The 55,411-nt window shown below is 59.5% G+C and carries 57 protein-coding genes and 1 pseudogene (1 of these 58 cut by a window edge); 32 read left to right on the top strand and 26 right to left on the bottom strand.

Annotated features, from left to right (window positions below; all coding sequences use genetic code 11):
- The 4 genes in view from NKJ93_RS26130 to NKJ93_RS26115 are tightly spaced (at most 19 nt apart) and all read right to left on the bottom strand, a layout consistent with a single transcriptional unit that may run on beyond the window.
- Positions 1–281, bottom strand: the 5' portion of a protein-coding gene (locus tag NKJ93_RS26130) for a hypothetical protein (protein WP_352591964.1). 247 nt of this gene lie to the left of the window's left edge; 281 of the gene's 528 nt are visible here — the first part of the coding sequence; the start codon lies at positions 279–281; the stop codon falls past the left edge of the window.
- Complete coding sequence (locus NKJ93_RS26125) at positions 278–1,816, bottom strand: SpoVR family protein (RefSeq protein WP_023720506.1); 1,539 nt, start codon at positions 1,814–1,816, stop codon at positions 278–280. Before NKJ93_RS26125 ends, NKJ93_RS26130 begins: the two co-directional genes overlap by 4 nt.
- Positions 1,816–3,138 carry a YeaH/YhbH family protein gene (locus NKJ93_RS26120; protein WP_023720505.1) on the bottom strand — a complete coding sequence of 441 codons (1,323 nt, stop codon included), beginning with the start codon at positions 3,136–3,138 and terminating at the stop codon, positions 1,816–1,818. Before NKJ93_RS26120 ends, NKJ93_RS26125 begins: the two co-directional genes overlap by 1 nt.
- A gap of 19 nt (positions 3,139–3,157) precedes the next feature.
- Positions 3,158–5,107: a PrkA family serine protein kinase gene (locus NKJ93_RS26115; RefSeq protein WP_023720504.1), complete on the bottom strand. Its 1,950-nt coding sequence runs from the start codon at positions 5,105–5,107 to the stop codon at positions 3,158–3,160.
- 271 nt (positions 5,108–5,378) lie between these two features.
- Between NKJ93_RS26115 and NKJ93_RS26110 the strand changes: the two genes are divergently transcribed.
- Positions 5,379–5,540, top strand: coding sequence for a hypothetical protein (locus tag NKJ93_RS26110; protein ID WP_023720503.1), 162 nt, complete (start codon positions 5,379–5,381; stop codon positions 5,538–5,540).
- Between the two features lie 16 nt (positions 5,541–5,556).
- Here the strand turns inward: NKJ93_RS26110 and ocd are convergent, their stop codons facing one another.
- Both ocd and rocF read right to left on the bottom strand, forming a co-directional pair.
- Complete coding sequence (gene ocd / locus NKJ93_RS26105; protein ID WP_023720502.1) at positions 5,557–6,624, bottom strand: ornithine cyclodeaminase; 1,068 nt, start codon at positions 6,622–6,624, stop codon at positions 5,557–5,559.
- A gap of 3 nt (positions 6,625–6,627) precedes the next feature.
- Entirely contained in the window at positions 6,628–7,548 is a 921-nt protein-coding gene (rocF, locus tag NKJ93_RS26100) for an arginase (RefSeq protein ID WP_352481448.1), read from the bottom strand.
- A 129-nt stretch (positions 7,549–7,677) separates the two neighbouring features.
- Between rocF and NKJ93_RS26095 the strand changes: the two genes are divergently transcribed.
- Together NKJ93_RS26095 and NKJ93_RS26090 are read left to right on the top strand one after the other, a co-directional pair.
- Positions 7,678–8,115: an Lrp/AsnC family transcriptional regulator gene (locus tag NKJ93_RS26095; protein ID WP_352495082.1), complete on the top strand. Its 438-nt coding sequence runs from the start codon at positions 7,678–7,680 to the stop codon at positions 8,113–8,115.
- A 190-nt stretch (positions 8,116–8,305) separates the two neighbouring features.
- Entirely contained in the window at positions 8,306–8,629 is a 324-nt protein-coding gene (locus NKJ93_RS26090; protein WP_352481450.1) for a hypothetical protein, read from the top strand.
- Positions 8,630–8,671: 42 nt separating this feature from the next.
- On the opposite strand, the gene NKJ93_RS26085 is transcribed toward NKJ93_RS26090, so the two are convergent.
- The 7 genes from NKJ93_RS26085 to cyoA all read right to left on the bottom strand — a co-directional run bounded on the left by NKJ93_RS26085 (position 8,672) and on the right by cyoA (position 14,739).
- Positions 8,672–8,887 (bottom strand): hypothetical protein, encoded by a 216-nt coding sequence (locus NKJ93_RS26085; RefSeq protein ID WP_352481451.1) that lies wholly within the window; start codon positions 8,885–8,887, stop codon positions 8,672–8,674.
- A 23-nt stretch (positions 8,888–8,910) separates the two neighbouring features.
- Positions 8,911–9,249, bottom strand: coding sequence for a SpoIIAA family protein (locus NKJ93_RS26080; RefSeq protein ID WP_352481452.1), 339 nt, complete (start codon positions 9,247–9,249; stop codon positions 8,911–8,913).
- A gap of 9 nt (positions 9,250–9,258) precedes the next feature.
- Entirely contained in the window at positions 9,259–10,464 is a 1,206-nt protein-coding gene (locus tag NKJ93_RS26075; RefSeq protein WP_352591961.1) for a DUF3182 family protein, read from the bottom strand.
- Between the two features lie 273 nt (positions 10,465–10,737).
- The gene (gene cyoD / locus NKJ93_RS26070) at positions 10,738–11,166 is read right to left on the bottom strand and encodes a cytochrome o ubiquinol oxidase subunit IV (protein WP_023720496.1); all 429 of its coding nucleotides are present in this window, start codon (positions 11,164–11,166) and stop codon (positions 10,738–10,740) included.
- Positions 11,163–11,816, bottom strand: coding sequence for a cytochrome o ubiquinol oxidase subunit III (gene cyoC, locus NKJ93_RS26065; protein WP_023720495.1), 654 nt, complete (start codon positions 11,814–11,816; stop codon positions 11,163–11,165). The genes cyoD and cyoC overlap by 4 nt, the downstream gene beginning before the upstream one ends.
- Positions 11,813–13,819 (bottom strand): cytochrome o ubiquinol oxidase subunit I, encoded by a 2,007-nt coding sequence (gene cyoB, locus NKJ93_RS26060; protein WP_352481453.1) that lies wholly within the window; start codon positions 13,817–13,819, stop codon positions 11,813–11,815. The genes cyoC and cyoB overlap by 4 nt, the downstream gene beginning before the upstream one ends.
- A gap of 2 nt (positions 13,820–13,821) precedes the next feature.
- Positions 13,822–14,739, bottom strand: coding sequence for a ubiquinol oxidase subunit II (gene cyoA, locus NKJ93_RS26055; RefSeq protein ID WP_352548035.1), 918 nt, complete (start codon positions 14,737–14,739; stop codon positions 13,822–13,824).
- A gap of 369 nt (positions 14,740–15,108) precedes the next feature.
- Between cyoA and NKJ93_RS26050 the strand changes: the two genes are divergently transcribed.
- From NKJ93_RS26050 to NKJ93_RS25995, 12 genes are all read left to right on the top strand, one after another.
- Positions 15,109–15,300, top strand: coding sequence for a hypothetical protein (locus NKJ93_RS26050; protein ID WP_352481454.1), 192 nt, complete (start codon positions 15,109–15,111; stop codon positions 15,298–15,300).
- Between the two features lie 48 nt (positions 15,301–15,348).
- The gene (locus NKJ93_RS26045; RefSeq protein ID WP_352481455.1) at positions 15,349–16,491 is read left to right on the top strand and encodes an extracellular solute-binding protein; all 1,143 of its coding nucleotides are present in this window, start codon (positions 15,349–15,351) and stop codon (positions 16,489–16,491) included.
- Complete coding sequence (locus NKJ93_RS26040) at positions 16,491–17,342, top strand: IclR family transcriptional regulator (RefSeq protein ID WP_352548037.1); 852 nt, start codon at positions 16,491–16,493, stop codon at positions 17,340–17,342. Before NKJ93_RS26045 ends, NKJ93_RS26040 begins: the two co-directional genes overlap by 1 nt.
- Before the next feature lie 23 nt (positions 17,343–17,365).
- Entirely contained in the window at positions 17,366–18,397 is a 1,032-nt protein-coding gene (locus NKJ93_RS26035) for a sugar ABC transporter substrate-binding protein (protein WP_352591958.1), read from the top strand.
- 128 nt (positions 18,398–18,525) lie between these two features.
- Positions 18,526–19,509 (top strand): ABC transporter permease, encoded by a 984-nt coding sequence (locus tag NKJ93_RS26030; protein ID WP_023720488.1) that lies wholly within the window; start codon positions 18,526–18,528, stop codon positions 19,507–19,509.
- Positions 19,499–21,031 (top strand): sugar ABC transporter ATP-binding protein, encoded by a 1,533-nt coding sequence (locus tag NKJ93_RS26025; protein WP_352591955.1) that lies wholly within the window; start codon positions 19,499–19,501, stop codon positions 21,029–21,031. The genes NKJ93_RS26030 and NKJ93_RS26025 overlap by 11 nt, the downstream gene beginning before the upstream one ends.
- Before the next feature lie 62 nt (positions 21,032–21,093).
- The gene (locus NKJ93_RS26020; RefSeq protein WP_352591952.1) at positions 21,094–22,089 is read left to right on the top strand and encodes an ABC transporter permease; all 996 of its coding nucleotides are present in this window, start codon (positions 21,094–21,096) and stop codon (positions 22,087–22,089) included.
- A gap of 1 nt (position 22,090) precedes the next feature.
- The gene (locus NKJ93_RS26015) at positions 22,091–22,876 is read left to right on the top strand and encodes an SDR family NAD(P)-dependent oxidoreductase (protein WP_352591949.1); all 786 of its coding nucleotides are present in this window, start codon (positions 22,091–22,093) and stop codon (positions 22,874–22,876) included.
- 17 nt (positions 22,877–22,893) lie between these two features.
- Positions 22,894–24,099, top strand: coding sequence for a CaiB/BaiF CoA transferase family protein (locus NKJ93_RS26010; RefSeq protein WP_352591947.1), 1,206 nt, complete (start codon positions 22,894–22,896; stop codon positions 24,097–24,099).
- A 2-nt stretch (positions 24,100–24,101) separates the two neighbouring features.
- Complete coding sequence (locus tag NKJ93_RS26005) at positions 24,102–24,887, top strand: enoyl-CoA hydratase/isomerase family protein (protein WP_352591944.1); 786 nt, start codon at positions 24,102–24,104, stop codon at positions 24,885–24,887.
- Positions 24,884–26,656, top strand: a complete 1,773-nt coding sequence (locus NKJ93_RS26000) for a CoA-transferase (protein ID WP_352591941.1) — start codon at positions 24,884–24,886, stop codon at positions 26,654–26,656. Before NKJ93_RS26005 ends, NKJ93_RS26000 begins: the two co-directional genes overlap by 4 nt.
- A gap of 13 nt (positions 26,657–26,669) precedes the next feature.
- Positions 26,670–27,503, top strand: a complete 834-nt coding sequence (locus NKJ93_RS25995; RefSeq protein ID WP_352591938.1) for an SMP-30/gluconolactonase/LRE family protein — start codon at positions 26,670–26,672, stop codon at positions 27,501–27,503.
- Between the two features lie 31 nt (positions 27,504–27,534).
- Here the strand turns inward: NKJ93_RS25995 and NKJ93_RS25990 are convergent, their stop codons facing one another.
- Positions 27,535–27,876, bottom strand: coding sequence for an antibiotic biosynthesis monooxygenase family protein (locus NKJ93_RS25990; protein WP_352591935.1), 342 nt, complete (start codon positions 27,874–27,876; stop codon positions 27,535–27,537).
- Between the two features lie 179 nt (positions 27,877–28,055).
- Positions 28,056–28,574 (bottom strand): EF-hand domain-containing protein, encoded by a 519-nt coding sequence (locus NKJ93_RS25985; protein ID WP_352591932.1) that lies wholly within the window; start codon positions 28,572–28,574, stop codon positions 28,056–28,058.
- A gap of 169 nt (positions 28,575–28,743) precedes the next feature.
- Between NKJ93_RS25985 and NKJ93_RS25980 the strand changes: the two genes are divergently transcribed.
- The gene (locus NKJ93_RS25980) at positions 28,744–29,010 is read left to right on the top strand and encodes a DUF3606 domain-containing protein (RefSeq protein ID WP_023720478.1); all 267 of its coding nucleotides are present in this window, start codon (positions 28,744–28,746) and stop codon (positions 29,008–29,010) included.
- A gap of 33 nt (positions 29,011–29,043) precedes the next feature.
- On the opposite strand, the gene NKJ93_RS25975 is transcribed toward NKJ93_RS25980, so the two are convergent.
- Both NKJ93_RS25975 and NKJ93_RS25970 read right to left on the bottom strand, forming a co-directional pair.
- Complete coding sequence (locus tag NKJ93_RS25975) at positions 29,044–29,592, bottom strand: DNA-3-methyladenine glycosylase (protein WP_023720477.1); 549 nt, start codon at positions 29,590–29,592, stop codon at positions 29,044–29,046.
- Between the two features lie 94 nt (positions 29,593–29,686).
- Positions 29,687–29,908, bottom strand: coding sequence for a hypothetical protein (locus tag NKJ93_RS25970; RefSeq protein WP_352548048.1), 222 nt, complete (start codon positions 29,906–29,908; stop codon positions 29,687–29,689).
- Between the two features lie 362 nt (positions 29,909–30,270).
- On the opposite strand from NKJ93_RS25970, the gene NKJ93_RS25965 reads away from it, so the two are divergent.
- Together NKJ93_RS25965 and NKJ93_RS25960 are read left to right on the top strand one after the other, a co-directional pair.
- On the top strand, positions 30,271–30,789 hold the full coding sequence (locus NKJ93_RS25965; RefSeq protein WP_352591929.1) for a metallophosphoesterase: 519 nt from the start codon (positions 30,271–30,273) through the stop codon (positions 30,787–30,789).
- A gap of 74 nt (positions 30,790–30,863) precedes the next feature.
- Positions 30,864–31,178, top strand: coding sequence for a hypothetical protein (locus NKJ93_RS25960; protein ID WP_352591994.1), 315 nt, complete (start codon positions 30,864–30,866; stop codon positions 31,176–31,178).
- A gap of 109 nt (positions 31,179–31,287) precedes the next feature.
- Here the strand turns inward: NKJ93_RS25960 and NKJ93_RS25955 are convergent, their stop codons facing one another.
- The 4 genes from NKJ93_RS25955 to NKJ93_RS25940 all read right to left on the bottom strand — a co-directional run bounded on the left by NKJ93_RS25955 (position 31,288) and on the right by NKJ93_RS25940 (position 35,321).
- Positions 31,288–31,521, bottom strand: a complete 234-nt coding sequence (locus NKJ93_RS25955; RefSeq protein ID WP_352481466.1) for a hypothetical protein — start codon at positions 31,519–31,521, stop codon at positions 31,288–31,290.
- Between the two features lie 147 nt (positions 31,522–31,668).
- Positions 31,669–32,898 carry an RDD family protein gene (locus NKJ93_RS25950; RefSeq protein WP_352591926.1) on the bottom strand — a complete coding sequence of 410 codons (1,230 nt, stop codon included), beginning with the start codon at positions 32,896–32,898 and terminating at the stop codon, positions 31,669–31,671.
- 381 nt (positions 32,899–33,279) lie between these two features.
- Positions 33,280–34,128: a HEPN domain-containing protein gene (locus NKJ93_RS25945; RefSeq protein ID WP_352591923.1), complete on the bottom strand. Its 849-nt coding sequence runs from the start codon at positions 34,126–34,128 to the stop codon at positions 33,280–33,282.
- Positions 34,125–35,321 (bottom strand): GmrSD restriction endonuclease domain-containing protein, encoded by a 1,197-nt coding sequence (locus NKJ93_RS25940; protein WP_352481469.1) that lies wholly within the window; start codon positions 35,319–35,321, stop codon positions 34,125–34,127. Before NKJ93_RS25940 ends, NKJ93_RS25945 begins: the two co-directional genes overlap by 4 nt.
- Positions 35,322–35,865: 544 nt before the next feature.
- Between NKJ93_RS25940 and NKJ93_RS25935 the strand changes: the two genes are divergently transcribed.
- The gene (locus tag NKJ93_RS25935; protein ID WP_352591920.1) at positions 35,866–37,161 is read left to right on the top strand and encodes a tyrosine-type recombinase/integrase; all 1,296 of its coding nucleotides are present in this window, start codon (positions 35,866–35,868) and stop codon (positions 37,159–37,161) included.
- A 136-nt stretch (positions 37,162–37,297) separates the two neighbouring features.
- On the opposite strand, the gene NKJ93_RS25930 is transcribed toward NKJ93_RS25935, so the two are convergent.
- The 4 genes from NKJ93_RS25930 to NKJ93_RS25915 all read right to left on the bottom strand — a co-directional run bounded on the left by NKJ93_RS25930 (position 37,298) and on the right by NKJ93_RS25915 (position 39,671).
- Positions 37,298–37,552 carry an HNH endonuclease gene (locus NKJ93_RS25930; RefSeq protein ID WP_352591917.1) on the bottom strand — a complete coding sequence of 85 codons (255 nt, stop codon included), beginning with the start codon at positions 37,550–37,552 and terminating at the stop codon, positions 37,298–37,300.
- A 252-nt stretch (positions 37,553–37,804) separates the two neighbouring features.
- Positions 37,805–38,254 (bottom strand): hypothetical protein, encoded by a 450-nt coding sequence (locus NKJ93_RS25925; RefSeq protein WP_352591914.1) that lies wholly within the window; start codon positions 38,252–38,254, stop codon positions 37,805–37,807.
- A 140-nt stretch (positions 38,255–38,394) separates the two neighbouring features.
- Positions 38,395–39,108 (bottom strand): MarR family transcriptional regulator, encoded by a 714-nt coding sequence (locus NKJ93_RS25920; protein ID WP_352591911.1) that lies wholly within the window; start codon positions 39,106–39,108, stop codon positions 38,395–38,397.
- A gap of 80 nt (positions 39,109–39,188) precedes the next feature.
- Complete coding sequence (locus NKJ93_RS25915) at positions 39,189–39,671, bottom strand: hypothetical protein (protein WP_352591909.1); 483 nt, start codon at positions 39,669–39,671, stop codon at positions 39,189–39,191.
- A gap of 192 nt (positions 39,672–39,863) precedes the next feature.
- Here NKJ93_RS25915 and NKJ93_RS25910 point away from each other — a divergent pair, with 192 nt between their 5' ends.
- The 10 genes and pseudogenes from NKJ93_RS25910 (at position 39,864) to NKJ93_RS25865 (ending at position 49,507) form a co-directional block, all read left to right on the top strand.
- Positions 39,864–41,528, top strand: coding sequence for a RecQ family ATP-dependent DNA helicase (locus NKJ93_RS25910; protein WP_352591906.1), 1,665 nt, complete (start codon positions 39,864–39,866; stop codon positions 41,526–41,528).
- Between the two features lie 90 nt (positions 41,529–41,618).
- Positions 41,619–42,143 carry a hypothetical protein gene (locus NKJ93_RS25905; protein ID WP_352591903.1) on the top strand — a complete coding sequence of 175 codons (525 nt, stop codon included), beginning with the start codon at positions 41,619–41,621 and terminating at the stop codon, positions 42,141–42,143.
- 62 nt (positions 42,144–42,205) lie between these two features.
- Positions 42,206–42,685 (top strand): hypothetical protein, encoded by a 480-nt coding sequence (locus NKJ93_RS25900; protein ID WP_352591900.1) that lies wholly within the window; start codon positions 42,206–42,208, stop codon positions 42,683–42,685.
- Between the two features lie 58 nt (positions 42,686–42,743).
- Positions 42,744–43,916, top strand: coding sequence for a hypothetical protein (locus tag NKJ93_RS25895; RefSeq protein WP_352591898.1), 1,173 nt, complete (start codon positions 42,744–42,746; stop codon positions 43,914–43,916).
- A gap of 267 nt (positions 43,917–44,183) precedes the next feature.
- Entirely contained in the window at positions 44,184–44,774 is a 591-nt protein-coding gene (locus NKJ93_RS25890) for an RES family NAD+ phosphorylase (protein ID WP_352591895.1), read from the top strand.
- Positions 44,762–45,031, top strand: a pseudogene (locus NKJ93_RS25885) (RES family NAD+ phosphorylase); the annotation flags it as partial. The gene NKJ93_RS25890 and the pseudogene NKJ93_RS25885, both read left to right, overlap by 13 nt.
- 114 nt (positions 45,032–45,145) lie before the next feature.
- A complete protein-coding gene (locus NKJ93_RS25880) occupies positions 45,146–45,916 on the top strand; it encodes a hypothetical protein (RefSeq protein WP_352591892.1) in 771 nt (256 codons plus the stop codon).
- Positions 45,913–46,542 (top strand): hypothetical protein, encoded by a 630-nt coding sequence (locus NKJ93_RS25875; RefSeq protein ID WP_352591889.1) that lies wholly within the window; start codon positions 45,913–45,915, stop codon positions 46,540–46,542. The genes NKJ93_RS25880 and NKJ93_RS25875 overlap by 4 nt, the downstream gene beginning before the upstream one ends.
- Before the next feature lie 302 nt (positions 46,543–46,844).
- Positions 46,845–47,057, top strand: coding sequence for a hypothetical protein (locus NKJ93_RS25870; protein ID WP_352591886.1), 213 nt, complete (start codon positions 46,845–46,847; stop codon positions 47,055–47,057).
- On the top strand, positions 47,054–49,507 hold the full coding sequence (locus NKJ93_RS25865; RefSeq protein WP_352591883.1) for an AAA family ATPase: 2,454 nt from the start codon (positions 47,054–47,056) through the stop codon (positions 49,505–49,507). Before NKJ93_RS25870 ends, NKJ93_RS25865 begins: the two co-directional genes overlap by 4 nt.
- A gap of 59 nt (positions 49,508–49,566) precedes the next feature.
- On the opposite strand, the gene NKJ93_RS25860 is transcribed toward NKJ93_RS25865, so the two are convergent.
- A complete protein-coding gene (locus NKJ93_RS25860) occupies positions 49,567–51,261 on the bottom strand; it encodes a DNA methyltransferase (protein ID WP_352591880.1) in 1,695 nt (564 codons plus the stop codon).
- A 231-nt stretch (positions 51,262–51,492) separates the two neighbouring features.
- Between NKJ93_RS25860 and NKJ93_RS25855 the strand changes: the two genes are divergently transcribed.
- The 3 genes from NKJ93_RS25855 (at position 51,493) to NKJ93_RS25845 (ending at position 54,834) form a co-directional block, all read left to right on the top strand.
- On the top strand, positions 51,493–52,578 hold the full coding sequence (locus NKJ93_RS25855) for an MrcB family domain-containing protein (protein ID WP_352591878.1): 1,086 nt from the start codon (positions 51,493–51,495) through the stop codon (positions 52,576–52,578).
- Between the two features lie 180 nt (positions 52,579–52,758).
- Positions 52,759–53,319, top strand: coding sequence for a recombinase family protein (locus NKJ93_RS25850; protein WP_352591875.1), 561 nt, complete (start codon positions 52,759–52,761; stop codon positions 53,317–53,319).
- A gap of 567 nt (positions 53,320–53,886) precedes the next feature.
- Positions 53,887–54,834: a DUF2971 domain-containing protein gene (locus tag NKJ93_RS25845; RefSeq protein WP_352591873.1), complete on the top strand. Its 948-nt coding sequence runs from the start codon at positions 53,887–53,889 to the stop codon at positions 54,832–54,834.
- Positions 54,835–55,411 lie beyond the last annotated feature (577 nt).

Here is a 55,411-nt window from a genome sequence, read left to right as displayed (position 1 = left end):
TAGAGCAGGATGGCGAGTGCAATGATGCCGCCGATCTCGGCAAACCCGCCGATCGTGAAGCCGGGATAGTAGATCGCCTGCACTGATTTGTAGGTAGCCTCCTTGAGGCGCAACTTGCCCGGCAACTCCAAAGCGTGCGCAAGCGACAGCGCCATCGTGACAGCGACCAGAAGAAGGCGGCGATCATCAATACGCGCATGTTCCTGCTCCCTGACCACAGCGTGGTTGGTGATCCGGTAAAGGCGACGCCACCCGACTTCCCTGCAGGCCGGTTCGGTCATTCCCCGATCTGGCTGGTCGACCGTTCGTGGAGTGTGGCGCCGGTCTGCGCGTCGACCGCGACCATGCTGACCTCGTAGCCCCAGAGCTTGCGGATATGGCGCAGCGTGGCGTCACGGCTGCCGCCTTCCAGCACGATGCCGTCCTTGACCTTGTGCTGCAGGCGCAGATGCCGGTCGCCGAGCAGGTCCACGTCCACCACCTGGATGTCCGGCCGGCTGGCGCCGATGTCGTAGCTGTGGGCGAGAGCGGCGCGGACGCTCTCGTAGCCGCGCTCATTGTGTATCGAGGCGACTTCGTAATGCGGGTCGTTGGCGGCATCGGCAAGGACAAAGAACCGCCATTTCCGTATCAGGGTAGGGCTCAGATACTGGCGGATGAAGGACTCGTCGCGATGGTTGGCCCAGGCGTCCAGCAAGGTCTGGCGCCAGTCGCCATTGCCGGCGATATCGGGAAACCAGTCGCGGTCCTCAGCCGTCGGCGCGGTCGAGATGCGCTGGATGTCCTGCATCATGTCGAGACCCAGCGCGTAAGGATTGATACCGGAAAAGCGCGGATCGTCGAACCCTGGCTGGAAGATCACGTTCGAATGGTTGCGCAGGATTTCCAGCATGGCACCTTCGCCGATCAGGCCGCGGTCGAACAAAAGGTTCATCAGCGTGTAATGCACGAAGGTGGCGCAGCCCTCGTTCATCACCTGCGTTTGCCGCTGGGGATAGAAATACTGCGCGATCACGCGGACGATCCGGATGACCTCACGCTGCCACGGTTCCAGGATCAGGCTGTTCTTCTCCAGGAAATAAAGCAGGTTCTCCTCGGGCAGCTTGAGCGATTTCTTGCGCTCCGTCATGGTATCCGTTTCGCGGACCTTGGTGCCGTCCTTGGAAGGCGGCAGCGTGCGCCACAGATCGTTGTAGGAACGTTCCTCGTATTCCAGGCGCTCGCGAATCCCCTCGCGCTGCTTTTCCGACGACAGCTTCGGCGGCCGGTGATATCTGAACACGCCCTGTTCCATCAGCGCATGTGCGGCATCGAGGATCTCTTCCACCGCATCGACGCCGTGCCGCTCTTCGCAGCGGGCAATATAGCCCTTGGCAAAGTCGAGATAGCTGAGGATGGCGCCGGCGTCCGTCCACTGCCGGAAAAGATAATTGTTCTTGAAGAAATGGTTATGGCCGAGCGCCGCGTGCGCCGTCACCAGCGCCTGCAGGGCCATGGTGTTTTCCTCCATCAGATAGACGATGCAGGGATTGGAATTGATGACGAGTTCGTAGGCCAGCCCTCGCCCACCTTTGCGGTAGAGCAATTCCTGGTAGAGGTAGTGCTTGCCGAACGACCAATGCCGGTACATCAGCGGCATGCCGACAGAGGAATAGGCGTCGAGCATCTGTTCGGACGAGATGATCTCCATCTGCACCGGATAGACGTCGAGGTGGAGCTCTTCGGTGGCGACCGCCTCGATGGTCTCGTAGGCGCGCGACAGCGTCCTGAAATCCCAGTCGGAACCGGAAAACAGCAACCCGGATTTGCTCGCCATCAGCCCCCTCTTTCACCGCTCTTTTGATAACCCGGCTGTCTGGCGAAGAGTTGGCGGAAAACCGGGTAGATGTCGGCCGCCGTGGCGATGCGGCTCATCTGGAAGTTCGACCATCTCAGCTTGACCGCACTGTAGGCACGCCACAGCGACGTGCCGTTGTCGGTAGCGCCGAAGATGTGGCTCTCACGCTCGTCGAGGATCTCGACATAGGCAAAATACTGGCAAAGCCGCATGATCTGTTCGTCGAGAAGGGCGATGCAGCGCTCGGAATCGGTGACGAAATTGTCGCCGTCCGAGGCCTGGGCGACATAGATGTTCCATTCGCGGCTGGGATAGCGTTGCTCGACGATGCGGTGCATCTCCTCGAGCGCCGTGGAAACCACCGTGCCGCCGCTCTGGGTGTTGTAGAAGAAGGTTTCCTCGTCCACCTCCTGCGCCTCGTGCGTGTGGCGGATGAAGACGACCTCGGTCCGGTCATAGCGCCGCTTCAGGAACAGGTGCAGCAGCACGAAGAAGCGCTTGGCCAGATCCTTCTCGCGTTCGCCCATCGAACCGGACACGTCCATCAGGCAGAACATCACCGCATTGGCGTTCGGCACCGGCTGGGCGTCGAAGCGGTTGAAGCGGATATCGACCGGATCGACAAAGGCGATCCGCTTGCGGCGGCGCTCCAGCCGCTCAAGCTCTTCCTGCAGCGCCACGATGCGCTGCCGCATCTCGGCGTTTTGCGGCTTGGCCTCCAGCGTCGCGATCTCCTGCGCGACAGCGTCGACCGCCTCCTGCTTGGGACGCCTGAGCGCTATGCGGCGGCCATGGCTGTTGCGCATCGTGCGTCCGACATTGATGTTGGTCGGCGAGCCGGTCGCGGCGAAGCCGGCCCGGCGCGGCTTGAAGGCGAGGATCTCCTTGAGGTTGAGCTTGACCATATCAGGCAGTTCGAGGTCTTCGAAGAAGAGGTCGAGCACCTCTTCGCGCGACAGCACGAAACGGAAATCGTCCTCCGATTCGGTTCTCCCCGGGGCGGATCCCATGCCGCCGCCCTGGCCCGGCTTGGGCAGCCGGTCGCCTGGGGCAAAATGCTTGTTGCCGGGCAGGACGTGCTGGCGGCTGCCGCTGTTCCGGGCATCGTTGAAGCTCGGCTCGCCGGTGCCTCGCGCCGGCATCGAAACGGCATGCTCGGCGTCCACGTCGGCGATCTTGCCGGTGCGGATCTGATCGCGGATGGTGCGCTTCAACTCTTCGCGCGCCCGCCGCAGGAAACGCTGCCGGTTGCCGAGGCTTTTGTCCTTCGGGTTCAGTCGGCGATCGATGAAGATCGGCATATGTTACCCCGGGCTGGCTTCAACCCGCCTTGTTCACCCGCATGTACCAGTCCACCAGCCGGCGGACCTGGCGCTCGGTGTAACCGCGCTGGATCATCCGCTGCACGAATTCGGTATGCCGCTTCTCCGTCACGCTGTCCTGCTTGGAGCCGAAGCTGATCACCGGCAGCAGATCTTCGACCTGCCCGAACATCCGCTTCTCGATGACTTCGCGCAGCTTTTCATAGCTTGTCCATGACGGGTTACGGCCGTGGTTTCTGGCCCGCGCGCGCAGCGTGAACTTCACCACTTCGTTGCGGAAGTCCTTGGGATTGGCGATGCCGGCCGGCTTTTCGACCTGCGACAGTTCGTTGTCCAAAACCTCGCGATTGAGGATCTGGCCGGTATCGGTATCCTTGAAGTCCTGATCCTCGATCCAGGCATCGGCATAGGCGATGTAGCGGTCGAACAGGTTCTGGCCGTATTCGCTGTAGGATTCCAGATAGGCCTTCTGGATCTCGTGGCCGATGAACTCGGCATAACGGGTGGCGAGCTCCGACTTTATGAAATCGAGATAGTCCGCCTCGGTTTCCTTCGGGAACTGCTCGCGCTTGATCGCCTCTTCCAGGATGTACATCAGATGCACCGGATCGGCGGCGACCTCTTCGGTGTCGTAGTTGAAGGTCTGCGACAGGATTTTGAAGGCAAAGCGGGTGCTGACGCCGGTCATGCCTTCATCGACACCGGCCGCGTTTCGGTACTCCTGGACCGACTTCGCCTTGGGATCGGTTTCCTTGAGGTTCTCGCCGTCATAGACGCGCATCTTGGTGTAGAGCGGCGAATTGTCGTGTTCGGCCAGGCGGGTCGAAACGGTGAACCGGCTGAGGATATCGAGCACTTCCGGAGCGCAGGGGCTGGAGGCCAATTCGCTTTCGCGCAACAGCTTCTCGTAGATCTGCCGCTCTTCGGTGACGCGCAGGCAATACGGCACCTTGACCACCAGGATGCGGTCGAGGAACGCCTCGTTGTTCTTGTTGTTCTTGAACTGCAGCCATTCCGATTCGTTGGAATGGGCAACGATGATGCCCTGATAGGGGAAAGCGCCGAAATTCTCGGTGCCGTTGTAGCTGCCTTCCTGGGTCGCGGTCAGCAGCGGATGCAGCACCTTGATCGGCGCCTTGAACATCTCGACGAATTCGAGCAGTCCTTGCGTCGTCCGGTTCAGGCCGCCGCTATAGGAATAGGCGTCCGGATCGGACTGGCTGAAGTTTTCCAGCTGCCTGATGTCGACCTTGCCGACCAGGGCCGAAACGTCCTGGTTGTTCTCGTCGCCCGGCTCGGTCTTGGCGATGCCGATCTGGCGAAGCCTGGACGGCATCAGCTTGACGACGCTGAATTTGGAGATGTCGCCGGACAATTCGTCGAGGCGCTTGGCCGCCCAGGGCGAGATCAGGCCGTTCAGCCGCCGCCGGGCGATGCCGTATTTGTCCTCCAAAAGGTCGCCCATGCGGTCGGGGTCGAACAGCCCGAGCGGCGATTCGAAGACCGGGCTGACCTGGCCGCCGACCTTCAGCGTATAGATCGGACGCTGCTCCATCAGCCTTTTCAACTGCTCCGCAAGCGAGGACTTGCCGCCGCCGACCGGGCCGAGGAGATAGAGGATCTGCTTGCGTTCCTCGAGTCCTTGCGAGGCATAGCGGAAATAACCGGCGATACGTTCGATCGTATCCTCCATGCCGTAAAAATCGGCGAAGGTCGGATAGATCTTGATCGTCCGGTTCGAAAAAATACGGCCGAGCCGCTCGTCCTTGCTGGTATCGACAAAGGTCGGCTCGCCGATCGCCTCGACCATCCGCTCGGGCGCCGAGGCGTACATCGACTTGTCCTCGCGGCAGGCAAGCAGATATTGCTGGAGGCTTATCTCCTCCTGCGCCGCATTCTTGTAAACCTCGGAAAACAGATCGAAGACGTCGGATTGATTCTCACGCATGGTATTCCTAGCCCCGGAGCCGGTGTGGCTGCACGTTTGTCTCTTGAACAACCAAATGTCGGAAAGCCCTTGTGGTTCCCTTCACTTTGCAGAGAGTGCCTGTGACCGAATGATAAGACTCTAGATAAGAGCATCCTGCATGCCGACAAGGCGTGGAACGTCCTGCTCGAGGCACAAAATCCTGAATCACGCCACGCGGTGCGGGCGACCTCCGACAAGACGGAGGAACGGTTCTGGTCCTTCCCGGTTGTGAGGGAAAGGAGACGGTTCGATGTTTGAGACTAGTTTGTGGTTGCTCGTTGTTGCAGGCGGTCCACTGCTGCTGGCAATCCTGATCGCCTACGCCCTGCTCACCCAGCGCCGTCGCGGCCCGGCGGAGCGCAGGGAAAGCGAGCGCGCGACCGAGCGCCTGTACCAGGAAAAGAAGGACTGACCGACGGGATCGCAGCTCAGCTGCGGGCAACCGCCAGCCCGGCCACTTTTTCGGCGCGCAGCAGCATGCCGAACAGGTCACGCGGCTCATCGGGATCGGCCAGAAGGTCTAGTTCCTCGTAAAGGCCGGTCCGCTGAAGCTGATCGCGGACGTAGCGTAGCGCGGAAAAATCCTCGATCGCAAAGCCGACGGAATCAAACAGCGTGATCTGTCCGGCGTCCGTCCGGCCTGCTGCCTTTCCTGTCATCACCTGCCACAATTCGGTGATCGGATGGTCCGCATCGAGCTGCTGGCTCTCGCCTTCGATGCGCGTCTGCGGCGGATATTCGACGAAAATATCCGAGCGCAGCAGAATGTCGCGATGCAGCTCGGTCTTGCCCGGGCAGTCGCCGCCGACCGCGTTGATGTGCACGCCGGACCCGACCATGTTGTCGGTCAGGATTGTTGCCGATCGCTTGTCGGCGGTTACCGTGGTGATGATCTGTGCACCTTCAACGGCCTCCTGCGCCGACGCGCAGAGCTTGATGTCGAAACCCATGCCGGCAAGGTTCTTCATGCATTTGGTCGAGGCCGCCGGGTCGATATCGTAGAGGCGCAGCCTGTCGACGCCAAGCAGCGCCTTGAACGCAATAGCCTGAAATTCCGATTGCGCGCCGTTGCCGATGATCGCCATGCATCTGGCGGCCCCGGGAGCGAGGTATTTCGCCGCGACCGCCGAGCTGGCCGCCGTTCGCAGGGCAGTCAGGATGGTCATTTCCGAAAGCAGCATCGGATAGCCGTTGCCGACATCGGCAAGCACGCCGAAAGCGGTCACGGTCTGGCGGCCGTCACGCGTGTTCTTCGGATGCCCGTTGACGTATTTGAAGCCGTAAAGCTGCCCGTCGCTGGTCGGCATCAGCTCGATGACGCCGTCAATGCTGTGCGAGGCGACGCGCGGCGTCTTGTCGAACAGCTCCCAACGCCTGAAATCCTCTTCGATATAGGCGGCAAGCTCGACCAGGAAGCGCTCGATGCCGATGGCAAGCACCAGCTTCATCATGCGGTCGACGCTGACGAACGGAACGATGTTCAAATTGACGGTCATGGCTCAGAACCCCCTCGTCGGGCGATCCATGATCCGCCGGCCCATCAGGCTTGCGGTCAGGTCGACCAAAAGCGTGGCGGTGCGGCCGCGCTCGTCGAGAAAGGGATTGAGTTCGACCAGGTCGAGACTGGTGACGAGCCCGCTGTCATGCAGCATTTCCATCGCCAGATGCGCCTCGCGGAAGGTGGCGCCGCCGGGAACGGTGGTGCCCACCGCCGGCGCGATCGACGGGTCGAGAAAATCGACATCGAGGCTGACATGGAGCATGCCGTTGGCGGCGCTCACCCGTTCGAGAAAGGCGCGAAGCAGTTGCGCGATGCCGTGCTCGTCGATCGAACGCATGTCGTGGACCGTCACGCCGGCTCTGCGCAACGCATCCCGTTCCGCCAGGTCCACGCTGCGGATTCCCAGCGCGCATATGCGAGCCGGGTCCACCTGCGCCGCGAGGCGGGGGAAATAGCCCTCGAAGCCGGGCTGCCCGCTGGCATAGGCCAGCGGCACGCCATGCAGATTGCCGCTGGTCGTCGTGTCGAGCGTATGAAAATCGGGGTGGGCGTCGAGCCACAGCACGAAGAGCGGCCGGCCGGCATTCGCTGCCCGGCGGGCAATGCCGGCGAGCGTGCCGGCCGAAATGCTGTGGTCGCCGCCGAGAAAGATCGGCATTGCGTCGGCGCTCGCAGCATAGGCGGTTTCGCTGATCGCTGCCGTCCAGGCGGCGATTTCCGGCAGCGCCTTCACCACCGCGTTGCCGTGTACGACAGGGCGCATGTCGGCAGGGACAATCGTTCCGAGGTCGGTCAGCGTATGGCCAAGCTCGGTCAGCGCGCCGGCCAGACCGGCCGTGCGCAGCGCGCTCGGCCCCATCTCGCAGCCCATCCGGCCAGAGCCGGCCTGGATCGGTGCTCCCACGATCACGCAGTGCATTCTCGTACCCCACCAAATTACGATGCCTTTAGTGAACCCCGCATCGCTGGCAGAATGAACATATCAAATTGGCAAATTTGTCGAAGTGCCTTACCATAGTGGCAGCATCTACTTCCGTTGTGAGCAATCATGGACCGGCTCGACGAGCAGATCATCACCTCTTTGCGGCATGACGCCCGGCGCAGCATTTCCGACCTTGCCGTTAGCCTGGGTGTCTCCCGGGCAACGGTAAGGTCCCGGATCGAGCGACTTGAAAGAGGAGGCGGCATCGTCGGCTACACCGTCATTCTACGCGCCGACGCGGTCGATCAGCGGGTGCGTGGCATCATGATGATCGAAATCGAAGGCCATGCCGCAGATCGCGTCATCCGGGCGCTGGGCGGCTTCTCCGAGGTCTCGACGATCCACACCACCAATGGCCGTTGGGATCTGGTGATAGAACTCGGAACCCAGACGCTGAGCGAGTTCGATGCGGTGCTGAGACGTATCCGCCTGATCCCCGGAATTACCGGCAGCGAAACAAGCCTGCTCCTGGCAACGCCGCGCACCACCAAAGCGCGGCTGTGACCTTCGCCCGTGACCTGTAGCGGTAACGAAGCTACGGAACCTTCAATTGCTGCCGCGGTTAGAGCAATTCCAGGAAAAGCGTGGAACGATTTTCCGTTCGGAATTGCGTCAAAACAAAAAGATTGAGCGGTTCGGCGTTTCCGCGAAACCGTTCCAAGCCCACACAGGCCTTCTTCGAGGGAGAACAAGCATGGCTCACGCCCAGCAAGAACTCGTCGAATTCGTTATCAGCAAAGCCTTCAATCCGGTCATGCGGGCCAAACCCGACGGAAAATCCGATGCCGAGCGCAAGATGCTCGAACATGTTCAGCAGGCCACGAAGACCGAGATCGAGCGCTATCGCCGTTACGGCTCGGCTGAGGAGGTCGCGACCAATTTCAAGCGCGACCTGAATTCCGACGCTGCCAAAAAGTTGCACGCCCAGCTGCGACGCCTGCATCTGCCGACGATCGAGGACATTCGCGACGACTTCGAGGACAAGGCCCGCGCGTTAGGCGTCAAGGCCTCGCCGTAGATCCGCGACCGGTCGTCCTCGGTGACGTCCGTCCGGTTGTCATCACAATCCGTCCTTGGTCGGAGGCCACCCTGACCGAACCGTCTCGGGGATGTTGTCCGACGTCAGCTCGCCCCGATTGAGCTTTTCAATCGCTTCACCGGCTTCGCTCTCGTCGAGACCGGAAAGCGGCAACCCGCCGACCACGACGGCTTCGTCGCTCTCGCTGTCATAGACCTCCCAGAGGCCTTCCGGATCCTGTCGTTTGTCGTAGGGCATGGCCACTCCTCCAGGCAACGCCGCTATTGTACGGCCGCTACCCATTTCAGGGCCTGAGCCTTTTCGTCTTCCGGGAACACCCGCGCCTCGAGTTGCGGAAACAGCGCGTCCGTCATTTCCGTGGCTGCCTTGATCCACTGCTTGTCGGAAATCACGGCGGCACGTTTGAAGCGGTGGAGCTCGCGGAGTTTGCTCAGCCCATACTGCAGGTCGCGCCGTAAGGCGCCAGCCGTCATGTCTTCGAAATCGGTAAGGTCAGTCAGGACGCCGATGTCCTTGTGGTCGCTCAGTTTCGCTTCGATGGCCGGGATTGGCTGGCTGCCTGAAACAAACTCGGGCCATTCGCGGATGTTCCCTGCCAAAAGCGTGTTTCACTTCGACCTAAAATGACGATCGGCTGGCTTCCTGACCGGTCCTCGGATCGCCTGCGTGACGACGGTATAACGCGTGATTTGGCCCTCCACGGGGTCCTCTCCGTGGAAGTGGATTTCTGCATTCAGCGGCATCTGCGCGGTGTTGCCGAATTGCTTGACCGCGCACGCATGCACGAGCTGTACGTCGGGGTCACGCGTCATGGCCTCCATTGACGCAAGCTCTGCCGTGCTGCTGCCGCCGATCCGCCAGCTGGCTTCCAGCACACCCGATCGCCAGATGCCCGAGGAATCGACACCTTGGCCGATGTCGTAGTTGCGCCTCGAGGCGAAAAATCCGGGATGGCCAAGCATCGCCGCGTCGTAGGTCCTCGCCTGCGCCACAGCCAAAGTCAGCGCCGGAGACAGCTGCAGCCTGTCGAGCGCTTCCCATCCGCCGCGCACGACGACCAGATCGGATCCGCCGTAAACGGGCTGTCCGGCATTGTCGGCGGTCATCCGCTGCACGCCGTAATAGCTGACCGATGTTCCGTCGATCGCGGTTCTGCCAATGCTCAGCGTGACAATGTCGCGAAGCTCCGTTTCGAGAACAAGCCCGTATTCGCTTAGGTCGGAGGATGGATATCGTTCCAGCAGCCTTTCGATATCGGCGACCGTCGCGGCGGTGTGCTGGTCGCGGCCCCGCGAAGCGCGCGGTGGCTTGAACCGGACCAGCCCGAGCTGCAGCAGACGTTCCGCTGCGCGCAGCGCGTCATCGCGTGAAAATGCGGTGTAGCCTGGCAGTACGGCCGCGCCGACGGCGCTGCCGAAGCCGGTTGGCCAATCTTTTGGCCGTGCCGCCGACCCGTCCACCAGCTCGTGGGTTATGGCCTTGGTGGTTGCGAGGCGCCAGGGCACCACACCGCCGAAGAGGTCGTCGGGCCCGTTGATGCCCAGTTGGACCGCATCGGCGGCAAGCAGGCTGTCGTCCGGCACGAAATACAGCCCGCCGTTGTCACCGCCCCAGTCACGCAGGCCCTGGCGGAAGGAAAATCCCTTCAACGCCGCAATCGTGCGCGCGACGGCAGCGACGGTCTCCCATTCGTGGGCATAGATGGTCTCGCCGCCCGGCGCGGAGAACGCGACCACAACACCTTTTGCTCCGCCCGATTGTGTGCCGCTTAGCCCGGTCATGTCGCGCCGCCCTTCGTCCATTGCCGGGCCCATTGCCGTTATTCCGCGGCGATGCGTCCGAACCGAAAAACCCGCTTCCTCGGCGAATGTTCCGGGCAACGGCGCGCTATCCGGTTTGACCGAGTTGCGGCGATCGGAACATCGGCGGCTCATGGTTTTTATGCGGGAGCCTCAGACAGGGTGATGGATGTGCTCAAGGAGGCCGCGCCCCGCGCCCTGGGAGCGGCCGAGGTCGTCGACACATTCGAACGGGCTTGAGACCGAGCTGGCTGTCGCATGAACTGCGGCCAACGGCCGGAACTGTCACTAGCGGTTCATGTTCATGATCGCATTCGTCGGCATCAAATTGTGGTCGAGGTTGGCCATGATCCAGATCGAGCCGCCGATCACCAGGACGACGATCAGCACGCCGAAGGCAAGCGCCAGGGCGTTGTTGGTGTTGTCCGGCCCCGTCGTGATATGCAGGAAGAAGACGAGATGCACGCCCATCTGCGCGATCGCCAGCACAATCAGCGCCACCGGGATGCCCGGTGCCCATATAAGGTTGGTTCCGAGCAACCAGAACGAGGCGATGGTCAACAGCGTTGCCAGCCCGAGGCCGATCACATAGCCGCGTAACCCGGATCCGACCTCGGCGTCGCCGAGGTATTCGTCACCCGGCGCCGTATCGATGTCGTAGCGCTCCAGGCCATCGGTGTCGCGCCTTTGCGCATGGCGGTCGTCAGCATTGCTCATCGACTTGCTCCCAGGAGATAGACCACCGTGAACAGGGCGACCCAGATGATGTCGAGGGCGTGCCAGAACAGGCTGAAGCACATGAAACGCCGAAGAATATCGTCGCGGAATCCCTTGGCGAAGATCTGCGCCATCATCGTGAGCAGCCACAGCAGCCCCGCCGTCACGTGCAGGCCATGGCATCCCACCAGCGTGAAGAACGCCGACAGGAAAGCACTGCGCGTCGGTCCGGCATCGCGGGCAATCATATGCGCGAACTCGCGCAGCTCGAGCAGGATGAAGCTGGCGCCGAGCACGAAAGTGAGAGCCATCGCAACATAGAACCAGGAGCTTCGCCGCGCGGTCACGGCGAGGCTGGCGAGACCGCAGGTAAAGCTCGACAACAGCAGGGCCGCCGTCTCGATCGCGACGTTGCGCAGGTCGAACAGCTCGGCTCCGCTTGGTCCGCCCGCCGTCTTGCCCGCCAGCACAGCGTAGGCCGCAAAGAAGGCCGAGAACATCACGATGTCGCTCAGAAGGAAGATCCAGAAGCCGTAGCCGACGACGATCCGGATCGGTGCCGGTCCGCCGTCGCCATGGCCGGGGGCATGGCCGTGCCCGCGATGGCCGAGGTGGTAGGGGTCACGCTCTCGAACGTCGATCGCGGTCATGGCCTTGGCCCCGTATACGTGGCCAGCGCCTCGCGGCGGGCACTTCGGTTGGCGCGGTCGATCCGGGCGACTTCGGCGGCAGGAATGACGTATTCGGGTATGTCGCGCCACGCGAATACGACGAAGGTGGCGAAAGCACCGAGCGCGCCGAGCGCCACCATCCACCAGATGTGCCAGATGAGGGCGAAACCCATCACGGTCGCAAAGAAGGCGCAGATGAACCCGGTGGGACTGTTGCGCGGCATCTCGATCGGCTCGTATTCAGGCTCGTCGCGCAGCCGGTTTTGCTCGCGTGCCCGCTGCTTGATGCTCCAGTAGGGCTCTTCGCCCTCGACATGCGGAAGCGCGGCGAAGTTGAAGACCGGCGGCGGCGAGGGTGTGGCCCATTCCAACGAACGGCCGTCCCAGGGATCCCCGGTGACATCGCGAAGCGCCGCGCGCTGTCGGATGCTGACGACGAGCTGAATGATCTGGGCGACCACGCCGGCGGTGGTGATTAACATGCCGGCGCCGGCAACCAGCACCCAGGGATACCAGGCCGGCACGTCGAAATGCTGCATGCGGCGGGTCATGCCGAGCAGGCCGACGGTGTAGAGCGGCACGAAGGTGGCGTAGAAGCCGATCAGCGTCAGCCAGAAGGCCAGCTTGCCCCAGCCCTCGTGCAGCCGGAATCCGAATGCCTTGGGAAACCAGTAGGTATATCCCGCGAAGGCGCCGAACAGCACACCGCCGATGATGACGTTATGGAAATGCGCCACCAGGAACAGGCTGTTGTGGAGCAGGAAATCGGCCGGCGGCACGGCCAGCAACACGCCCGTCATGCCGCCGATGACGAACGTCACCATGAAGCCCAGCGACCACAGCATTGGCGTCGCGAAGCGGATGCGGCCGCCATACATGGTGAACATCCAGTTGTAGATCTTCACGCCGGTACCGACAGCGATAATGCTGGTGGCGATGCCGAACGCGGCGTTGACGTCGGCGCCGGCTCCCATGGTGAAGAAGTGGTGCAGCCACACCATGAAGGAGACGATGCAGATGAAGAGCGTCGCGGCCACCATCGAGCGGTAGCCGAACAGCGGCTTGCTGGAGAACGTGGAGATAACCTCCGAGAAGATGCCGAACGCCGGCAGGACGAGGATGTAGACCTCGGGATGGCCCCAGGCCCAGATCAGGTTCACGAACATCAGCATGTTGCCGCCGGCTTCATTGGTGAAGAAATGAAAGCCGAAATAGCGGTCGAGCGTCAGCATCGCGAGCGTCGCGGTGAGGACCGGGAACGCGGCGACGATGAGCAAGCTGGCGGCGAGTGAGGTCCAGCAGAACATCGACATCCTGAGGTAACTCATGCCGGGCGCCCGCATCTTCAGGATCGTGGTGACGAAATTGATGCCGGTGAGCAGCGTTCCGACGCCCGCTATCTGCACTGCCCACAGATAATAATCGACGCCGACGCCCGGCGAGTAGGCGGTCTCGCTGAGCGGCGGATAGGGCAGCCATCCGGTGCGCGCGAATTCGCCGATCACCAGCGAGATGTTGACCAGCAGCGCACCGGTGGCGGTGAGCCAGAAACTCACCGAGTTGAGCGTTGGAAAGGCAACGTCGCGGACGCCGAGCTGCAGCGGCACGACCAGGTTCATCAGGCCGATGACGAACGGCATCGCCCCGAAAAAGATCATGATGGTGCCGTGGGCGGAAAAGACCTGGTTGAAGTGGTCGGGCGGCAGATAGCCGGGCGCCTGGAAGGCGAGGGCCTGCTGGGACCGCATCATGATGGCGTCGCTGAAGCCGCGCAGCAGCATCAGCAGCGCCAGCAGCGTGTACATCACGCCAATCCGCTTGTGATCGACGCTGGTGATCCATTCGCGCCACAGATAGGGGAAATGGCCGGCCAGGAAGACCCAGGCCAGCACACCGAGGATTGCCAGGGCGACGACCGCCGAGGCGATCATCGGCAGAGGCTGATCGAACGGGATGACGTCCCAGCTCAATTTTCCGAGCATTGTCAGCCTCCTGTCTTGGGCGATACGCTCGGCTCGGGGCGACCGGCCTGGGGGCCGGGCGCGGGCGGAACGCCCTGCGTCGCGATTTCATGGAAAAGGTCCGGCTCGACCGAGCGATAGGTCGAAGGCGGCACGTCCAGGCTCTGTCTGGCCAGTTCCTGGTAGCTGGCCCTGTCGAGTGCCTGTCCTTGGCTTCGCGCCGAATTGACGAACGCGTCGAAGGCGTCGACCGCGACAGCATGCAGCACGAATTGCATGCCTGGAAAACCGTCGCCGCTGAAGTGGGCCGACCGCCCATAAAATTCGCCCTGCTGATCCGCCTGCAGGTGAAGCTGCGTCGTCATGCCGTTCATCGTGTAGATCATGCCGCCGAGCTGAGGCACGAAGAACGCATTCATGACACTTGCCGAGGTAAGCGAGAAATGCACCGGCCTGCCCGCCGGCACCACGAGCCGGTTGATGCTCGCGACATTCTGCTCGGGGTAGATGAACAGCCATTTCCAGTCGAGCGAGACGACCTGCACCTCAAGCGGCTGTTGCTGGGAATCCAGCGGCTTCATTGGATCGAGGTCATGCGACCCGATCCAGATGATGCCGCTCAGAAACAGGATGACGAGGATGGGGATCGACCAGACCACCAGTTCGATGCGTCCGGAATAGGCCCATTCCGGCAGATACCGCGCTCTTGTGTTGGTTTCCCGGAACCACCAGGCAAAGCCGAGCGTCGCCACGATCGTCGGGATGACGATGGCCAGCATGATGGCAACCGAATTGAGCAGGATCGTGCGCTGCGCCGCGCCGACTGGCCCGTGAGGGTCGAGCACGCCGCCCTGGCAGCCGGCAAGCAGCCCGGCAAGTAGCGTCGTCGCGCCGACGCGGCCAAGAACGGCACAGTTTCGAACGATCGCCCTCGGCAACATGAGATCTCGCCGTTTCCTGAAAACCGATTGGAACGTTGCAGGCAGCGTGGCTGCCAACCCCGAATGTGCGCGCCGGTGTGCTCCTGGCGACAGTTTCTTCACGCACGCGGCTCCGGCTGGCAGAACCACATGCCGTGGATGTCGTTAAGCGGTCAACCTGTCGAGAACCCCTCCAAATCCTAACAAACCAGCGGCAAATCCCACGCAACCAAAGCCAAATCTTAAGAAACCAGAAACAGTACCCAGATCGAAGTTATCGCCAGAAACGTGGCGAATGCCAAGGCGGCAAACCGGTTCATGGCCGCGCCCACAGTTGGGCCATTTCGTCCGCTCCCTACGACTCGGCGCTGAATCCAGTGACGCTGCCCAATGATGCTGCTCAAGATGGTTGCGCCAACCGAACGTATGTTCGTCGCGAAAGTTCCAAAAAGCCAGACCCGTCGCAGCCTTTGGTTGAAGGCCGGCGACAATGCGATGCGCACCAGCGGCGGTTGGGGCGGTTTCCCTGCCAAACGAAGTCGAGACTGGTTTTGCGTATGTAAAAATTACTTGTCTAGGTGAAAATAGTTGCTACTAATCGGCTGGGTGGTTCAGGGAGGAATTTCGGGCATGACAAGACTGCGCGGTCTCGCGTGGGATCACCGACGCTGCTGGGGTCCGCTCGACGCCAGCATCGGGCCGTATTGTGCCGCCAATCCCGGTCTTGAGATCGAATGGGACCGCCGCAGCCTCTACGAGTTCGGCGAGGGCGCGCTTGGTCCGGTGCTCGGCGCCTATGATCTTGTCGTGTTCGACCATCCGTTCATCGGCGATATTGCCGAAGGCGGGCTGATGGTGCCGTTCGATTTGTCGGCTGAGCAGCGCCGCGGCTTCGAATGGGATTCGGTCGGCGCATCCTGGCAATCCTACGCAAGGGACGGGCGCCAATGGGCGTTGCCGATCGATGCTGCCTGCCAGGTTGCCTCGTATCGCCCCGATCTCTTGGAGCGCTACGGGCCGCTGCCGCGCAGCCATGACGAGGTGCTGGAGCTCGGCCGGCGCGCCTTGAAGGACGGCAAATGGCTTGGGCTGCCGTTGGTGCCGACTGACGCCATGTGCCTGCTTTTGACGCTGGGCGAACCGCGGGAAGACGGCGACGAGTTCATTGCCAGGGAAAAAATCGAGCAGGCCGTTGGGCAATTGCGCCAGCTTGCGGCGCTGTCGCATCCGGACTCGCCGAAATGGAACCCGATCCGCTGCTACGATCATATGATCGCGCATGACGATGTGGTCTACGTGCCGTTCGCCTTCGGCTATGTGAACTATGCCTTCAAGGCAGACAGGCCGTATCTGCGCTTCGCCGATGTGCCGACGCCGCGATCCGCCGGCGCCTTGCTCGGCGGCGCCGGCGTCGGCGTCAGCGCCCAATCGAAACACAAGCAGGCAGCCATCGATTACGCGCTGTTTCTGTGCTCGCCCGGCTATCAGCGCGGCGACTATGTGAAATCCGGCGGACAGCCGGGATCGCTGGCGGCGTGGCAGGATGCCGAGGTCAACGCGCTCTCGGGCGGCTTCTTCGCCTCGACGCTGGCGACGATCGAAGCCTCCTATCTGCGCCCGACCCATACGGGCTTCATCAGCTTCTTCCGCCAATGCGCCCCTCATGCTGCCGCGGCCATCGCCGGCGAATTGCCGGCGGCCGAGCTCGCGGATCGGCTGAACCGGCTCTATCGCGAGACCAGGCATGGCCAGCCGCAACGGAGCGTCGCGTAATGGCCGCCGATATTGCCCAGATCGTCGACGAAGGCGAAAGCGGCCGCAACGGCTACCGCGTGCCCGCTGTGGAGAAGGCGCTCGATATCCTGGAATTCATGGCTGCCAGCGGCGAGCCGCTGACCCAGACAGAGATCGCCACCGGAATGGGGCGCTCCATTCACGAGATCTACCGCATCCTGCTGCTGCTGGAGAAGCGCGGCTACATTTTCCGGACGCAATCGGACCGCTTCCGCCTGTCGCTGAAGCTATTCGAGCTGGCGCATATGCATCCGCCGGTAAACCGCCTGGTTGAATGCGCGCTGCCGGTAATGCGTGGCCTCGCCGCCAATGCCGATCAGAGCTGCCATCTGGTCGTGCGCGAAGGCGAGAGCGCGCTGGTCGTGCTGCAGATCGATTCGCCTTTGCCGATGCGTTATTCGGTTGCCCTCGGCTCACATTTCCCGATCCTCGAAACGAGCTCCGGCGCGGTGCTGCTGGCGCATTCGAGCCGCGCCGAGCGCGACCGCATCGTCGAACGGATCGTCGCTGCGGGCGAAGGCCAAGGCAGCCGGGCGGAAATCGAAGCGCGGCTGAACGACGTCGCAAGGCTCGGCTATGAAATGCGCGCCTCGCTGGCTGTCGAGGGCTGCACCAACATCTCGATGCCGGTGCGCGACCATACCGGCGCGGTCATTGCCGCGCTCACAGTCCCGTTCCTGCCGCAAAAGGCCGCCCGCTTCGATCGCAAGACCGTCTTTGAACGGACTAAGGCGGCCGCCGAGACGATATCGGCGGCGCTGGGCGCGGGTGAAGCTGCCTACCCTTCACGTGCCGACCCGGAACGGCGGGACTATCCGTTCAGCAACTGACAAGAAATACAGGGAGAAGAAACATGAACTGGTCCAAATCAATGCTGTTTGCCTCGGCGGCCGCGCTGGCTCTGAGCGCCGCCGCGGCACACGCCGAAAACATGCCGAAGCGCATCGGCTACGTCACCAACTACGCCACGCATGAATGGTATCAGAACGTTATCAAGGGCATGCAGTCCCGCGCCAAGGAACTCGGTATCGAGCTCGAGGTGCAGGACGCCAATCTGGACGTTGCCAAGGAGGTCTCCGCCGCCGAAGATTTCATGGCCAAGGGCGTTGACGTCCTGATCATCACGCCCGTCAACGAGGAAGGCGTCGTGCCGCTGCTGCGCCAGGCGAAATCCAACAACGTTCCGGTCGTGCTCGAAGGCAATCCGGTCAAGGGCATGACCACCATGGTCGCGATCTGCGACTACGACACCGGCTACACCGCCGGCGTTGAAGCCGGCAAATACGCCAAGGAAAAGCTCGAAGGCAAAGCCAAGGTGATGAATGTCGGCCTGCCGCTGCTGTCCGCCACGGTGCTGCGTTCGCAGGGTTTCATGGACGGCCTCAAGACCATCGTCCCCGACGCGGTCATGGTCCACGACCTCGACGGCGGCGGCAATCCGGACCGCGCGCTCGAAGTCTCTTCGGCGGCACTTGCCAAGAACGCCGACATCAACATCATCTACGGCATCAACGATTCCTCGTCGCTCGGCGGCCTTCAGGCCTGGAAAGCGGCCGGCAAGTCGCAGGATGGCCTGTTAACGGTCGGCACCGGCGGCGAAGGCCTTGCCTTCATCAATGCCATGCAGAACGAGCCGTCCTATCGCATCGAAGCCGCGATGTTCCCGGAAAAGGAAGGCTACACCGCCATCGATGCAGCGGTTAAGCTCTTCAACGGCGAAGAGGTGCCGGAACACATCGTCAGCCCGACCGCGCCGATGAACGGCGACGACTGGAAGAAGTTCTACGACTACGACGGCACCACACGAACGATCAAATGGGATGCCGTCAATGCGCTTCAGCCACCGGAAAAATGCATGAAAACTTCCGCCGACCTGAAGAAGTAAGGATTCCGGGTAGCCCTTCCCGCGCGGCGGGAAGGGCATCGGACCGGATGCAGACGGGAAAACAGGTCAACCGCCCTGTTTTGGCCGGCAAGTTCCAAACGGCGACGCTGCCCGAAAATGAAATGGACATGAGCGAGCTTACGCAATCCTCCGCGCCAAGGCGTTTCATCGGCGGCCAGCTGCTGGGCAGCAGCCAGCTGGTGCTCGGCGTGATCCTGGCCGTGCTCTGCATCGCCATTTCGATTGCGGCGCCGCAATTCTATTCCGAGGCCAACATCATCGCCATCCTGCGCCAATGCGCGCTGGTGCTGATCGTCGCCTCGGGCATGACGATGCTGATCATCACCGCGGAAGTCGACCTGTCGGTCGGTGCGTCGCTGGCCTTTGTCGGCTGCATCGGCATGGCCGTACTCAATTCAACGCACAGCCTGACGCTCGGCCTGCTGGCGGCGCTCGCCTTTTCCGGTGCGGTCGGCCTGTTCAACGGGCTGGTTGTCACCAGGCTCAAGGTGAACTCGCTGATCGCCACCATCGGCACCATGATGATGCTGCAGGGCGGCGTCTATCTGTTCACCCGCGAAGCGGTGCAGAACCACCACCGGCTTGCAAGCTTCACCGATCTCGGCGCCGGCTATATCGGCGCGATCCCGCTGCCGGTGGTGATTGCCGCGCTGATTTTCGCCCTAGCCGCGGCAACGCTGCGCTTCACCACGCTCGGCCGTTATCTTTACGCGGTCGGCGCCAATGAGCGGGCGGTCCGCCTCTCCGGCGTGCGCTCGCAACGCCTGAAGCTGTTCGCCTTCGTCGTCACCGGCCTTTGCGTCGGCATTGCCGGCATGATCCTGTCGTCGCTGATGAATGCCGGCCAGCCGACCGCCGGCCGCGGCTTCGAGCTGACTGTGATTGCCGCCGTCATCCTCGGCGGCACCAGCCTGCTTGGCGGCCGCGGCTCGCTGCTCGGCACGTTGCTGGGGGTGCTGGTGCTGAAGGTCATCGACAACGGCATCATCATCCTCGGCTGGAACCAGGACCTGCAGATGGTGGTGCCGGGCATCGTCATCATCCTGGCGACCTATCTCGACATCGTCCGGAACAGAGCCAATGTCGGTTGACTTCCTTCACCCCGGCAAAACCGCGGCCGTCGATAAAAGCGTGCCGGCGCTGGAGATGCGCGGCATCGGCAAGCGCTTTCCCGGCGTGATGGCGCTGGACAATGTCGATCTGACCCTGGAACCCGGCAAAATCCACGCCCTGATGGGCGAGAACGGGGCCGGCAAGTCAACGCTGATCAAGATCATGGCCGGGGTCTATGGCAAGGATGCCGGCACCGTCCGCCTGCGCGGCCGCGAGGCCGACATCAAGTCGCCGCACGACAGCCTGAAGGAAGGCATCAAGGTGGTGTTCCAGGAGATCGCGCTGATCGCCGAATTCAGCGTCGCCGAAAACATCTTCCTCGAAGGCTATCCGACCGGCAAAGGCGGCTCGATCGACTGGAAGAAGATCCGTGCCGATGCGGCCGCCTTGTTCAAGCGCATCGGCTTCAACGTCGACCCGGCGGCGCGCACGGGATCGCTGCCGGTCAGCCAGCAGCAAATGGTCGAGATCGCCCGCGCGCTCGCCCATGAAGCTCGCGTCGTGGTGATGGACGAGCCGACCTCCTCGCTGACGCCGAACGAGGTTTCGCTGCTGTTCACCGTCATCCGCCGGTTGGCCGCTCTCGGCATCGCGGTGCTCTATGTCAGCCACAAGCTCGACGAGGTCTTCGAGATCGCCGACACCGTTACCGTGCTGCGCGATGGCCGTCACGTCTCGACCAGGCCGATCGGCGAGCACACCAACGGCACGCTGATCCAGGACATGATCGGCCGGCGCATCGAGAACCTGTTCCCGCGCAAGCGCAGTGCGCCGGGCAGCAAGGTAGCGCTTTCCGTTGAAGGGCTCAGCACCGCCAAGAAACTGAAGGACGTATCGTTCGAGGCGCATGCCGGCGAGGTCCTCGGCTTCTTCGGCCTCATGGGGGCCGGCCGGACGGAGCTCGCCAAGGCCATCGTCGGTTACGACCCGATCACTTCCGGCGCCATTTCGGTCGATGGCAGCCGGCTGCTGCCGCACGACACCCACACCGGCGTCCGGCTCGGCATCGGACTGCTCACCGAGGATCGCAAGAGCGAAGGGCTGATGGGCGAGCTGCCGGTCTACCAGAATGCCAGCCTCGCCTCGCTCGGTGCCTTCGCCAGAATGGGCTTCGTCGACAAGGCCAGGGAACGCAAGGCGGTGCAGGACTATGTCGACCGTTTCCGCATCAGGACGCCCAGCCTGTTCCAGCAGGTCAAGAACCTGTCCGGCGGCAACCAGCAGAAAGTGCTGATCTCGCGCTGGCTGATGCGCGGTCTCAAGGTGATCGTCGTCGATGAACCGACCCGCGGCATCGACGTCGGCGCCAAGTCGGAGATTTTTGCGCTCATCGACCGGCTCGCCGGCGAAGGATTGGCGGTCGTCATGATGACGTCCGAAATGCCCGAGCTGCTGGGGCTTGCCGACCGCATCGCGGTGATGTGCGAAGGCCGCCTCACCGCGATCATGCCTCGCGACGAGGCCACGCAGGAGAACATCCTCAATGCGGCGATCGGATAGATGATGATGCTTCGCGACAGCATTCCCTGTCATTCGGCCGACGCTTTCGAAGGGACCAAGCGATGAGCCTGGCAAGCACCGACACCATGAAAGCTGGGCCGTCCATGCTGGCGCGGCTCGTCGCGCGGCAGGAATTGGCATTGCTCCTCTGCCTCATCCTGGTGATCGCGTTCTTTTCCTTCACCGCCGAGAATTTCTTCTCGGTGCGCAACATCACCAATGTGCTCGGTCAGGCTTCGCTGGCGCTCACCGCCGGCATCGGCTGCGCCATCGTCTTCATGTCCGGCGAGGTCGACATCTCGATCGGCTCACTGCTGGCGACCATCGCGCTGCCGCTGATCATCATCATGAACGAAACCAACTCGCTGCTGCTCGGCATCAGTGGTGCGCTGCTGTTCGGGCTGATCATCGGCGTCGTGAACGGCTATCTGACGGCCTATGCCGGCATCAACTCGCTGATCGTGACGCTGGGCACGATGTTCATCATGCGCGGCGGCGTCTATCTCTACACCGGCCAGCGCGCCATCCCCGACGATGCCGCGCTCGACAGCTTCATCGCGCTGTCGGACGGCCGACTGTTCAATGTCATTCCCTATTCGGCGGTTATCGCCATCGCCCTGCTCGCCGTCTTCGCCTACATGATGCTGCACCGGCCGTTCGGACGGCAGATCTATGCCGTCGGCGGCAATCCGGAAGTGGCACGCCTGGCAGGCTACGATGTGCGCCGCGTCAAGTTCATCTGCTTCATCATCAGCGCACTGCTAGCAACGGTTGCCGGCATCATCCTGGCCGCCCGCGTCGGCTCTGCGCAACATACGGCCGGGCTGAATTTCGAGTTCCAGGTCGTTGCCGCCACCGTGCTTGGCGGCGTGAGCCTTGCCGGCGGCATCGGCAGCCTGACCGGCATGGCGCTTGGCGTGCTGATCCTGCAATTCCTGTCCAACGGCCTGCGCGGTCTCGGCCTGCCGACCGAGTGGCAGCTGGTCATCACCGGCGTGATCATCATTGCCGCCGTCGCCTTCGACGAAGCGAAGCGCCGGCGTGCCATTGGAGGCTGATATGGATCGTCTCAAAGGGAAAACCGCAATCGTCACCGGCGCCGCCGACGGCATCGGCCATGCGATCAGCGAGGCGATGGCGCGTGAGGGCGCGCACGTCGTCCTCGGCGACATCGCCGACGAGAAGGGTGAAAAATTCGCGGCGGAACTGCGCGCCGCCGGCCACCGCGCCGACTACGTCCATTGCGACGTGGCGGAGGAGGCCGATATCGCCGCCCTCATCGACGCAGCCGTCGCCAAGACCGGCCATCTCGACATTCTGGTCAACAATGCCGCCATCGCCATCGGCGGCATGCCGGTTCACGAAATGAGCGACGAGCAATGGCACCGGCTGATCGCGGTCAACCTGACCAGCGTGTTCCGCGGCTGCAAATATGCGTTGCCGCACATGATCGCGCAGAAATCCGGCTCGATCATCAACATGGCCTCGGCGCAAGGTCATATCGGGCTCGACGGCTGGACCGCCTATGCCGGCGCCAAGGGTGCGGTGATGGCGATGACGCGCCAGATGGCGGTCGAGTTCGGCCCGCTCAACATTCGCGTCAACTCGATCTCGCCCGGCACCATCAGCACGCCAATGAACGATAAACTGGTCAAAGAGATCGGCGGCAACCTCGCCAAGGCCTGGGTCAAGATGCATCCGCTCGGCCGCATCGGCAAACCGTCCGAAGTGGCCGAAGCCGCTGTCTATCTGGCCTCCGACGCCGCTGGCTTCACCACCGGTACCGACCTGCGCGTCGACGGCGGCCTCACCGCAGCACCCCGCTACGTACCCGACCTGCTTTGACAACAAACGAGACAAAAATGAACAAGGCCCTCGAAGGCGTCCGCATTCTCGATTTCAGCCATCTGCTGCAAGGGCCGTTCGCCACGCAGCTGCTCGGCGACATGGGCGCCGACGTCATCAAGATCGAGCGTGCCGGCGCCGGCGACATGTTCCGCGGCATGACCTTCTTCGCCAAATGGGTCGGCGGCTCCGAAAGCCCGAATTTCCTCGCCTGGAACCGCAACAAGCGCTCCATCGCGCTCAATCTGAAGAGCCGCAAGGTGCATGCCATCATCATGGACATGGCCAAGAAGGCCGATGTGGTGGTGCAGAATTTCCGCCCTGGCGTGCTCGCCAGGCTCGGCTATGGCTACAAGGACTTTAAGGCGGTCAATCCCGCCATCATCTTTTGCTCGGGCTCCGGCTATGGCGAGGAAGGCCCCTATGTCGAGCGTCCCGGCCAGGACATGCTGATCCAGGGATTGTCCGGGCTGATCTCCAACACCGGCCGCGGCGATCAGGCTCCTGTTCCGGCCGGCGCCGGCCTGGCCGACCAGATCGGCGCCATGAACATGGTCTATGGCATCCTGTCGGCGCTCTACTATCGCGAGAAGACCGGCAAGGGCCAGAAGATCGAGGTCAATCTGCTGGCCGGCATGCTGGCGCATCTCAATCAGGAATATGTCGCCGTGCTCAATCTCGGCGAGGATTTCGTGCGCCCGAATTCAGGCATCGGCCACCCCGGCATGCAGGCGCCGTTCGGTATCTACGAAGCGAAGGACGGCGGCTATGTGTCGATCGCCATGAGCCCGTTCAAGACGCTGTATGAAGTGCTGGAGGCGCCGCAGCTTGCTGTCTACGACGATCTGAAGACGCTGTTCGACAAGCGCGACGAGGTGTTCGACAAAGTCAACGCCGAAACCAGGAAGTTTGCCACGCAGGACCTGCTGGCGCGGCTGTTGGCGGTCGACATCTGGTGTGCCGAGGTGAAGGACATAAGGCGCGCGGCCGAGGACCCGCAGGTCAAGCACCTGGGCATGATCACCAGCTACGATCATCCGCGCGGTGGCAAGGTCAGGGTGGTCGCACCGGCCGTCAAGATGAGCGAGACGCCGGCTACCATAGAGCGGCCGGCGCCGCTGGTCGGCCAGCATGGCCGCGAGATACTGGCCGAGTTCGGCCTCTCCAGCGGCGAGATTGCAGCACTTGAGGCGTCCGGCGACATGACCGTGGATGCTGCCTGACGATGAGCGTTTACCAGACACTCAGTTTGGAAATATCCGGGCGCGTCGCGGTCGTCACCTTCCGGCGCGCCGATCAGCTCAACGCGATGAACCGGCTGATGCAAAGCGAGATCACCGAAGTTTTCGAGGCGTTGTCGAAGAATGACGGCGTCGGCGCGATCGTGGTGACCGGCGAGGGGCGCGGCTTTATGGCCGGCGCCGACATCAAAGAATATGCTGCCCAGACAGCTGCAGAGTTCGACGCCTTCCAGGCCGCCGGCACACGCATGTATGCGGCGATCGAGAACTACCGCAAGCCGGTCATCGCGGCGGTCAACGGCTTTGCGCTCGGCGGCGGCATGGAGCTGGTGCTGTGCTGCGACATCGTCATCGCCAACCAGTTCGCGAAGCTCGGCCTGCCCGAGATCAAGCTCGGGCTGGTGCCCGGCGGCGGCGGCACCCAGCGCAGCGTCCAGAAGCTCGGCCGCAACCGCGCCAATCTGCTGCTGATGACCGGCGCCATCGTGCCGGCTTCCGAGTTCGTCGGCGCCGGTCTGGTCAACGAGATCGTCGATGCCGAAAGGCTGATGCCGCGGGCGCTGGAACTCGCCGAGATGATCGCCGCCGAACCGGCCGCAGCGATCGACGGGCTGAAAGGGCTGACAGCGCATGCCGTGTCGGGCGATCTGGCCGACGGTCTTGCCATGGAACGCGATGTCCTGGGTGGTCTCTACCGCAGCGAGATCGGCCAGCGCCGCGTCAAGGCGTTCGCTGAAAAGAGCGCGGCACGGGCCAAGGCTGCGAAATGACGTCTCTGGTCAAGCCGAACCGGCCGCGCTTCACCGATGTCGAGGGGCTGGCCGCGATGGTCGGCGGCGGCGACGTCTTCGGCGTCGGCGGCCATCATTTTGCCCGGCTGCCGATCGCCCTGCTGCGCGCCATCGCGCGGTTGGGCGTACGGGATTTGCGCTACGTCTGCTGGGCCGGCGGCCTGCCGCTCGAGCTGCTTCTCGAAGCGAATGCCGTGGCGGAAATCGACCTCTGCTTTTCCAGCCTCGATATTTTCGGCCTGCCGCCCCGCTTCCGCGCGGCTGCCGAGACGAATGCCGTGCCGGTTCGCGACTGGACCGCGCTGGCCATGATCCAGGCGTTGCGGGCAGCGCAGCAGAACCTGCCGTCAATGCCGTTTCAGCTTCCGCAGGGTTCGGATATGCTGGCTCGCGTGCCCGGCGCGATCGCCGCGCCCGATCCGGTCGACGGAATCACGACCGGGGTCATCCCGGCCTTGCGGCTCGATACGTTCGTCGTCCATGCTCAGCGTGCCGACCAGAGCGGCAATGTCCAGATCATCGGACCACGGGCGCTGGACTTCGCCATGGCCGGCGCGGCGCGCCAGGTGCTGGTCACGGTCGAGGAGATCGTCCCTGTCGGAGCGCTGCGCCATGACGGCCGCCAAAGCATTTTGACCCGCAACCAGGTGTCGGCCATAGCGCTGGCGCCAGGCGGCGCCTATCCCGCCTCCTGCCTGCCATTCTATGTGACGGATTATCAAGCCTTGGCGGCAGCGGCGGCCAAGGAGATACCTTTGGCGGACAGCCTGAGCGTGCCTTCGGAGGGTGTGCCGGAGCGGGTTCAAGACGCTGCGAAAGTCCGCGCTGAAACAGTCCTCGCAATGCCCGGGCTCGTGCACGGCGAAAAGAAAGCATCCATCGACCAGATCATTGCTGCCCGCATCGCCGCCGAGCTCGACAATGACAGCTTTGCCAGCGCCGGCGCCGTGTCGCCGCTGGCCAATGTCGCCTACCGGCTGGCCAAGGCGACGCACGCGCCGGACATGATCATCGCGACGATGAGTTGCGGCCATCTCGACATAGCGCCGAGCCCGATGATCCTGTCGCTGATCGAAAGCCTCGATTGCGGGACGGCGGTGGCCCATGCCGGCGGCGACGACACCTATTCGACCTATTATCAGGCCGGCGCCGTGACGCATGAGATCGTCGGTGCCGCGCAGGTCGACCGACGCGGGCGCGTCAACACCATTGCGCTGCGCAAGCGCGACGGCAGCCTCATCCGGCTGCCCGGGCAGGGCGGCATGGCTGATGTCGCCAACATGCATCGCGATTATCTGCTCTACATCCCGCGCCACTCCCCGCAGTCGCTGGTCGACACCGTCGAGATCGCCAGCTCCGCGCGCGGCTTGCTGACAGAGGCCGAACGCGACCCGATGGGCTATCGGACCGGGGCGGCGCTGGTGTTCACCGACCTTTGCATCTTTCGGCTCGACCGGGAGAGCCGGCAATTGGTTATCGTCGAGACCATGCCGGGCGTGACGCGCCAGCAGATCCAGGATGTCACCGGCTTTGCCCTGACATTCGATGCCGATTGCCGCGAGGTTCCGCTGCCCTCGAACGAGACGCTCGACATCCTGCGAAACCGGATCGACCCGCTCGGCCTGCGCCGTCTCGAATTCGTCAGCGCCAAGGAGCGTGGCGCGCTCATCGCCGAGATCCTGGCGGCCGACCGGCTGATGGTCGAGCGCTGTATTGCCGTGCAGCGGTCGCATACCGCAACAGGCTGAAGAGGGGTGGCGCATGGCAAAGCCGTTGCTCGAAATGTCGGCCGCGAAGGTCTTCTTCGACGGCATCTTCACCAGCCCGCGCGTCGCCCATCCGGAAGGCGTGGCTATCCATCGCGACGGCTCGATCTGGTGCGGCACCGAAACCGGCGACCTGCTGCGCCTCGCCGCTGATGGCGGCTCCGTCGAGCACATGGGCGGCACGGACGGCTTTCTGCTCGGCATCGCCTTCGATAGCGCGGGAAACTGTTTTGCCTGCGATTTGAGACATTCGGCGATCTTTCGCTGGAATGCCGGAACGGGTCATATGGAGCGCTTCGCCTCGGCTGGCATCCGCGTGCCGAACTATCCGATCGTCGACGAGACACGAGGCTGGCTCTACGTTTCCGACAGCCTCGGCGAAGACAACCGCTCCGGCATCTTCCGCTATGATTTGCAGATGGGCGAAGGCGGCCTGTGGTGTAGCGAGGCCATGGCCTTCGCCAACGGCATGGCGATGGCGCCGGATGGGAGCGGGCTTTATGTGGTGGAAAGCCATGCGGCCTGCGTCAGCTATGTGCCGATCCGTGCCGACGGCACGGCAGGACCTCGCCAGCTCGTCGTGGACGGCGTGAACAACGTCCCCGATGGCGTTGCCTTCGCGCCGGACGGTTCGCTGTTCATCTCATGCTACGAGCCCAGCCGTATCTATCGCTGGCGAAAAGATCGCGGGCTCGAGGTGCTGGTCGAGGATCCGGCGGCAACGACGCTCGCCCATCCCACCAACATCGCCTTCAAGGGCGACAGGCTTTACACCTCAAATCTCGGCCGCTGGCACATTACCGAAATCGACCTGACGGCGATTTATTAGGTCGGGCCGAACAGGGCGGCGCTCCTCAGGGCTATTGCAGGCGGCCGTGACTGGAGCGGATGCGCAACACCTGCACCCGCGACGGCAGCTCGATCAGGAACTCTTCGTCCCGCTCGAGATGGTGGATTTTTGTCGGATCGCCACCGGTAAACGCCGCCATCGCCTCGACATCTTCCCAATAGGAAATCGTCACGAATTCCGAATGGGTCGGCGTGTCCTCGCGAAAGGTCTGCACGCCCAGCGCCTTCTCGACCAGCGGCTTGATGCCGGCCTCGTAATTGTAGCTTTCATAGGCGTCGGCCTTCTCAGGCAAGGTTCTGCCACGCCAGACACGGGCGATCGTGGGGGTTTTCTGTGTAGCTTTCTCCGTCATTGCCAAATTCCTGCTGTCTCGAATGGTTCCGACCCGGCATTCAGCCTGGCAAGGCCAGCCAAGCAACGCATCTTCCCTGCTGGGCAACCCGGTATCCGGTTGCCAGCGGCGGTTTTCATCCTCCCGGTCGACGTAGGTGGGCTGCCCAGATAGGGCTTCCTTGCCGACCGCTAGGAGACTTACTCCTGATCCTCGGCGCCCCCTCCATGGAAGAAGGATCGGATTTCCTGCATGTCGACGCTGTCGTCGCCGTCCTCATCGACGGCGTTGAATATCCGCCCGACGAAATCCTGGACTTCGCTCTGAGAAAGCGCGCCGTCGCCGTCGGCATCGACTATGGCGAACATCATTCGCATCCTCGCGCCATGCATCCCCCGTCCCATGCCACCGCGGCCACCCGTCTCCCAGCCTCGGTCAGGCGGGCCCATCCTGTAGTCGCGATGCCGGCGGTCGCGACCGCGCCGTTCCGCCCGGGGCGCGCGATCCTCTTGCATTCTCTCCTCCAGCATCTCGGTCATCATCTGGCGCATCATATCGCGCATGGCATCCTTGCTCTGCCCGTTCATTCCGGGCGACTGTTCGGCGCCACGATCCGGTGCCGGCGTTGCGGGCGCAGGTGGGCTCGTCTGGCCGAATGCCGGCGCGGCCAACATAGCCAGCGCCGCGGCAACTACTGTGGTTTTGCTTGCGAGCGTCATCGTAATCTCCATCGGTATGAATTGGTGGCTGCTGCATCCAAGCCAAACCGGCTGCTCGCCTCATGGTTCCTGGGCAGTCGGCACGGCCGCACAAAAGTCCGCCCGATCGCGGCAACGAAAGCGGCTTGCCCACGTTGCCATTGATGCGAAGCTCCACCAGGAGGAAAAAATGGCTGACGATAAGAGCAAGCGAGATTTCCGCGACCGCGATCGCGTTTCCGCGGAAGATGAACGTGAAGTCGAGTATTTTGCCCAACAGAACGGCATCACCGCCGACCAGGTCCGCCAGCTGATCAAGAGCTTCGGCAATGATCGCGGGCGCCTGATCGAAGCCGCGAAGGCGTTGCGAGGGATTTCACCTGCCGGAGCGGACGAGGTGACCAGCGAAGCCCGCCAACAGAGAACGCCTATGCATCTCGGCAAACCCGACGAGTGATGCCAGGCAGCTGCTCTGCCGCTGCCGCAGGCGTCAGAACTTACGGCTCAAATAATCCGAGCCACGAAGGCCGAACCGCCACTCCGCATCGACAGCCTTGGAAATGCCGATCCGGCGGCCTGTAAGAATGGCGCTGGCGTCGCCCGGCCGCCTGAATTCGAATGGCGGCACGTCCAGCGGCAGCCCGTCATGGGATTTGTCGATTGCCAGCGCCTGGCAAAGGCGACCCGGTCCCGAACAAAGCAGCCCGGGATCGTCAAGGCCGCGATTGGCCCGCATCACCTCCAGCCCGGATTGCGGTTCGATTGCGCGGATAAGCACGGCACTGCCGGGCAGGCAGACGGCATTGAGGCACCAATGCAGGCCATAGGAGCGATAGACATAGGCGCTGCCCGGGGCGCCGAACATTGCGCCATTGCGCACCGTCCTGCCACCGAAAGCATGCGAAGCCGGGTCATCCGGACGATAGGCTTCGGTCTCGACGATGATGCCGCCAACGCCGTGCAAAAGCAGCGTGGCGCCAATCATGTCACGCGCCACGATGGTGGCGTCTCGGGCAAAGAATTGATGGTTCGTGGTCAAAGTGCACCGGACGGATCGCGCCTCAACCTGGCGCGGCAGCAAGTTCCTGGACCGGACACGAAATGTCCAGCCACTGCTCTCGGATATGCGATATTCAGCGCAGCAGGGCTGCGCCGATGAAAACCGCCGCGGCCAGCACGACGATGGCGGCAATCACCATGACTGGCCCATATCTACTCGGTTGGACGTCGGGCTCATCCTTCAGCGGACGCATCGCATTGGCATAGCTCGCCTGGTTGGTGAACTCCGGCTTTTCATGAGGCGCAGACCGATCCTTTGCCGGAACGCTGCCGGCCGATTCCGCGTCCGTCTCCATGGGAGCCGCGGCTGGGTCGATCCCCGGTGTCTTATCCCCTCCGCGCCCGGCGTGGATATCGCCCCGCGCTTGAGCCGGGCTTCGCCCAACAGGTGCTGCGTCGGTCATCGTCGAGGTCCTTTCAGAGCATCGGCCTCAAGCATTCTAACCTGCGTCTCATTTCAAAGTTCCCACGTTTCAAAGTTCCCCCTTCTTAAAGTTCCCCCTTCTTAATGTTCCAACGAGCGGAAGCCGCCCAGGCCTGTTTACAGGAACAACCGACGATCGAGCGGGTTGAGCAAGCATTGGGGAGAGCAAGATGGACTTGGTGCGCCACGCGCCTACATGCGCGGCAGTTCGACAACAGGCCCCAACGAGCGCGCATGATCTACTTCACCGCCGACACGCATTTCAGCGACCCGCGCATTCTGCGCATCGACCGCCGCCCGTTCGGCTCGCTGGCGGAGCATGATCGGGCGCTCATTGCGTTCTGGAACGAGACTGTCGGCCCGGACGACGAGGTCTGGCACCTCGGCGATTTTGCCAAGGGCTCGGCGTCCTTCGTGTCGTCGCTGCTGTCGTCTCTTCATGGCAGCAAGCACTTGATCATCGGCAACAACGATGCTGCGACCACCATTGACGCGACGGGTTGGGCGAGCACGCAACATTACAAGGAGCTGAGCCTCGACGGCAGTCTGCTGATCCTTTGCCACTATCCTTTTCGCACCTGGAACCAGATCGGCCGGAGGTCGATCGACCTGCATGGCCATTCGCACGGCCGGCTCACCCCGGTCACGCGCCAGTATGACGTCGGCGTCGACAGCTGGGATTTTCGTCCGGTCACGCTTCCCGCCATCCTCGCCAGCCGCGGCCGCCGGCCGGCGCGGACAAAACCCGGCTGAAGGCGGCTGGCCGCAACCGGAACCTCCGCGGAGCTGAGGCGTTCGAAAAATTGCAAGGCGTAAAGGCAACGGCAATGGCTCAGAAGATCACGACAGGCATGAATGACCGGCCGCGCAATGAAACCATCGGCCAATCCGGCGAAGGCCTGCCGGACGACAGCAGCAGGCAGCTCGAGGTCGACGAAGGCTGGGTCGCCCGGCTGAGAGACAAGCTGCTGGGAAAACCCCGGCAAGCCGCTCAGACCAACGCGGACGAAGTTCCGGCAGGCGTTCCCGGGGCAGGCGAGAATATCTGCCGCCGCTGTGCAGGGTCAGGCATGATCGACGGCGGGACCTGCCCCGAATGCGGCGGAATCGGCAAGGTGACGACGCCGATCGGCGGAGGCTAAAGCAAATTCCAGGAAAAGTGTGAAACAGTTTTCCGTCCAGAATTGCGTCAAAACAAAAAGACAGACCGGTTCTGCGTTTCCGTGAAACGATGAACCGTTCCAGCGCGGATCAGATCGCCGGCACCCACTTCCAGAACACGCCCTCCTTGCGGTCGGGGTAGTGCTTGAACTCGCATTCGAAGCGCCAACCGTAGTTCTTCGCGGCGGCAAGCGCTTCCTTGCTGACCGGGTTCATGCCGGTTCCCGGCGCAAACCAGTCCTCCAGCAAGTCATCGGGGACATAGGCGCCGATCCTCAACGGCAGCTTTTCGAGGACGACATCCATTTCGGGTGGTGCAGGCACAGGGGCGCTCCTTTGAGATCAACTCACGAAGAAGTCGTTCGAGGTGGATTGGGTTCCAGGGCGCCGGAGATCGGGGGTGATTGTCATGAGGGGCAGAGGTCAAAGTTCCCCCTTAGGCGTGGCGATGGGACCAGGAAGCACTAAACGTCAGATCGTGGAAAACGCTGCCTCGCTAAACTCCCTGCCAAAGGTTGCATCATCGACCTTTCTGCCACGTGTGAATATCAGCGTTCGCCAAGCGTCCTCGCCGTCGATGGTGATTGTGACTTGGAAATCTATGTTGGCGTCGGTTTTTGATGACCCGTTCGCCCGGAGTGCTGGGCGACCGCCGACGGTGACGGGTTGCCACTCTGTTGTGACGGTGAAGTTTTCCGAGATAGTTTGCTGAATAGCCGTTGCATAGGCCTGCGGATCGATATCGCTAGCCCCCAATTTCTCGTGGCCGAATAGCGCCTCGGCCAACAGGCTGTCCGCCGCGAAATGGTATAGATCCCCACCCTTCGCCTCAATGTCTTTAGGGTGCCATGTGCCAGAGAGCAGCGTCGTTCTCTTAGTTATTGGGTTCCGCCATGTGAACGACGCAAGCTCCTGCCGATCCAGTTCCTCCGTGTGAGCGACAAAGGCTATGAAGCCTCCGACGAGGCCCACGAGTATCAGCACTCCCAGCGATTTGCGGAAGGCGGAGACAGGTCGGGCTTCAACCCGACCTCTTCCTAAATCGTAGCTGGCTGGTTGGCCGGCAACTACCTTTCTGTATTGGGAGCCTTGCGTGAATAGCGCGATGAAGGGAATACCTATTGCGAGGCCTTCCGTCCAAACCCTCATCTCCCTTTTCAGGAAGAACCCCAGCGACCCCTGCTGGGTAAGCTTTCGAACTGTGATCCCCAATAAGGCCTTGCCTATCGTGTTGCCGAAGGTGGCAGTACAGAGCGCAAGGAGGATCATTACGATAGGCAGGAAAATCAGCCCGAGGACTTTATCATTTGCGCTGTTTAAGGCGAGCAAAGCTGATGGGAGATAGAAAGCTAACACCAAGCCGAGAGAGATCGTTAGCATTGTGGTGACGAGCCAGACGTCGAGGCATCGAGCAAGAAACCTTAGCCAAGGCCCTGCCAACGGCAACTCTTGAAGTCTCGGGATGCCCCCGCTTATTGACGTTGCGATGACCGGCGGGGCTGAGCTAGAGCCCGGTAATGGTGGTGGTTTCTTTGGGATAAGTTCGAGCAGTAAAGGCACGTCCGAAAGTCGCGCCCAATTCGGCATTTCTTCGTTCCAAACAAGCGTCGCCGAATTTATTGTCCCACTTTTGATTAGCGCAGCAAGCTCATTAGTTGACAACGGTCCAACGTGATCCAAGTTTTTTGCGTAGTACCACATCGACCCCTCCCTCACCCGAGGCAATGAAGCGCCAAGATGGACTTACTTGCAAGAGCTTCAATGTCTGACCCCCAGCGTATCTTTGCGTCATGGCAAACTTGTTTTGGGGCGGGCGCAACGGCCGACTAAATTCGGGGTCAGAAATTCGAGAGGTCATCTTGCTTGGCGCGGGGCTGCCTTCCCCCTCGGGTGCCGATGGGACCGTTCAAACTTCAAAGGCCACCCTCCCTCGACGTAGCGCGAATCCAGCGGGGAAATCCGCGCGGGTTGAGACTCTGTTCTTAAAGGCAGCAGGGGTGCTCGCCTTGACTTGTACTGTTGATCGACGGGAGGGGCGTAGAGACGGGAGCGAGTTTTACTGTGAAGCAGTGCGGACAGGCTTCAGGTCGCCCCGTCCGCCCGGTCTCTCAGCGCGGCGATGATCGCACTGGGCGCTCCTCTCATGATTCCGATAATGTCGCGGACGGGGCCTTGCAGAGTACCCGCTAGCGCCAACAACTCTGGTCTTCCGCCTAGGCGGTAGTTCGTCGCTTGCAGAGCGTCGTCGTATAGGCACTTCGTGATGCAAGATACGATGGTGGTGAGAAAGCTGACGTAGCCGGAAATCAATGGGGGTCCCCAGCCAGAAGCTTGGCTGAACCTATGCACAACGACATCTCGCTCATCGAAGAGGCCGTTCCATTTCGAAACGATCTCTTGAAGCCGCTGGTCAGGCTCAAGATCGGGATAAAGCGCTGTTGCTGACGGTTGAGCTTGAACGCCCTTCCAGAACTCTCGCATGCCTAGCTTTTCGGTGATCTCGGAGATTTGCTTGGACCTCATGTTAGCCCGGTTGTAGGTGATTTCCTCGGAGAAAAACTCAAAGCCGGGCTCATCTGAAAGGCATTTTGAGAGTTGCGCGACAATCACCTTAGAGTCCAGCTTGGCGTCCTTTTGCGATTTTCGGAGCAACTCGATAGCGCCACTAAGATTGGCGCCAGCGAGTGCAGGCCGCAAATTGCTATATCCTACAGAATACTCTTGAATAAGCTTAAGGTATTCTAGCGCAAGCGCCCGAATGCCCTCCTCAACGATCGATGCGAGAGATACCACCACGTTGTTGCAAACCAACACTCGCAATTCGGCAGGAGCGCTGGTGCCTTGAACGAAAGCAACAAGGCTATCCGCCTGTGTTAGGGCGTCGCTGATTTCCTTCTCGACAAGCTGCAAACGCGCCAGCGCGTCTCTCATCGCAGGAACTTGTCCAGTATGGCGCCCACCACCGCGATGCGCTCTTTGATGGCCGCAGCAGTGTTTGCTTGCCCGGTAAGAAGGTCCCGCCGATCTCGCTTAAGGTCCTGCAAGGCCGCCCTTATGGCCGCGGCGTGCGGCTCCAATTTCTCTATAGATGCTTCGCGCCTGCCAAGTGCCCCCATAATGGCATCGTAGAGAGCAACCGACACTCGCGGCCCTTTGCCGTGACTACCTTCGAGGAGAAAGGGGTCATCCCCAAATATCAGCCTCGCCTTCGAAATTGTCTTTTCGAACAGTTTTCGGCTCAACGCTATTTCGCCCTCTGAGAGCTTCTGTCGCCGAGTCATAGTTTTGTTCAGGATGCTATCCATCGAGCCCGCGATGTTGGCATCATTGTCCAAGGCGAAGAAACGGAGGACAATCTGGCAATCGCCCATGGTGCTATAAAGCCGGTTCTTCTGTCGGTCCGGATTCTCATAGTATTCGCTTTGGTCGGTTTCCGTATACAGCGGGATGCCAAAACAAGCACAGAAATCAGCGTTTCGGGATAACTCAACGATTAAGTCATTGAACGGCCCTCGATAGATACTATTGCGCATCTCCTGACGGTTAAGCGGTTGCCCGCCAGTGTTGAGCCGTTCAAACACATATCGCCTGACAAGGTATGGATCGGTAGCGTCACTTTGCGTCTCATGCAGCAGCACTACGGCGCTAAGGGAGGAACGGTCCAGTGCCCGCTTTAGCCTTGGCGGTAGACGCCGATATGTCCGCTTATGTAGGAAAGTGAGCTTTTCAAGGCCGCTCAAAGCAAAGTCATTTTCGAGAAATGAATGGATAGCATTGAGGCGCTGCTGGCCGTCCATAACTTCGTATCGAGCCAATTCATTTTCGTACAAAAATATCGGAGGCACAGGGATGTTCAGGAGGAGGGACTCGATTAGCAGAGATTTCTTCTTGTCGTCCCAACGAGACCGTCTCTGATATTCAGGCCGCAGATTGAAGATTTCCCTATTGTCTATCAGATCGCGAATCTGCGGTAAAAGATAGTTATGTGTCTGATAAACGACACGAAACGATATCTTGCTGTACGCTTCCTCGATCTCAGCGTCTGTCGTGGGATTGCTTGTAAGAAACTCTTCGATCTCGTCGTCGCTGAGTTCCAGCAGAGTTTCATCGGTGATGTTTGGCATCCTCATCCCTCGTCCTGGTTCGTAGGTTTGATTTACGCGGAAGAGGAACCATCGTCCAATCCCATCTATCTCTGTTCCTTCGAGAGAGTTTCACAAATCGCCCAACCCTCATCGCATGGTTTGAGACCGAGATACGCAAAGAACGTCAGGTGGAGGGGATTGCCGAAGCTAAAGCCGGGGGAAGATGGACGGCCGGCCAAAGTTGCTCACATCGCACGTGGAAAGTCGCATTAAGGATATGCGGATCGAAGGAATAAGCATTCGAAAATTGCAGTGGAGGCGGGGGTTCTCGGAGGCGACGTCGTTAATGAAATCAACGAGTTAATTGGCGCACCCGACAGGATTCGAACCTGTGACCTCTGCCTTCGGAGGGCTCCACTTACTATTGCCCGCCGCTTCCCGGACATTCCCGGCATATCACTCAACTGACTGATTAGACTATATAATTCAGTTTGCCAATATCCCTCACGCGCGCGCGAGGCCTTGCCAAATCCCGTCACCGTGCTTACTAGGTGATTGCTGAGCGGGGTTGGCAGGCGGGCAAATGGCTAACATCAAAATTACCAAAACCACCGTGGAGGCCATTGCGCCTACCGAGTGCGACCAAATACTTTGGGACGCCGCCTTGAAAGGGTTTGGGCTGAAAGTCACCCCGGCAGGGTCCCGGGTGTACCTTGTTCAGTACCGTACCGGCGGCGGCCGATCTGGCGTCACTAAGCGTGTGACAATTGGCAAGCACGGCTCCCCTTGGACACCGGATATGGCACGCAACGAGGCAAAAACGATTCTTGCTCGCGTCACGCAAGGGTCTGATCCTGCGAAAGCTAAGCGGTTGGATCGTCAGATGCTCAGCGTCTCCGAGCTTTGCGACAAGTACCTTAAGGATGGGACTGGCACCAAGAAGGCGAGCACTCTCTCGACCGACAAGGGGCGCATTGAACGCCACATCAAGCCGCTCATCGGGAAGCTCAAACTCACTGATGTCACTCAGGCAGACATCAAGAAGTTCATCAAAAATGTAGCGGAAGGAGCCACAGCTGCCGACGTCAAGACGAAGAAACGTGGTCGCGCTATCGTTCGCGGCGGGAAAGGGACCGCGACGCGAACGGTCGGCCTGCTCGGCGGCATTCTTACTCACGCCGTGGAACTTGGGCTTTTGGCCACAAATCCGGTGACGGGCGTCAAGCGCTATCCAGATAAAAAGAACGAGCGGTACCTGACAGCTGCCGAGCTTGGCACTCTTGGCACCGAACTCCGACGCGCCGAGCTGCATGGTGTTAATCCAAAGGCTATCGCCATCATAAGACTCCTCGTGTTCACCGGCGCGCGGCGTGGCGAGATAGAGCGCTTGCGGTGGCCAGAGGTGGATCTGACAGGCAGCAGGTTGCGGCTGGAGGATTCCAAAACCGGCCAGAAGACCATCCCGTTGAACGGGGCTGCATTAGCGATTCTGGCAACGCTGAGAGAAGCTTCGGTGGGCAAAGGATTTGTATTTCCGGCTGCCAAGGGCGAAGGCCATTATGTAGGCACTCCACGGATATGGTCAGCGTTGCGAAAACGCATTGGCCTTTCGGAAGTACGGCTGCATGACCTGAGGCATTCCTTCGCAAGCGTCGGGGTGACAGCGGGCACACCTCTTATAATTGTAGGAGCGCTGCTTGGGCACAACGACCACGCCACGACGTTGCGATACGCTCATCTGGCGGCGGACCCAGTTAGTATGGCAGCCGAAGATATCGGTGTCCTGCTGGCAGAAGCACTGAATCCGGCCGCTCAAGTGACGGCCGAGTCAATACCAGTTGCGCGGCCCAGTCCGACGCTGATGGCCACCTCTTCTTGAATGTCGATCCGTCTGCTCCGATGGGCTCTGCGCGGCTTGAAAAACCGCTCGCCGAGTTCGGGCGGACCTTTGTGTCAGATCCGAACGTCGCACCCAATCACGGCTGGCGGTCCTCGTAATGGCGACCCGCACGCGCCTATTCACGCGCCTGTCGAGTAAAATGGGCGCCGTGGTCTGCATAGTTGCACCGCGCACACTCGGGCTGAAGGTTCTCGATGCTATTCGTCCCACCCCACGCCAGCGGCTCGATGTGGCCCTTTGTGAATGGTAGGCGCTGGCCGTTCGGACGTTCAACCTTTTCCCACCGGCGACTGCATTTCGGGCAAGCAACATAGGTTGCTGCCTTGGCAAGCCACTCCTCTTCTGTGTGACTACCCTGTGCGCTCTTCACTCTAGCGCGATATCGAGCGGCTGCCTCGCGATGGCAATGGGCACAGTTTCCACGAGGTCGCCGTTCAAAGGAACCGCATTTTGGGCAGGCGTCACTGTCTTTGGACGCCAAGTTATTCCTCGCGAGTCGGGTGGCCACGTCGGGCGCCGGTCGCCCCAATGCGGAATTAGAGCGACCTCAAGGTTCTAGTGTGGACGTATCCAGTAGCGCATACCCGCCCGTATCTTCTTGCTATGGCGAGATTCTGATTTATCAGTCGTATCGAGGGCCAGCTGCCGCTCGAATCAGGACTGCGCTAGCGTTGTCGGGCGAAGGGTCACTGCTACCGTCCATAAAAAGGCATTCGCCCACTTCAGGATAGTCCTGCTTGCCCACGAACACGTCATATTCAATTCTCTTCTTGAACTCTATCGGCTTGCGGTTTTCGCGCTGCATAGCCACGATGGATTCATTCATCGTCTTTTCCAGCATCTTTGCAGCGTCATAATCGACATTGCTACCCTTGGAGAGCTGGTTCAAAAAGGCTCGATACTCCTCAACTGTAACCTCCCGCTGAGACTCAGTTGTCTTACCCCGGAAAAAGCCATCACTGCGGTATGGCGCCTCCAAAATTTTCACGCACGCGGCACTCATACGGTCGTCGGATTTTCCGCATCCAGCAACCAAAAAGCCAAGAACCAAGAAACAAACTTGTTTTAGCATCCCCACCCCGAATGCAATAAAGCAATACTAAAGGAAGTACTTCAACCGTTCTGGCATTCGCCTTAACTCGCCGTCAACGGAAAAGCTCCAGCGGTACGAGGCGCGCGTGGCTTCAGGAGAGCGTTGCAGTAGCCCCGAGATTAAAAAGCCCAGAGTCCGATGGCTTCCACTTGGCCAGTCTCGGCAAGGAAAAGGGTGATGATTCCAAGCCGATTAAGCGCAGAAGCGGTTTCCTCGAACAGAGACCGGTACCGCGGGAAATCAGGCAGCGCGACAGCAATTTGAGCTTCCGGATTCGCAGATTGCATTCGCAGGGCTTTCAGGAGCGCATGAGCGTACCAGTGCTGTGCCTGTACAGAGGGGTTTGTCGGCTTTGTCTCACCGCTTCTGTTGGGATCTCGATAGCCCCGGGAAGGATATCCCTTCACCTCAATCATCAGCTCTACCCCGAGGCGGGTGGCGTGAATGTCCACGCCCCTTTCTTTTGTACTTGTGTCCGCCTGTGAAATGATCGCCCAGTCTTCCTCGCGGAGATATTTCGCAACAGTGGTCGTCACGTTACCCTCCCAGAACCAATCTGCGGTGGCATCAACAGCGCCTTTGGGGTGCCGTTGCTCCTTGGCTTGCGGTGGTCGAAGAGGGCTTATCTCTATGCCCAAAGGGTAGTTTGCGAGTTTACCGGCCGCATTTGGGCGTCTCTCAACCACGCCAGCGTTAGCCAGCGCTCGGCAAACCTGATTCACAGTTTGGCGCGGCGTGATCTTAAGGGCCTTCGAGATCTCATCGTCGTCTCTTCCGGGAAATCGGACTATGAAGTCAGCGATGCGTGTTCGATTGTCCATCGTGATGACCAAGCGTTTGCCGCAAAATCAAATCAGTTGTTTATCGGCAGCCGGGAACCCAGCTAACACCGACGGCGTTTTTGGCCAGCATTTCACTGGCCACAGAACGAGTGTGGTTCGATCTTATACGACGACTCAAAAGCCATCGTTAGGTTCCCTGAACCGACGTCGTAGAAGCGCCGGATGCAGGTGTCGTATTTATCGTTGCTGGTGTCCATCCATTCGGCTCGCAGGAGAGTGCTATCGATGCCGTAGTGGAGTTGAAGCTGGTAGTTGTCCTCGCCGCCTAGTGGGAAATCGACCACTCTTCCATCGCGGCCATCGATCAGAAACGCGAAAATGCACGATGTGCCACAGCCGATTTCGATTAGGGAGAAGTGACCGCCGTAATTCGCGCCGGACTTCATGCCGTTCCGAACTCTCGTTTTGAATTGGGCAACAGAGCCCACAGATTTTGGCGGGGTCGGTTTTCCCTTGAGATACATTTTCGTTGGATAGTCGCCAAATTTCGGTTCTGCCTTCGCCGGTGACACAGTGAGAAAAGTGGCGGCTAATAACGCTAAAATCAGTTTCATGTTGCTGCCCAAAGCCCCTTAGCGACCCGGCAATGCCTTCGGCCGCCAACCTGTCAATAGTTTCCTACACCCGGTCTTAACAGAGACCCCTCACTATCCCGCGTAGACTTCAAATGCTTTCGAGGGCTGCCCTGCCAGCTGCTGACTATAATCCGGGAAATTGATCTGAACGTGTCATCCAGTAGTTGGTCCATGATCCGGCAACAGGTTTTGCAACGCGACGGCTATTGCTGTGTGTCTTGCGGCATCAGGCTCAAGTCGGCGGATGCGGACGTCCACCATTTGCTTCCTCGCTCGGTGGGCGGAACCGACGAAATGTCGAACTTGGTCACGCTCTGCGACGGCTGTCACGCGCGCCATCACCCGAACTTGGCTGGTGGTCTGGCAAGACGGGCGATTGAGAGATGGGCCGTAAGGCTCGCGAGATGGCTGGACCGCGAAGGAGTGGTGACCGGAGCCACAAGTAACTTCGGGCCTGCTCTACGCCTGTTCGGGCTGCAGCGATTTCGTCACGGTCAGTTGCCGATCATATTGGCAGCGCTTTCGGGAAAATCCGTGCTAGTCGTCAGTCCTACAGGGTCGGGCAAAACCCTGTGTTTTCAGCTTCCCGTGGTGCTGAGGCGTGGGGTTGCCCTTGTTGTTTCTCCCTTGAAGGCGCTGATGTCCGAACAGGTGTCCGACCTTCTAGCCAAGAAAATACCGGCAACGTTCATCAACAGCGATCTCAGCCGCGAAGAGAAGGAGACTCGCTTTTCTCTGCTTGGCCTCAAGGCCATAAAGCTGCTCTATGTAGCGCCGGAGCGGTTTTTTGTTCGTAGCGATGCGGAACGCAGCCAACTCAAGCGCAGCGAGCCGTCCTTTCTGATCATCGATGAGGCCCATTGCGTTGACCGCTGGGGGGAGGACTTTCGCCCCGAGTACGGGAGGTTGCGCGAGGTTCGGGAAAAGCTTGGTGCTCCCCCTGTCTTGGCATTCACAGCTACCGCTGGAAAGGAAATGCAGGACCGGATTCTCGCCTCGCTTGGAATCCCTGATGCAAAGGTGTTCGTCCGCGACGTGGATCGACCGAACATCGCGATGTTGCGACGGCGTTGTCGATCTGAACAGCGGGCGCAGGAAATAGCATCCATGCTGGCGCTGCCCCAGTTGACGGGGCAGAAGGCGATGATTTTCGTCCCCACGGTAAAAGTGGGTGACGAGCTACGAACTGCTCTGTCGGCGATGGGGTTGCACATCCCATTCTATCATTCCAAGCTGGGTACCGCATGGGAGCGGCAGGAACTCGTGAAGCGTTTCTTGGGTCAGAGCCGCCCAGTGGTCGATCAGATTATTTGCACCAACGCCTTTGGCATGGGCCTCGACGTTCCTAACGTGCGGCTGGTGGTGCACTGGCAACAATCAGCATCTTTTGAAGACCTGTTGCAGGAGTTTGGCCGTGCTGGAAGAGACGGGAAGCCGTCGGTCTCGGTCATGTTCCACGACGGTAAGGGCCGAGGTGATACGGGACGCCTCAAATTCATGGCCGAGATAACTGTCTCGAATGCACCGGGGGACGAAGACCAAAGAGCGGTCATGCTGGTGCAGCGGACCCGAAACATCGATCAGGTAGCCGAAATGCTTCGCTCGACTTCCTGCTTTCGCAAGTCGATCCGCAGATATTTCGGTGACGCCGAAGGGCGACCCAAATTGAGCCTATCCGAGCGAATCCTTGAATGGGTTTTTGCGACGCGTGCACCAAGGACGCGCCATACGGCCTGTTGCGATAGCTGCGACGCTCAAATGATCAAAAAGCACGGGGCAACGACTTATGTTGCGCACATCGTGGGAAGCGAATTTGGGCGACGGGGCCGAAACTGAGCAGCCCGACTCCGAACTGTCGTCGCCACGATACGGTATTTGGCTAGAAAGGCTCGGGCCGAACTGGCAGCGTGGGTCTAGAAATGGAAGGTGATCACCGTGCCGCAGCGAAGATATTCGGCAGCCTATACAATCGCGACTTGCCTCATTTGCGGCCCGGTGTTGGCCCAATCAGCTATGGAACACCACGTCTGGCAAGATAAGCGCAAATTCGAGCCCTATAGCCGTACGGCAGAGGCGATAACTGGCCCTATACGGCTCTCGGGAAATCCAGATTTCGCCACTCCGGGCAGCAAGATGGCTATCACATTCGGAAACGGCAAAAAGGTTAGTTTGACTTCAGTTGGTGCATTTTGGCGACAGGGGGACGAAACGAGCGATAGTAAGGCGACCGCGGAAATTTTCAAATTCTCGAGCGATCCGGGCGCTCTTAGAAACGGCAACACGCTTTGCGGTGATCCGAAATCTGACCCGGCCCGTTACGTCGTGTTTCTCGAAAAATCGTCGTATGGTGCTTCTCCGCTGCTTGGTATGGCTGTCTTTGGATCGAAGGAGGCCCCACGCGACATCAACAGCCCAAGCCTCTGTGGCACTTTCAATTATGGAACGAACTGAACCAGCAGTCTGGCCGGTGTCTGCGGGCGATTAGTGCATACTGGGTACAATTGGGAACGACTATGAAGCTTTTCGGATGTGTAACTGCATTCTTAGCCATGGCGCTGCCCGCGTCAACAGGATGGGCCGATGATAAGGATCCTATCTACTATGGAAGTCGGGCCGGTATGCAACTTACTACGGTGTCGGAGGAAGGTATCGGCACGGCAAACGTCAAAATTCACGTAAAGCATACCCCCAAAGATGCGAAAGCGTTCTGCGTTTTATACAACTCGGATTATTCGATGGCATGCGTGAAGCAAATGATGGCTCTAGTCAAAATTGACAATTACTTGACTGGAAATTGCAAAAAACGAACTTGGTTGGATCTATCGAACGAAAAATTCGCGTTCCTCGGTCCCGCCAAGAAATCAGACGAAATGATCGCCGATTACGCTATAAAGCGCGTCAAAACGGGCGAGATTCTCGACGGCACAACGGCCTCTGGATACTGGGTCGAGCTCGGCATATTCCAACACCTCTGCCCCGGAATTACGAAGTAACATGTGTTGGAGGCTTCGCGCGTCTCTTTCGCTCGGCATCTGTCTCAGTCTGGCTGGGATGGCTCAGGCTGCCGAGGTGACGTTCGTAGGGAAGGTCGAGCACCAAGGAAGTGAGGCGGTAGGTTTTCGATTTGAAGGCGAAATCAATGATACCGACTCTACTAGTATCAAGGCGGCGTTGGCGAAAGCGGGGATCGCGAATGATGGCGAGGTCTGGCCAAGCATTATCGTCGAACTCGACAGCTCGGGTGGTTCTTATCAGTCTGGACTCGACTTGGCGCTGCTCTTCCGCAGGTTAGGGCTGGCGACGGTGGTCAAATCTGGAGACCGTTGTTTCTCAGCCTGTGCGTTGGCGTTCCTAGGTGGCACTCAGCGGGCGACGGATCCGACACCTGCTGCCGAGGATGGACCTATCCCGAACCAGCTTCCGGACCGCTCAATCGAACGTGACGCCTTGCTCGGTTTCCATGCTCCCTATCTCTCCCTGAACGGGTCTTCGTACACTGCTGACAACGTCTCCGAGGCATATACCGCTGCTGTCTTGGGAATTTCGCGATTTATCGCTATTGCCGACCATTTGTATGTGTCTACCGCCGAGTTGCCGAAGCTTCTCAAGCCGACACGAGATGACCTCTTCATGGCCGACAACGTTGATGCGGTCAGATTTCTAGGCATCGACTACACCGACTACACCCTGCAAATTCGCGACCTTCAGAGCATCACACCATCAATGATTCTGAATGCCTGCGTAAATCGATACTATCATCTCCGAGGGCGAAGCAGCCTGCCGGGATACGACGCGGCCGCCTCTGTCAGGGAGGAGTTCATCGAGGGCTCGAAACTGCTCGAGAATGGCGAGGAGAAGCAGGTTTTTGCCGTTCGACGCATTAAATATGGCAAGCGTGCAATAAATGTTGTGTTCACACCAATAGCGAAAACCGATGACGGAAGGAGTTTCATCTGGTGTCTGTTTGGCCCAGTTGGACCTGACGCCACGACGATCTACAAACCTGCTGGGACGATTGAGGAGCTATTTGCAGAACTGAAGACAGGAGGCGGGCAATGGTGGGAGTTCTCAAGCTCGGAAACAACTATCAAAGTTGGTCACATAGACACGATTGAAACGATGATGCGTGTTCTCGATATGGTGCCGCCCGAGACCAAACTAGCTGACGTTGGAGCAACCGTGAAGCAATACCAAGCCAATGAACCGCCCATCTCACAGCCCTAAGCTGCGGGTGCCGGGTATAGATTGCGATTGATAGGCAGGACGCCTAACTGACTACCTACAAGCAGAGACAAGACCAAGTCCGGCCAACGCGGTCATCCGTTCCGAAGGCCTGTTGAAAGCGCAAGGAGCTCGAAGCGGCGATGCAAGAGTTCGGCATTCTACCATGACGCTCGATGACTTTGAACAGGGACTGGTTAGGTCATTCAACGAGCTTCCGTTTTGCTACCCTTTCGTCTGCGAAGGATAATCGATGGAGGCTTGCAGGGCATGGTAAAGCGGAATCAGAAATCCACCGATGAGTTCGCATTGTGGCGCAGTTATTGGGACTTCCGTCGAGAGGTTGCTCAAGAATGGCGCTACGCATGGTCTGCATCCGCACGGGATTTTCTGACTACTTTAGTCCGAGAGAGCCATTCGCGGGTGGCGAAGATCTCCAAAGATTCGCACTTCTTCCGTGCTCAAGTTGCCCATCTCGACGTGTACGATCCTGACGTTGGGGACGCTTTTCCGGGGCCAGCCCTTCCAGACCGCATGCGTCCGATCCCCGGGAGAGTGTCTGAGGGGCGAGCTAACCCTAAAGGAATTCCCTGCCTTTACATGGCGGTTGATAGGCACACAGCTCTGGCAGAGTGCCGACCGTGGATTGGATCACTGGTATCCATAGGTGCTTTCAAGATCAATCGCGATTTACAAGTCGTGGATTGCACCAAGGGGACGGACCGACATTTGCTTTTTCTTGAAGGAGAACCGACAGCTCAGAAAAAATCCGAGTCGGTCTGGGCAGACATCGGAAGGGCGTTTCGACAGCCTGTAATGCGCGATGACAATTCCTCGATTATGCACCTACACAGGTTATAGCGGAGGCATTTCACAGGGAAGGTTTTGATGGCATAGCCTACCGAAGCTCATTTGGCACTGACCGATTCAACCTTGTATTGTTCGACCTAGACGCCGCCGCGATCATCATGAACGAGCTTTACGAAATTAAGGATGTGGAGTTCAAGTTTGACCAAGCAGCCAATCCCTACTACGTACAGACAGGCGATGACGGGAAGAAAACGTTGGTACAGAACGTCATCACGGGCTTTTCGCAAGTCGATAACCCAAGCAAATAGCGTTGCGGCTACACGATAAATATCGACAGCACCCGATAGCTAACGAGACCTGTGCCTGTTCATTTCGCTAACTTTGCCACTTGACTCTTTCGACCTGCCCTAGAGGAAGACGAGATGCTTCGTGTATTCGTTGAAGGAAAGATGGATTGCGAACTGGTTGTAGGCCTGCTTCGCCAAGCCGATCTATCCCGACCCGACATAACGGTCACGGCAGTTTCCGGGAATCTCGATCCCAAGCGACAAACCAAGAGGACAAGTAGCATTCTTGCCGAAGCTGTTGGCCCGAAAGTGGTTGTTTTTGACCTTGAGGCTGGCAATATCGCCGATGTACCGCCCGACATCCGGCAACGCGAGAACACGTCGTATTGCCCGGCCATTCCGACCATTGAGGCGTGGCTTTTCGCCGACGAGCTGGCTCTAGCCGACAGTATCCCAGAGGGGCGGGAAGGTATACTGAGCAGGCTTCCTGCTCCCGAGAACATACCTTATCCGAAAATGTTGCGCCACTACCTCCTGAGAGACGAAAATATTGGCGATATTACGTTTCGGATAGATATCAATAGGGCGGCAGCAAGGAGCCCATCTCTGTCGAATTTTCTAAATACAGTTCAAAACATGGTGGGAATGAAATCGACGTTTGAAATCATATCGACGGGGTCGAAATATATCGACAAAAACATTATATCTTCACTTATCAGTGAGGTATACCCGTCAACGACGACAATATTTAGGATGGCAGACGGGCGTTCTTTTACTGCTGGCGAATTGATGCACGAGATATCGGATGGTACGCAGCTGGGGCAGGCTTACGCATCCGAGTTGCTCCGAGTTGCAAGAGACCTGATCAAGAACCAAGCAAACCACGAAGATCGCCGTAAAAAATGATAGTCGTGGTCACGGATTCCGACGAGGCGACAGCGAGCAATACCGCCGTGTGCCAACATCTTCACGCCAACAATGGTCTGCAGCTTTGGGGTGCGGCCGCCGTCCGGCCCTCGCTGATACCACTTGCAGAGGCAGCTGAGAACGAGCCGATGCTGCTCGTGGGCCACGGCAGCGAGACCGAGTTTCTGGGCAACGACGGGATGGCCGCCGTGACGAGGGACGACGGTCAACTTTTGGCCGGACGCACGACCATTGCAATCGCCTGCAAAACGGGCGGTGCGCTAGGGCGAAAGGTGGCGCTTGATGGAGGCATATGGTGTGGCTTCGAAGGCCCTATTAGCTGCTTGGTCGGCGATGATGACGTGATCCACCACTTTCGGTCGATCCCCGATTTCTTCATGGCAAATGTCCACCTTCTCGCCGATCAAGCGACCGCTACTGTGTTCGTCGACGGCTATTCAGATATGATGAGGGGCATCATTTCAGCGCTTGAGGATCTGGCTGACACTCCCCGCATCGAACCAATCGTGGCCGCACGCTGGTTTCGGGAGCGGCTTCGAGTGTGGCTTCCGGCTCAACTGCAGCCCCTAGAACCTGAAGGTGCGAGCCGCCCGTCTTTGTTTTAAGCTCTCCATCCTTAAGGACTGGCGCGTTCTGTTATTGTCCCGGCGCCGAATCTGGCAGTGGTCATTTTTTCCTAAATGTCGATTCGTCCGAAGACAGTAAGCGCTGTTGTAGGATGGAAAATTGCAAATTTCCGCATTTCGTCTTCGCTAATTTCCATCGAATCCTCCTGCCGCTGGTAGGCGGACCGTAGTCGGTCAACGGACCGCGCTCAACTTCAGCCCGCAATTCTCTACACAAGATGCAATACGGACGGGTCGTATTTCCGATAAGCAGGTTTCGTGGAATATCGTCGCGAGAATGCTTGACTGATATCCTCGGAGTTAAGGAAAAAGACCAGATGGTGACGCTCTACCAAAACATTGCGAGCAAATTCCTCGCGGCACTTGCGGAGGATCAGAAGGTCGACAGCGACAAGATCGAGCAAATCCGCAAATTGTTGGCGAACGGCAAAAAGCTGAAGGCCGAGGACTTCGTCAAAATCTTCTCGACGCCCGCAGGCGGTGACGTGAAGTGATCAAACTCGAAACCGCTCACATCGAAGAAGTCCGCGGAATCCGCAAGCTCGACATTGATTTCAGGAAGGAAACCTTCGCGATTTCCGGTCCCAACGGCACGGGAAAAAGCGGTGTCATCGATGCTATTGAATTTGGGCTTACCGGCGAGATCGGTCGTCTCACCGGCAGAGGCACCAAAGGCCTGTCAGTTGTTGAGCACGGGCCGCATGTCGACAAAGTAAAGTTCCCGGACGCCGCTTTCGTTGAAATAAAGGTCTTCATTCCCTCTCTTGGCAAATCAGCGACGATCACGCGTAAGGTTTCCGCGCCCAGCAAACCGAAGATCGTGCCTGCTGATGCCGACGTGAAGGCGGCGCTTGATGAGATTGCGGATCACCCTGAGATCACGCTCGCCCGACGTGACATCCTGCGTTTCATTCTGGTCGAGCCGACGAAGCGCTCCGAGGAAATTCAGGCGATCCTGAAGCTGGAAGAGATCGGACAAACGCGGTCATCACTCAACACGGCGCAGAACAAGCTCCAAACTGGCTACAAGAACACCTCAAATCTCGTGAAAACCAACCGGGAGACGCTGCAGCGTCATCTGCAAATCGTGACATTCGGGGCTACCGAGCTGTTGGCGGCTGTGAATCCAAAGCGCGAAGCATTGGGCCTTCAGAAGCTCGAAAAGCTGACATCCGACACGCGGCTGGACGCCGGATTGTCGGACGCGGACAAGCTGCCCGAATTCAACAAGCAGTCCGTGCTGCGCGACCTCAAGGCCATGTCTGACGCGCTGGACACGCTCGCCAAAGCCGGAAAAGAGGACGCGGCTACCATTCTATTTGGCATTGCAACGCTCGAGAATGATCCCGCCTTGTTGCAGGCGCTGCAGCGGCGGTCCCTCGTCGAGAAGGGTCTTGACCTGATCGATGGCCCCGAGTGCCCGCTATGCGACCACGTGTGGTCCGATGAGGCCCACCTGCTAAGCCATTTACAGGCAAAGCTGGCCAAATCGGAGGACGCGGGGAAGCTTCAGTCCTCCTTGATCAAGAGCGGGGCTGCGCTTGCCGGGCACGTGGAGGGATTACTCGGTTTGCTCAGACAGACACTCATCGTTGCGAAAACTGAGAACGATGGGCCATTCGTTGACCTGATTGCGACGTGGGGCATCAACCTACGGGATCTGACAGGACAGCTTTCAACCTTCGATGGGCTCATCGGAATGAAAGAGCGCTTGGCCGAGGGATGGCCAAGGATGTCTGCAAATTTTCCTGCAGGGCTCTCCGCGCTGCAATCTAAGATCGAAGCAAAGCCCGATCAGAGTGCGACTGTTGAAGCGCAGACGTTTCTCACAACGGCGCAGCTTCGCCTGAATGACTACCGAGACGCCTTGCGGAACAACGAGAGGGCGAAGCTCGCGAGCGATGCTGCGAAGGCAGGCTACGATACCTACTGCCGCGCCATGGAGGACGAACTGAACGCGCTCTATGACGACGTGCAGGAAGACTTTAGCGCTTTCTATCGGCTGATCAATGGCGACGATGAGGCCAAATTCACGGCCAAGCTGACACCAAGTGAGGGACGCCTCGATTTCGATGTGAACTTCTATGAGCGCGGTCTCTTTCCGCCCGGAGCGTACCATAGCGAAGGGCATCAGGACGGCATGGGTGTGTGCCTCTATCTCGCGCTCATGAAACGCCTTTTCGGAAAGAACTTCACCATCGCGCTGCTCGACGATGTCGTGATGTCAGTCGATTCCGGCCACCGCCGCGAGTTCTGCAAGCTTCTGAAGACGCATTTTCCCAACACGCAGTTCATCATCACGACCCACGACCGCCTCTGGGCAGAACAGATGAGATCGGCGGGGCTTGTCACAGCAAAGACCTCGCTCGCATTCCATAGCTGGACGGTGGATACAGGTCCCTTAGTCGAGTCAAACGCAGATATCTGGGATGAGATCGCTGCAGCTCTCGCCAAGGGAAAGGTCGAGACGGCGGCCCACGGGCTGCGTCACCATCTCGAATACGCGTCGCGTCAGCTTGCGGACCAGCTCGGCGCGCGCCCGGTCTTTCGGGCGGATGGCAACTACGAGCTCGGCGACCTGCTTCCTAGCGTCGTCTCGCGTATCAAGGACCTATACGGCAAGGCTGCGGATGTATCGCAATCATGGGGAAATACCGATGCCAAAGACACTGCGCTAGAGCTAAAAAAAGCACTCTCCGAGTCCAGCGGTGCGAGTAACGTCGAACAGTGGGCCGTCAATAAGGCCGTCCATTACAACGAATGGGCCAACTTCGGAAAAAAGGACTTTGAGCCGGTTGTCACGGCATTCAAGGAATTGCTCGAATGCCTACGATGTGAGGGCTGCCAGTCGTGGCTCTATGTCACGCCGCGCGGCGCCAGTCCGGAGTCTCTGCGCTGCCAATGCAACGCGGTAAACCTGAACCTGAAGGCGAAGCCGAAGTGACTGGTGCTGATCTTCTTCGAAAGCGCCGTTTCCGTCGGTGGCAACCCGGCACCAAGCGGCTACATGCGACTTACCTTTTGCCGTGGGTCGAGATGAATGACCTCTCCGGTCTCACCCAATTGTTTGCCGCCGTGGAAACTATAAACGAACTGTAGTTGATGTTCTTCGGATCCTTTCTTCGCTTTGACCGATTTCGGAGGGCGAAGTTGATCAAGGGGCGCCGCCATTGGCAGGCGCGGTTTGATCCCCGAGAACAATTCGGACACAGGCGCAAGCTGAATGCGTGGGAATGACCCATGTGCCGTTTGAATAAAGCCTGCCGAAGCCGCCTCGACGCGCATCGGGCCGGTAGGATGGCCAAGCGACACAAGTACACCCATCTCTGCTTTCTCGCGCTCGATCACTGCCCGTAGGTCTCGCACTGCTTGGACGCTTACCGTCTCGCCGCCTTTGACGGACGTGATGATACGGCCAACTCCTCTCGGCCCGTTGAGGAAGAAGATTTCCCCGTCGATCCCCTTATCGGCGCCCTTCTTCCGTTCTCGATACTGCTGCACCCCGAAAAGCCAATTCGCCCACCACTGGAATTGGTACTTGTCGCGGCGGGCAAGATCATAGGCACCATCCACATCCCGAGGACGGCCTTCTACGGTGACCTTGAGATTCGGAAATTCTTCCGCAATCCGCTCCTCAATAACCGTGATAGCGTGGTGGGTTATGTCGATCCCGACCCACTTTCGGGCCAACTTCTCGGCCGCATGGACTGTGGTCCCGCATCCACAGAACGGGTCAAGCACGACATCGCCTTCGTTCGACGCGGCTAAGATAAGCCGTTCTAAAAGCGGGAGGGGCTTTTGCGTCGGGTAGCCGAGCCGCTCACGGGCTTGCGAATTAATCGGGTGGATGTCGGCCCATACATCGCCAATCGCGACACCCGAACTGTCGCCGAGATACCGCTTCTCGCGCGGCACGCTACCCTGTCGGTTCTGTATAACACGCCCGTCTGCCACCATACGTTCCATACGCTCACGCGAGTAGCGCCAGAACCGGGAGACGCCCATCACTTCGTAGTACGGATTGCCCTTCGCAGCGCCTCCGGGGCCAGTCATGTCCCACAATCCGTAGCGACGACCCTCGGCATCGACATGTGGATACTTAGCGTCGGCGTAGTCGTCGGTCAGTGGAGTGAACACAGGACGGAACGTCGAAGCGGGCGTTTTGCGAAAGAAAAGGATTGTATCGTGGACTCGTGGAAAGCGCTTGGCTCCCTGCGAATGGTCGCTCTTGGAACTGGTCCGTTTCCAGATGATCTCGTTGGTGAAACTGTGAAATCCAAAGATCGCGTCGAGCAAGGTTTTCAAATAGTGGCTCGCTGTAGGGTCACAGTGCAAGTACATTGAGCCGGTCGGCTTCAACGCACGGTGCAGTTCGATCAACCTGACCGACATCATGGCCAAGTAGGCCATCAGGTCGTTTTCGCCCATTGATGACCGAAGGGCACTCAGAATGCGAGCGGCGCTGCCGCCGGAGGTGATCACATCCGCATATGCAGATTCTGCCGACTCTCCCCACCGCCACGAGTCCTGAAAGGCTTCGAGCTGAGCGTCTGGGCCAGCTCCTGCCGGAGACCTAAAAAGGATATTGTATTGGGCTTTTGAATTGAAGGGCGGATCTAGGTAGACGAGATCCACGCTTTCATCTGCGACGTGATCGCGCAGGATGCCGAGATTATCGCCAAAATACAGCTTGCCCATCGCCCGCCCACCAGCGAACACGTATAGCGAACTATCTACAAGATAAGGTTAACGAGCAGAGACTCTATGTCGGGGTCTTGTGGGACAGGTCAAAAAAGTAATTGTAATTCGTTATCCAGTGATATCGATTCTCTTTAATGCGGAGAGTGTCTTGCAATTGAGGCAACGCGATTGGGCCTTGCCGGACGTCGCACACGTGTAAGGCCCACATCGAAGTTTAGGGGGATCGGCATGCGAGAGACACTCCAAGAAGTAGTAGCGCTCCAAGCAAGGTACAGTGCGAGCAAAACGCCGGACATGGACCGGCGAGGCATCCTCATTCGGAGAACACTCCCGGCGGACTTGGAGTCACATGGTTCGGCGCTGAGAACGGCGCTTGGCGAGTACGGGATGGATGCCAAAGCAGAGGGCAAAGACAATCAGGGGCAGATGTCACGCATCCCGTGGGTGCGTTGGTTTTCGGAGTCTCGTTCTCCGTCCGCTACGAGCGGGTGGTACGTCGTCTATCTTTTCCACCCAGATGGATCGGGAGTGTCCCTTTGTCTTAGCCATGGTTCGACCCAGATCGTAGGAACTGGCTTCGTAAATCGTAGTGACGCCGAAGTCGCCGAACTTATGGGCTGGGCGGCAAGCGTTCTGGGATCGGAGTTCGCGGCCGATCCTGATATCCGCCTTGGCATCGACCTCGGCACGTTCGATCTTGCTCGCGGCTACGAGCGGACGACGGTTGCCTCTAAATTCTATCCGAACGCACGCCTCCCGGCCGACGATGTGCTATTCGCCGACGCCATGCGCTTTATGGGGCCATTGGCCAAGCTCTACGAAGCGCAGGAGGCTGGTATAGCTCCGGGCAGCATTAGCGCCGAAATGCTGGGGCTGTACGACGATCTAGAGAAGTTAGCCTCGCCGGTTAAGGACCGCCCTAAGGGGCAGGGGCGCATGAGTGCCGCGATGCGAAAGCTTGTCGAACTTCACGCGATGACTATTGCAGAGCGATGGCTCAAGGCTGAGGGCTTCGAGTACAAGAACGTGGCAGCGACTGACAGCTGTGACTTCCGCGCGCGGCGTGGCGCCGAAGACTGGGTAATTGAGGTCAAGGGGACAACGGGAGGGTTGACAAGTGTACTCCTGACCCGAAATGAACTCGCACTCCACCGGACCAGCCATCCGCGCAACGCCCTACTGGTGGTGCACGGGATAAGGTTGCTGGAAGGGGAGACAAGTCCGAAAGGGGGAGAGCTGGTGGTGTTCTCGCCATGGCTTGTCGAAGCTGACCGCCTAAGCGCACTAACTTTCGAATACCGTCTCCAGATCTGAAGCGCGATTGCCGACCCGTGTATTCGACTGTCGACAATGCGGGCGCAGCCGGCCTGCATTTACATCAGGGTATGCCCTGAGGTGACGTAACGCGCCGCCGCAACGCCTATGTAACATCTGGGTTGACAGTGACTATTTGTGACAGTGTAGCCTCGGGCCTAAACCTTGAGGTGACACCTAATGAGCCGGATTGGCTACGCCCGCGTCAGCACCATCGACCAAGATCTCGACACGCAAATTGCCAAGCTGAAGGGCGAAGGGTGCAGCATAATCCGCTCTGAGAAGGTATCTGGAGCGAGCCGCGAGGGCCGGGCTGAACTGGCGACCATCATCGATTTTCTCCGGCCGGGAGACGAATTGGTCGTTACGCGCCTCGACCGGCTAGGCCGCGACACGCGCGACGTTCTGAACTTGATCCACGAATGCGAGCAGAGAAAGGCCTTCGTCACCGTGTTAGACCCGCACGTCTCGACCCGTGGCGACATGGGCCACATCGTGCTGACCGTCCTAGGAATGGTCGCTCAGATGGAACGCCGCTTCATCAAGGAGCGGCAGAAGGAGGGCATCGAGAAGGCAAAGGGCATCGGTGTTTATAAGGGCGGGAAGGCCCATATTGATCACCAGCGCGTACTAGAATTAGTACGCGCTAAGATGGGGGTATCCGAGATAGCGAAAGCAATGAAGTGCTCTCGGATGCAGGTCTACCGGATACTCCGCAGGTCTCTGGAGGAAACCGTCTAACCGGTGCAGCTGCACTCGGCATCCGGTGTCGAGTTTCTATGTTGCATTATTATACGTACGGACGATGCTAGTGGCTCATGATAGCAAGCCAGAGTGCAAAGAGGCAGACCGCGCAGAACACTACCCCTGAAGTCACCATCAACCGCCCGGCCAGCCCTAGACTTTCATAGTATCTGGTGTGCTTGATTGTCGGGCAAATCGAAGACATCAATTCTCGCATCTTCCTTAGGTTCCTTGTCGGTCATTTTCCCTCTGGCGGTTGAGTGCGTGTGATCAAGTCACAGGTATTGCTGTTGCGTCTATCCGAGCAGTGCCGCTAATTCGCTTGGCCCCTTATCATCTGAAGCACAAACCTCCTGTGCGTGGAGATGCCCGCATCGGCAGCGTTCACGAAGACTATTGGGCTATACAAAAGCGAATAGACTAGTGGCGGCCCTAGCGAAGACGAGGCCTTTGAGGCAGATTCCCGGCATATGCGGCCTCGATAGTTAAACCCAGTCCCGCCTCGCGGCTCACTAGGTTTAAATATGAAAGCTAAAACCACCTCCGTCTGTCGTGATTGGTCGTATGGATTTCAATGCAATGCTCCCCGTGGTCCCTGCCAGTTGGAATAACAGACGTGTCCACTTCTTCAAATACATGAGCCTCGGTACAGCCAAAGCTGTTCTGACTAACGGGACGTTGAGATGGTCGACTCCTGGGACATTGAACGATCCATACGATGTCCAGTTCGATTTGGCGATTACCGCCAACCGGACAAAGCTTAGGGCCGCTTCTCTCGCCAAGCTGTGGGAACTTTTCAAAGGAGAGAGGGATGTGGAGAGAGGAAATAGGCTAGGGGCACTCGTCCGGGCTTTGGGGACCCAACGGCCAAATCTGAGCCGCGAAGATTTTGAGAAGGAGCTTGGCGATGGGTTCGAGGAAGGCTTCGACCGGATGATGGCGGCTCTCCCTGGAGTTAACGCGGAAATCCGCCAAATAATGGCAGACAGCAAAGTTTTGTGTCTGACGACCGATCCAATCAACACGTCGATGTGGGCGCATTATGGTGAGCTTAATCGGGGTGCCGTGTTGCGATTTCGGTCAATTGTCGCATTTAGCAGCCCCTTTGGTATGGCAAAGGCAGTCGAATATGTCGAAGCCCTCCCTAAACTCATGGATGAGGCCTTTCTTGCTGATATGTTTGCCGGACTTGCGTCAATCAATCCAGCCGTTGCTTCACACCGCATGGTTTTCACCAAGGGCATTGATTGGTCATATGAAAGGGAGTGGCGCGTCTTTGCTGGCGCAGGCCGAAATAAGAGTCAGGCCCCGGAGGACCTTCCCTTCCACGAATTGGAGCTCGACGGGCTGATCTTGGGTTTAGCAATGCCGGTCGCAGATCGGAAGGATTTGGAGGCCCTCGCTGCTCGTTACCCGAACGTCGAGATGATGGAGGCCGTTCGCTCTTCAACGGGCTTTAGGCATGAAATCCGTACCTTGTCCGGTCGCGCAAAGGCCTCGACCGGTGGCTAGACTAATAATCAGGCAGAAATGAACTGCGTATGTGCAACCTCGTATCTTCGACGGAAACAAGCAAGTAGCGCCTGACCTTGGGCTCGCGAGACCGCTAGTGGCATCGGCAATCCGTCCGCTCACAAAATACGACACAACCCCGACCGGAATCGTTCCTGTACACCCGATTGCATTTGACGAGACGTGTGCACTCGGAAGAGAAGGATGGGACAACAAGTTTGGGGGACGCCGTGTTCAAGAGAGTGAAGACAGCAGTATTGCTTTTGTTGGGGCTACTCGGACAGGCCTATGCGGTGAATATCCCAGAGAACGCACACATAAACTATACGGGGACGTCATGGGAATGCGACAGAGGATTTCGACAGAGCCAAAACGTGTGCATTCCCGTAAATATCCCCTCAAATGCGTCACTCGACTACACTGGCCACTCTTGGACGTGCAGTCGTGGCTATCGGCAGCAGGGACAATCGTGTGTGGCCGTCGAGATCCCCGCAAATGCGTCACTCGACTACACTGGCCACTCTTGGACGTGCAGTCGTGGCTATCGGCAGCAGGGACAATCGTGTGTGGCCGTCGA

The sequence above is a fragment of the Mesorhizobium sp. M0028 genome, assembly GCF_040323855.1.
Lineage (GTDB): Bacteria > Pseudomonadota > Alphaproteobacteria > Rhizobiales > Rhizobiaceae > Mesorhizobium.
This window is presented reverse-complemented; position numbering and strand designations above follow the sequence as displayed.

Bases quoted from the DNA above. Each gene is read 5' to 3' on its own strand.
- NKJ93_RS26125 (WP_023720506.1), bottom strand. From the start codon at position 1,816: ATGGCGAGCAAATCCGGGTTGCTGTTTTCCGGTTCCGACTGGGATTTC.
- NKJ93_RS26120 (WP_023720505.1), bottom strand. From the start codon at position 3,138: ATGCCGATCTTCATCGATCGCCGACTGAACCCGAAGGACAAAAGCCTC.
- NKJ93_RS26115 (WP_023720504.1), bottom strand. From the start codon at position 5,107: ATGCGTGAGAATCAATCCGACGTCTTCGATCTGTTTTCCGAGGTTTAC.
- NKJ93_RS26110 (WP_023720503.1), top strand. From the start codon at position 5,379: ATGTTTGAGACTAGTTTGTGGTTGCTCGTTGTTGCAGGCGGTCCACTG.
- ocd (WP_023720502.1), bottom strand. From the start codon at position 6,624: ATGACCGTCAATTTGAACATCGTTCCGTTCGTCAGCGTCGACCGCATG.
- rocF (WP_352481448.1), bottom strand. From the start codon at position 7,548: ATGCACTGCGTGATCGTGGGAGCACCGATCCAGGCCGGCTCTGGCCGG.
- NKJ93_RS26095 (WP_352495082.1), top strand. From the start codon at position 7,678: ATGGACCGGCTCGACGAGCAGATCATCACCTCTTTGCGGCATGACGCC.
- NKJ93_RS26090 (WP_352481450.1), top strand. From the start codon at position 8,306: ATGGCTCACGCCCAGCAAGAACTCGTCGAATTCGTTATCAGCAAAGCC.
- NKJ93_RS26085 (WP_352481451.1), bottom strand. From the start codon at position 8,887: ATGCCCTACGACAAACGACAGGATCCGGAAGGCCTCTGGGAGGTCTAT.
- NKJ93_RS26075 (WP_352591961.1), bottom strand. From the start codon at position 10,464: ATGGGCCCGGCAATGGACGAAGGGCGGCGCGACATGACCGGGCTAAGC.
- cyoD (WP_023720496.1), bottom strand. From the start codon at position 11,166: ATGAGCAATGCTGACGACCGCCATGCGCAAAGGCGCGACACCGATGGC.
- cyoC (WP_023720495.1), bottom strand. From the start codon at position 11,816: ATGACCGCGATCGACGTTCGAGAGCGTGACCCCTACCACCTCGGCCAT.
- cyoB (WP_352481453.1), bottom strand. From the start codon at position 13,819: ATGCTCGGAAAATTGAGCTGGGACGTCATCCCGTTCGATCAGCCTCTG.
- cyoA (WP_352548035.1), bottom strand. From the start codon at position 14,739: ATGTTGCCGAGGGCGATCGTTCGAAACTGTGCCGTTCTTGGCCGCGTC.
- NKJ93_RS26050 (WP_352481454.1), top strand. From the start codon at position 15,109: ATGATGCTGCTCAAGATGGTTGCGCCAACCGAACGTATGTTCGTCGCG.
- NKJ93_RS26045 (WP_352481455.1), top strand. From the start codon at position 15,349: ATGACAAGACTGCGCGGTCTCGCGTGGGATCACCGACGCTGCTGGGGT.
- NKJ93_RS26040 (WP_352548037.1), top strand. From the start codon at position 16,491: ATGGCCGCCGATATTGCCCAGATCGTCGACGAAGGCGAAAGCGGCCGC.
- NKJ93_RS26035 (WP_352591958.1), top strand. From the start codon at position 17,366: ATGAACTGGTCCAAATCAATGCTGTTTGCCTCGGCGGCCGCGCTGGCT.
- NKJ93_RS26030 (WP_023720488.1), top strand. From the start codon at position 18,526: ATGAGCGAGCTTACGCAATCCTCCGCGCCAAGGCGTTTCATCGGCGGC.
- NKJ93_RS26025 (WP_352591955.1), top strand. From the start codon at position 19,499: ATGTCGGTTGACTTCCTTCACCCCGGCAAAACCGCGGCCGTCGATAAA.
- NKJ93_RS26020 (WP_352591952.1), top strand. From the start codon at position 21,094: ATGAGCCTGGCAAGCACCGACACCATGAAAGCTGGGCCGTCCATGCTG.
- NKJ93_RS26015 (WP_352591949.1), top strand. From the start codon at position 22,091: ATGGATCGTCTCAAAGGGAAAACCGCAATCGTCACCGGCGCCGCCGAC.
- NKJ93_RS26010 (WP_352591947.1), top strand. From the start codon at position 22,894: ATGAACAAGGCCCTCGAAGGCGTCCGCATTCTCGATTTCAGCCATCTG.
- NKJ93_RS26005 (WP_352591944.1), top strand. From the start codon at position 24,102: ATGAGCGTTTACCAGACACTCAGTTTGGAAATATCCGGGCGCGTCGCG.
- NKJ93_RS26000 (WP_352591941.1), top strand. From the start codon at position 24,884: ATGACGTCTCTGGTCAAGCCGAACCGGCCGCGCTTCACCGATGTCGAG.
- NKJ93_RS25995 (WP_352591938.1), top strand. From the start codon at position 26,670: ATGGCAAAGCCGTTGCTCGAAATGTCGGCCGCGAAGGTCTTCTTCGAC.
- NKJ93_RS25990 (WP_352591935.1), bottom strand. From the start codon at position 27,876: ATGACGGAGAAAGCTACACAGAAAACCCCCACGATCGCCCGTGTCTGG.
- NKJ93_RS25985 (WP_352591932.1), bottom strand. From the start codon at position 28,574: ATGACGCTCGCAAGCAAAACCACAGTAGTTGCCGCGGCGCTGGCTATG.
- NKJ93_RS25980 (WP_023720478.1), top strand. From the start codon at position 28,744: ATGGCTGACGATAAGAGCAAGCGAGATTTCCGCGACCGCGATCGCGTT.
- NKJ93_RS25970 (WP_352548048.1), bottom strand. From the start codon at position 29,908: ATGGAGACGGACGCGGAATCGGCCGGCAGCGTTCCGGCAAAGGATCGG.
- NKJ93_RS25965 (WP_352591929.1), top strand. From the start codon at position 30,271: ATGATCTACTTCACCGCCGACACGCATTTCAGCGACCCGCGCATTCTG.
- NKJ93_RS25960 (WP_352591994.1), top strand. From the start codon at position 30,864: ATGGCTCAGAAGATCACGACAGGCATGAATGACCGGCCGCGCAATGAA.
- NKJ93_RS25950 (WP_352591926.1), bottom strand. From the start codon at position 32,898: ATGTGGTACTACGCAAAAAACTTGGATCACGTTGGACCGTTGTCAACT.
- NKJ93_RS25945 (WP_352591923.1), bottom strand. From the start codon at position 34,128: ATGAGAGACGCGCTGGCGCGTTTGCAGCTTGTCGAGAAGGAAATCAGC.
- NKJ93_RS25940 (WP_352481469.1), bottom strand. From the start codon at position 35,321: ATGCCAAACATCACCGATGAAACTCTGCTGGAACTCAGCGACGACGAG.
- NKJ93_RS25935 (WP_352591920.1), top strand. From the start codon at position 35,866: ATGGCTAACATCAAAATTACCAAAACCACCGTGGAGGCCATTGCGCCT.
- NKJ93_RS25925 (WP_352591914.1), bottom strand. From the start codon at position 38,254: ATGCTAAAACAAGTTTGTTTCTTGGTTCTTGGCTTTTTGGTTGCTGGA.
- NKJ93_RS25915 (WP_352591909.1), bottom strand. From the start codon at position 39,671: ATGAAACTGATTTTAGCGTTATTAGCCGCCACTTTTCTCACTGTGTCA.
- NKJ93_RS25910 (WP_352591906.1), top strand. From the start codon at position 39,864: ATGATCCGGCAACAGGTTTTGCAACGCGACGGCTATTGCTGTGTGTCT.
- NKJ93_RS25900 (WP_352591900.1), top strand. From the start codon at position 42,206: ATGAAGCTTTTCGGATGTGTAACTGCATTCTTAGCCATGGCGCTGCCC.
- NKJ93_RS25895 (WP_352591898.1), top strand. From the start codon at position 42,744: ATGGCTCAGGCTGCCGAGGTGACGTTCGTAGGGAAGGTCGAGCACCAA.
- NKJ93_RS25890 (WP_352591895.1), top strand. From the start codon at position 44,184: ATGGTAAAGCGGAATCAGAAATCCACCGATGAGTTCGCATTGTGGCGC.
- NKJ93_RS25880 (WP_352591892.1), top strand. From the start codon at position 45,146: ATGCTTCGTGTATTCGTTGAAGGAAAGATGGATTGCGAACTGGTTGTA.
- NKJ93_RS25875 (WP_352591889.1), top strand. From the start codon at position 45,913: ATGATAGTCGTGGTCACGGATTCCGACGAGGCGACAGCGAGCAATACC.
- NKJ93_RS25860 (WP_352591880.1), bottom strand. From the start codon at position 51,261: ATGGGCAAGCTGTATTTTGGCGATAATCTCGGCATCCTGCGCGATCAC.
- NKJ93_RS25855 (WP_352591878.1), top strand. From the start codon at position 51,493: ATGCGAGAGACACTCCAAGAAGTAGTAGCGCTCCAAGCAAGGTACAGT.
- NKJ93_RS25850 (WP_352591875.1), top strand. From the start codon at position 52,759: ATGAGCCGGATTGGCTACGCCCGCGTCAGCACCATCGACCAAGATCTC.
- NKJ93_RS25845 (WP_352591873.1), top strand. From the start codon at position 53,887: ATGGATTTCAATGCAATGCTCCCCGTGGTCCCTGCCAGTTGGAATAAC.